A 53,870-nucleotide genomic window follows, 5' to 3' on the forward strand; every position below is an offset into this window, starting at 1 on the left:
ACACTAGTCCCATATTTCAGAAATTGCTTAAAAAATATAATATAAAACAATCTATGTCTAGACGAGGTAACTGCTGGGATAATGCTCCACAGGAGTCATTCTTTGGACATCTTAAGGATGAAACAAATATTAAAAATTGTAATACATTTGCTGAACTCTTGGAAGAAATTGATGAATATATGGATTATTATAATAATTATAGAGGTCAATGGAATTTAAAAAAGATGACTCCTGTAAAATACAGAAATCATCTTCTTAGTACCGCCTAGTCTTTTTTTAAACTGTCCTTGACAAAGGGTACATTTTATTATAATAAAAAAGATAGACTTTTTATTTTATGCATCTTTATATGAAAAATTATTTTTTCTTCTATAATCTAGTATTGTTCCACAAATACCTCCCAATAAAGATGGAACTATCCAGAAGAACCCTTCTTTAGCTAAAGGAAATTGATATATTACATCTACTATAAAAGGTATTTTTACCCCGACAGATTCTAGTGACATGAATACACTTACAATTAACGCCCCATATACTGATCCTATATAAGTTCCTCTATTAGGTATAATCTTGTTGAATAAGTTTAATAAGATTAATATAATAACCACAGGATAAAGTGTAACTAATACTGGTACTGCTAAATTAATTATAGTTTCAACTCCATAATTAGATATTACACAACTGAATATACTTATAATTAAAACAACAGTTTTATAGCTTATTTTATTATTTGATAGTTTATTAAAATAGTTTCCACATGTAGCTGTTAAACCCACTGAGGTTGTAAGACAAGCAATTGATATAGCTCCTCCAAATATATACTTACTATAAGGACCTAATATACTTTGGGTTATTTCTATAAGTAAAGTTGTTCTTGACATATTAGTTGGAAAAACTGACTTTGCAGTGGATCCTATATATGAAAGTCCTCCATAAACTAATACTAAACATATTGCTGCTACTATTCCTGATTTAGATGTTATATTCACCTGTTCTTCCTTACTTTTATAACCTTTAACTATTAAATTTACTATAACCATTTGAGCCACAATCATAGACCCAATTGCATCCATAGTCTGATATCCTTCTGTAAATCCTGTTGAAAAAGGATTTTGTAAATCTGATACTGTAGGTACTCCTATAGGATTAATAATTCCTTTTAATATTATTAGTCCTAAACTTCCTAATAAAATAGGTGTAAGTATAATACCTATTTTATCTACTACTTTTGATTCATTTGATGAAAATATATAACTTATACCAAAAAATATTATAGAAAAAAGTATTGGATTTGAATTAGGAAACATAGGTAAAACACCTAATTCAAAAGTTGTTGCTCCAGTTCTGGGTATACAAAATAATGGACCTATTGCTAACATTATTACTGTAAAAAGTATCTTCCCAAAATTTTTTCCAACTTTATTTGTAAACTTCTCAATAGTTCCACCTACCATGGCTATGGATATAATACCTAAAATAGGAAGACCTATACAAGTTATTAAAAATCCAATTGTTGCGATGCCCCAGTTCTTCCCCGCCATATATCCAAGTGTTGGTGGAAATATTAAATTTCCTGCTCCAAAAAACATAGAGAATAAAGCAAATCCTGTTATTAATACTTCTTTTAAATTCTTCTTCAAAATAAATCCCCCTTTTTTATTTTTATATTTGAATTAAAAAAGAGCATCATCCCTAAAGGGACGATGCTCCGTGTTACCACCCTAGTTGATTTGCATAACCCAATTGAATAAAAAATACCTAATAAAAAAACGCCCCCTACAAGGGACGATTATTATTCGCGGTACCACCCAATTTGATTGACACAAATCCTCTTTATACCCTTATTAACGTTAGGTATCCGGCTCAGCCTACTAAAAATTTAAATTTTTTTCAGCCTGCAATTCAGGAATGAATGTTTCATTGTACTCTTTAAGCAATTTCCACCAACCATTGCCTCTCTTTATAAATCATACAATTACTGCTTTCCATCATAATTTTTATCATATTATTAAAGTATTTTATTATATTTATAACTATATTTCAAATTGATACTTTATCATTATAATAATTTATCTTATGTATACTTAATTTTTCACTTGTTATATCCACTTATCTAAAGATTTTACTTTATATGTTTTAATTCCTTTTAGTATATTAAAATACTTGTTAAATATATCATCCTTTATATCCCCTTCATATATTATCCCTAAAGCATCTCCACTATGCGCTCCTATTATTCCGTAAGCTCCTATTTCTTTTTGAATTTTAAGTACAATAGATAATATTGAGTATCCTAATCTATTAGTATTTCTTACTATACTTTCTGTAGAACAGTAAGCTATTTTATTTATGTCTTTATTTTTTATGCCTTCTTTTAAAGTAGGCACTAAATCTTCTATATTACTTAAAGGTGGTAGGGGTTTATTATTGAATTCTACAGTATTTACCACCTTATTCCCTTCAAAAACTAATATATTAAATTGTGGACATTTTCCTATACTTTCTCTATAATTACCTTTTCTATAATCGAATAGAGTTAATTCATCAAAAATAATACTATCTGTTGGTTCTATTTTTATACAATTATCTATTAGCTCTTTTTGATTATATTGCTTTTGAAATATATTTATAAGACAATTATATACTGCTGCTAAATCAGCAGTACTACTTGCAAATCCCTTACCCCTTGGAACTTGGGATTTTATATCTATAGATAAATTATGAAAATATTTATCATAACCCCATTCTTTTAATATATTTAACATAAATTTATAAGATTTATAATGCATATTTATATTCTTTTCTTCTAAAGTTTCATAAACCCTAACTTTTGTATATAAGTTTATAGGACATGAACATAATATATCTTTTTCTCGAAATTTTCCTTGAATTATTTCTCCAAAACTTCCCGGATAAACTGTAATTTTTTCCATCTTCATTTCCCCTTATTTTTCATGCTATAATTTTATGCTATATTTTATTTTATCAAATTTTAGGGGATATTGACATAGGTATTTTTAGGTGTTACACTCAACAGAAGGTGTGTTTAAAAGTGTATACTTGTCCATTATATTACAGTTAAATTTTAATAATGGATTTCTACACTTTAAATTTAATTTTAGGAGGAATTTTAGTGAAAAATATTAAAAAGCTTTTATTATTATTACTTTCAATATTTTTAACTTTTTCCATAGCTGCCTGTTCTAGTAGTGATAATAAAGATGAAAACAAAAATGCTTCAAATACTTTAAAAAATACTACATATCCTTTAAAAATAAAAGATTCCTTTGATAGAGAAGTAACCATAGAAAAGGAGCCCTCAAAGGTAATATCCTTAGGACCAAATGTTACAGAAACTATATTTTCCTTAAATAAAGGTGATAAACTTATAGGTAGAACTGAATATTGTGACTTCCCAAAAGAAGTAGAAAAGATAAATACAATTGGAACCCTACAAAATCCAAACATAGAAAAAATAGTAGAATTAAAACCTGATATAGTAATTGCATCTACCCATGCTAAGAAGGAAAATTTGGATAAATTGAACCAATTAGGTATTAAAACAATAGCACTTTATGGTGAGGAAGATTTTGAAGGTGCTTATGATGTGATTTCAAGTATAGGTAAAGTTTTAAATGCCAATAATGAATCAAATACTATAGTAAATAATATGAAGAAAAAAGTTAATTTTGTAAAGGAAAAAGTTAAAGGGAAAGATACTCCTTCTGTGTATTATGTAATAGGTTTTGGTAAAGGAGGAGATTTCACTCCTGGTAAAGATACATTTTTACATAAATTAATAACTTTAGCTGGTGCTAAAAATGCAGGTGAAGACGCTGTTAATTGGAAATATAGTTTAGAAAAACTTATTGAAAAAAATCCTGATATAATTATTTGTTCAAAATATTTTGATGCAAAAAAAGGATTACAAGGGACAACAGGCTATACAGATTTAAAAGCTGTAAAAAATAATAAATTATTTGAAATAGACAATAATATGTTAGATAGACAAGGTCCACGACTTGCAGATGGATTAGAAGAACTTGCTAAATTAATTCATCCAGATGCCTTTAAATAAAATTTTAGAAAGGAATTTGTAAATGAGTTCTGTTAAGAAAAATAGTTATTATTCCATTATTTTTGTATTTATGATATGTGCTCTTTTTATTTCCATAATTATATCTAGCACTTTAGGAGTAGCAAATATAAATTTTAGTCAAAGTATACAAATTCTTATATCTAAAATTCCATTTATAAAGGATTTAATAGCCACATATAATATATCTGAAACCCATAAACTTATAGTTTTTAATATAAGACTTCCTAGGATAATCTTATCAGCTCTAATAGGCGCAGGATTGTCTGTAGTTGGATGTGTATTTCAGGCAATATTTAAAAATCCTATGGCAGATCCTTATATTCTTGGAATATCTTCTGGATCTGCTCTGGGAGCATCTATAGCGATAGTTATAGGAATTAGTAGTATGCAGCTTAGTATAGCTGGCACTACACTTTTTGCCTTTATAGGCGCAATTTCCACAACAATTTTAGTATATTTTATAGCTAAAACTGGAACAAAATTACCTACTAATACATTACTACTTGCAGGAGTATCTGTTAGTTTCCTATTTTCTTCTATTAATTCTTTAATTATGATATTTAATAGGGATAGAGTTGAACAAATAGTATTTTGGACCATGGGAGGTCTATCTTCTGCTACTTGGGAACAAGTAAATTCTTTATTTTTATTTGTAACAATAGGACTTATACTAATTATGATATATTCTAGAGATTTAAATCTAATGCTTATGGGTGATGAAACTGCTTCTAGTTTAGGAACTGAAGTTGATTTTGTTAAAAAGTTTTTATTAATTGTGTCTTCAATTATTATAGCAGCTTGTGTATCTGTAAGCGGTGTTATAGGATTTATAGGTCTTATTATACCTCATATAACTAGAATAATTGTAGGTCCTAATCATAAACTTTTACTTCCTTTTTCAACTTTAGGCGGTGCAATTTTTATGATAATATGTGATACCTTATCCAGAATTTTAGCACCTCCTGCTGAAATACCAGTAGGCGCTATTACGGCACTTTTTGGTGCTCCTTATTTTATATACTTATTGATTAAAAATAAAAAGAAGGTGATTTAAGATGCCTTATAAAAATCATGATCCTATTATTTTAAATAATGTAAGTTTTAGATATAATGAAAAACATATACTAGACGATATAAATATATCTTTTGAAAGAAATAAATTTCATAGTATTTTAGGACCAAATGGTTCTGGAAAAACAACACTTTTAAAAAATATATTAAAGACATTGCCTGCAAAGGATAAAACTATTTATATAGATAATTTTGATATAAATACCTATAAAAATAAAGACTTAGCTAAAAAAATGTCCTCTGTTCCTCAAAACACTAATTTAGAATTTGATTTTACTTCATTCGATGTGGTTTTAATGGGCCGTTCACCTCATTTGAAAAGATTTGAAAGGGAAAGTAAAAAAGATTATGAAATAGTGAAAGAGGCTATGAATATTACAAATACGTGGTATCTAAAGGATAAATACATAAATCAGTTAAGTGGTGGAGAGCGTCAAAAGGTAATTGTAGCTAGAGCATTAGCTCAAAAAAGTGCAATTATATTATTGGATGAACCAATTTCAAATTTAGATATACAAAATCAGATAGATATAATGGATACTTTAAAATTTCTAAATAGAGAAGTAACTATAATTTCTGTATTACATGATTTAAATTTAGCTTCTCAATATAGCGATTCTATACTTTTATTAAAAAATGGGAAAATTTATTCTAAAGGAAGTCCAGAAAATGTTTTAACAAAAGATAATTTAAAATATGTATACGATATTAATACTTATATAATAAAAAATCCTATTACAGGAAAACCTCATATAATTCCTATAAGTAAAAGTTTTCTTGATAATAATGGTTTGAATACTGACAATTTTAATGATGATAATTTTTTTTATAAAAAACCTTAATTTAAAAAGGTTTTTTCTTGTTTTTTGTAAATAGAATTTAATATATTTAATCTAGCTTTATCATATTCTTCAAAGGTCTTTTTAGCTTCTTCCACATTGTTATAAACCTTCCAATATCCAGTTAATAAATAATCCTCTGTAGAATTATCTATAAATCCCTCTATATCCTCTAGTGGAATTCCTAAAAATACCCCAAGCTCGTGTGGACACTCACTTTCATATCTAATTTTTAGCATATCTAAATATCCTTCTATATCTTTACTTTCATTATATCCAATCTTTTGTAGAAAATTGATATTTTCTTTTTTATGTAAATGATTTTCTAAAGATTCTTTCCTATAAAATAATTTTAATTTAAAATCATTTGTATCTTTAAGTGAGTAAGTTTCCACTGAGAAATATCTTTGAAATTCTTCTCCATACTTATCCCATAATGCATATAGATTTCTATTATTTTTAGATAAATTTACAATAGTGGAGGGTTTATTTTTTAAAATGCTAGGTGCAATATTATAAGCTAATATAGAAAACATATATTCTTTATCCTCTAAGTTCTTTATGATATTAAATATTTTTAGTATTTCTTTTCCTTTCATAATACTCACCTTTTAAAATAATATTTTACTAAATCCACAATATATTTATAGTATGTATATTAAAAAACCTTTCTATACGATAAAAAGTCCCTCTTTTATTAAAGAGAGACTTTCATATTATAATATTGTCATTCCTTTTTCTTCACAAAACTTTATCATTTCTTCTGGCCATATTGAGGATTGAACCTCTCCTATATGAGCTTTTTTTAGGAAAAGCATACACATTCTAGATTGACCTATTCCACCACCTATTGTATATGGTAGTTTTTTCTCTAAAAGCATTTTATGAAATTGTAATTCCTTTCTTTCTTCGCAATTAGCTAATTTTAATTGTTTTAAAAGGGATTCTTCATCTACCCTTATTCCCATAGAAGATAATTCAAAAGCTTTATTTAGAACTGGATTCCAAAAAAGTATATCTCCATTTAATTCCCAGTCATCATAGTCTGGAGCTCTTCCATCATGTTTTTCTCCTGATTCTAATGTTTTTCCTATTTTCATTAAAAATACTGCTTTCTTTTCTTTAGTTATAGCATCTTCTCTTTCTTTAGCTGTAAGATCTGGAAACATATCCTCAAGTTCTTGAGTAGTCATAAAAAATACTTCTTCTGGTAAAACTTCTCCTAAAAATGGATACAATTTGTTTATATGCTCCTCTGTTTCTTTAAAAGCTTTAAATATTTTTCTAACTATATCTTTTAAATATTCCTCATTTCTATCTTCTTTTTTTATTATTCTCTCCCAATCCCATTGGTCAACATATATGGAATGTGTATTATCTAATTCCTCATCCCTTCTTATAGCATTCATATCTGTATATAGACCTTCGTCAGCATTAAAATTATATCTGTAAAGAGCCATTCTCTTCCACTTTGCTAGAGAATGAACAATTTCTACTGCTGCTTCATTATCATCCTTCACAGTGAACTTTACTGGTCTCTCTACTCCATTTAAGTTATCATTTAATCCCTTGTCACATCTTACAAAAAGAGGTGCTGATACTCTTATAAGATTTAGCTGTTTTGCTAAAGCTCTTTCAAAACAATCCTTCACTTCCTTAATTGCAATAGCAGTTTCTTTTAAATCTAATTCAGTTTTATACTCTTTTGGTATTATAAGTCTTTCGCTACATTTGATTTCCATAAAATTACCTCCTAAATTATTTCCTATAATAAACTACTTACCCTCATGGATTTTAGTAAATAAATTTTTTTAATCAAAAAAGCCTTTCATCCCAACTAAGGGACGAAAAGCTTAAACTCTCGCGGTACCACCCTGGTTAGCCTATAAAAGGCTCTCCTCTTTAAAAGTATCTAACAATACTCCCAGCTTTAACGATCTGGTTTCGTCTAAGCCTACTCTCAATATATTGATTTCGGTTAGAGACTCAGGGATGTTCTTCAGTATAAAATTCATATCAATCTTTCACCATCATCGACTCGCTATAATTACCTTTTACACTTACTCTTCCCATCACTGTCTTTTTTAAAATTTCCATTTAAAACTATTGATTAATATTATATATTTTATATTTCCCAATGTCAATAGATTTATGCATTATTAACCCAGTCTATCATTTTGTCATACTGTTTTTCTGCATCTTCAAATCCCATTTTATAAAGACCTTCTAACTTTTCTGTGTTTTTTTCTATTCTTCTTACCTTTATTTTATTTGTAGGTCTTAAAATAAACACCTTATTTTCTTCTTCCAATTTTTCTATATAATCTAAAGTTCTATTATATATCCTATATCTATCTTCAATTGCCTTTATTAAATTATCATAGCTTGAATAAAATCTTTTTAACAATCTTTTTCTCCTAAAAGGATCTTTTCTATAACCTTTAGGTCTAGTTAATATAATAATATTTTTAATATTACCATCCTTTATAGATTTTCCTATGGGAATGGAGTCTGATATTCCCCCATCTAAAAGTTCCATCCCATTATATCTAACTATAGGACTAATGAAGGGTAAACTACTGGAAGCTCTTACAGTAGTTAATATATCTTCATCTTTATCCTTATCAAAATATACAGGCTTACCGGTTTTGCAATCTGTAGCTACTATAATAAATTTTTGTTTAGATGCATAAAAAGCTTTGTAATCAAAAGGCTCTAATTTATTAGGAATTTCATCATAAATTAAATCAATTCCTAATAAACTCTTACATCTAAATATATTTTTAATTCCTATATATCTAGGATCATTTACATGATTTATAACTACTGCCTTATTTCTTTTATTTTGTTTTGATATATATGATGTAGCATTACATGCCCCCATTGATACCCCTATAACATAAGGAGCATAAAATTCCTTTTTCATAAAGTAATCCAATATACCTGCGGTGTAAAGTCCTCTCATACCTCCACCTTCTAGTATTAATCCCACCTTATCCATATAGTACCTCCAATGATTACACTTTTCTCTTATTCTACGGAATTAAGTTTTTCCATAATAGTCTTTTCCATGATTTTCAACTTATCTTCTGAATCTTTTAAAGTATGCCCTTTAGAATATAAGTATATTTTTATTTTGGGTTCTGTACCCGATGGTCTAATAGCATACCATGATCCATCTTCTAATATAAATTTAAGTACATTTGATTTAGGAAATTCTACTGATTTTTCTTCCCTAGTTATAAAATCAATTTCTTTTCCTTTATCTATGTCTATATACTTTATAAGTTTATTATCTCCTATAATTTTAGGAAATTCATTCCTATATGCTTCCATCATTCTTCCTATTCTTCTTTGTCCTTCAACACCTTCTAATATAAGTGAAATTAAATTTTCCCTATAATATCCAAATTCATTATACATGTCATTTAACACATCTATTAAAGTTTTACCTTGTGTTTTATAATAAGCCGCTGCCTCACATAAAAACATTGCTGAAATAACTCCATCTTTATCTTTAACAAAGTCCCCAGCTGTATAGCCTATGCTTTCTTCATATCCAAAAATAAAATTATATCCTTTTTTATTCATTTCCATTTCTTTACCACAAATATTTTTAAATCCTGTAAGAGATTCAAAGGTAGTAACACCATATTTTTCTCCTACAACTTTACCCATGTCACCAGTAACTACTGATTTTACTATCATTGGTTTCTCAGGTAAAGTTCCCTTTTCTACTTTACTTTCCACAAGATATTTTATTAAAACAGCTCCTGTTTGATTACCATTTAACGCCACAAATTCTCCACGATTATTTCTAGCCATTACTGCTAGTCTGTCACAATCAGGATCTGTTGCTAATAATAAATCTGCTCTTTCTTTCTCTCCTAATCTTTTAGCATATTCAAAGGCTTTTATATCCTCTGGATTTGGATAACCTACTGTGGTAAAATCTGGATCTGGATTTTCCTGTTCTGGCACAACTATTACATTGGTAAATCTTCTTTCCCTTAGAACTCTTCTTACTGGAATATTTCCCGTTCCATTTAATGGTGTGTAAACTATTTTTATGTCCTTATCTATATCATTTCTTATAGATAAAGCCTTAACTTTTTCTATATATTCATCATCTATTTCTTTTCCTAATATCTCTAAAAGACCTTTTTCTAAAGCTTCTTCTTCAGATATGGACTTTATTTCTTTAAAATTTTTAATGTTATTTATCTCTTCTGTAACAGGTTTGGCTATCTTATCTAATATTTGTGCTCCATCTTCCCAGTACACTTTATATCCATTATAATCTTTAGGGTTATGACTAGCTGTTACTACTATTCCAGATATTGTATTTAATCTCCTTACTGTATAGGATAACTCTGGTGTTGGTCTTAAATCTTCAAATAAATATGCTTTAATTCCATTTGCAGCCAAAACTAATGCTGCAGTTTTTGCAAACACATCTGAATAATGCCTACAATCATAGGCTATAGCTACCCCCCTATTCATTACCTCTTTACCTTGTTTTGCTATAAAATTTGCAAGTCCTTGAGTTACTTTAGCTATTATATATTTATTCATTCTATTTGTACCAGCTGCAATTTTACCTCTAAGTCCTGCTGTTCCAAACTCTAAATTTTTATAAAATCTATCTTCTATTTCCTTAGGATTATCTTTTATACTTTTTAATTCTTCTTTTGTAACATCATCAAAGTAATCGTTATTTAACCACTCATTATAAATTCTCATATAATTCATAAATATATCCCCTTTCCTTTGTTATATACTATTATTTTATCAGATTATTGTATAGTTTATTAGCATATATTATAATTATTTCCTAAAATATATTATAAAAACCCTGAATTTACATAAAATATGAAAATTCAGAGTTTTTATAATGCATTTGCTTATTCTCAACAATAATTTGTTAAATTTATATATGGTTAAAATCTAACTTCATCTTTTATATTAGGTCTATCCTTTAGTGTTACTTTTACAGTAACAGTGTCTGATCCTAATTTAATAAATTTATTAGTAATATTTTCATCCATTTTCCCCAATTCTTCATTATTTATTGTAAATACTAAATTATCTTTAGGTATTTCCCCCCCTAGTTCATCCTGTACTTCAAATTCTATTTCATCTCCTGCTTTAATTCCTTTTAAGTCATTAACTACCCTTATGGAACTTATTCCAATGTTTTCAATTTGTATTTTATTTACTATACTTCTAATATCCATGCTTTGAATTTCATCTAAGGTAATTATATTATCTTCTAAATCCCCTTCTACTTTTATTACATTACTGTCTTTATTGGTTTTTGCAAATACTTTTCTCATTCCTAATACTCCAGTATCCCCAATAGCTAAAACCATTAATAATACAATAATTATACAGATAAAGTTTTTGTATTGTCTTTTCTTATACATATTCTACCCCTTCTTTAATTAAAAATAATTTATCTTGCCTTACATATACATATACATACTCAACATCCGCTCTTATATAACCCCTCCTTATATAATTTATATAATAGTTTTTATATAAATAAAAAAACCTTATATTCCATGCCACTCCATAAGAATATAAGGTATTATAACAACAGTTAAAAAACTTAATATAACCTTTAATACCCAACTTTCTCCGGAAGCTGTATATTTATTCTTATAAAGCAGGTCTCCTGACTTATGGTTCATCATTTATTTCCGCCTTCTCAAGAATATCTCAATGGCTTATGGAATAAACTCACCAATTACAGTGGCCGGACCGTGGAGGATTTTCGCCTCCTTCCCTTTTAATTCTCTTTTACAAGAAACTTTATAAATAAATATTTAATTTTTATAGTAAATATTTATTTTCAAATATATTGTTAATATTTATTAATTTGATAATATTCATTACTTATTTTAATATCTTATCAACTTTTATATTCATTATAACACATTTTAATAAAAAATAAAGTTAAAGTTATAAATAATTTGTGAATAAAAGGATGATATCTCTATTATGAAATATCATCCTTCTTAATCTGTTATATAAGTTACTCTACTGCTATTTCCACTGGCTCTGTTAAAACATTCATTTTATCCGTATTTAAACTATCACAGATTATAGCTTTAACCACGTAATCTCCTTTTTGAGGTATTGTAAATCCACCTGCAAACTTTTCTTTTTCTCCTGCTTTTAATGTCTTTCTTACATAACTGTAATTTACCATTTCATTTGTATTCTTATCATATAAAACTACAGCTAGTGTAACTTCTTCATTTTCTTTTGATATATTTTCTATATGAAATTTTACTTCTGCGTTGGAATTTTTCTTTAGTTTTTCTTTTCCAATTCTTTTAGCAATGAATTTTTCTGATTTTTGTGGTTGATTAGGTTCTTCTATTTTATCATCTTCCCATTTAAATATACTTCCTTTATTTCCGTCCAACCAGTACATTAACTGTGCTAAACCATATAGAGCTTGTTCATTCGCCATACCATTAGGCTTTAATTTATTATCATCTTGTGGATCTTCAGCATGTGCAAATCCAGTGCTCTCTAATTTAAATCTCAATAATGCATCTACTACACTTCCATCTTTTTTAGTGAACTTCCCTCCCATTGGATCAAAATTATTTGCACATAATCCCATTATAACTTGCACACAAGACTCTGAATTAACTGTTCCCCAAGATGCATATCCTCCATCTTGTCTTTGGATTAATGATAGATTTTCTACTGCTCTATCTACTGCTAATTTTACATCTTTTCTAGTTTCATAATATGGTGCCAATGCTATCATAGCCATTCCAGTCATATCTGGATCTATAGTTTTATTTCCACCATATTGCCATCCACCTCTTTTACCCTTTAAAATTGGATGTTCATTATTGTGACATTCATTATCTAGTATTTCTTTAATAAATTTATCTCTATTCCATTTAGAACCTTTTGGTATTTTATAATTCTTTGAATCTACTGCAATAAGCCCCCATATAACTGCATTGAGACCTTGTCTATCAATATAATCTTGCCCTTTATCAGTTTTTCTAGGATTATATATCCTCTCTATTATGTTTATACCATCAATATTAGTAGGATTTCCTCCTGCTCCTAAAATTCCCATAGTGATTCTTTGAAAATCTGTTACTTTAAATGTTCTACTACCCTTATCTTGTTCAGCTACTAATTCCTTAACTACCTTTTTAGTATCTTCTAGATAATTAGGTGAAATTCTATTTTTATAATCTTTTAATCTTCCTAATCCAGCTGTTACCCAATCATTACTATAGCTTTCCTTTGTTGAATATTCTACTGTTTCAGGTAATATTTCTAATATCTTCTTACGTAATTCATCTTTATTCTTTGGTAGTTCTGTGTCTTTCTTATAGGTTATTTTAAATATTTCTGTAGCTTTATTTCCAACTTTATTTACAGCTTCTATGGTAATTGTATTTAATCCTTCTTGCAGTAAAACTTTATATTTCCCATTTTCATCTTGGATTTCTTTTTCATTTAGTTTTACAACAGGATTTAATCTTCCATCTTTTTCATCACTTGCTTTTACTGTAAATATAGTTTCTTGTGCATTAGCAATACCACTTTCTATACCTTCTACTTTTATTTCTGGTAAAGTTCTATCCTTTGTGTCACAAATAACCTCAATAGTTTTTTCCACAATATTATTGCCTTTATCTTTTGCTTGAATGAATATAATATTTTTTCCCTCTTTTAGTGATACCTTATAATTATCATTTTTACCATTTATCACTTTGTCATTACACTTTATAATAGGAGTTAATTTACCATCTTGAGGATCTTCTGCTGTTACAGTAAATGTAATTTCTGATTTATTAATTGTTTCTCCATTCATAATCCCTTTTAAGGATATTTTAGGTTTTTGTGTATCTTTTTTATCTGATACATTAATTATAATAGGATTTGGTCTTATAATATCAATAAGCCCTTTGCTATCTAAACGATTAGCAGAAATAGTGTATCTACCAGGTTCTTTAAAGGAAATAACTGCATTACCCTTTAAATCTGTAATCACATCTTTTCTATCTTTAATATATGATTTTCCATTTACAAGAATTGTAGCTCCATCTACTTTCTCTTCTACTTTTTCATATCCACCTGTATATCCAATTAAATTTATCTGCACTTCATCATTTACTGAAACATTTGTTTCATCTGCAAAAATTTTAGTATAGATATTGTCAAATCCATAAGGTGAATACATCCAAACGATTTCATCTCCATCATTTAATGGTGCATCATTACATCCTATTGGTAGAAGATCATCATTTACTCTATATAGCCATCCAGACATACCATCATGATCAAACTCTCTGTCTCCATCAATCATGGCAATATATAAACTCCATCCATAATCCTGGAAGTCAAATAATTTAGATTCATCTGTATCTCCAAGCTTTTTTTGTCTGAAGCCAGCATCAACTAAAGCTTTTACAATAGCATGAGCATTAGTTGGTTTCTCAAATTTACTTACATCCCAGCCATTAGATTGTGTTGCACTACTTCCTGATGCCTTTCCTAAGTGCTCACTTAAATCAAACAATCCTACCTCTAATTTTGTTCTTGGTAAAATTGTGTGATCATATCCTTCTATACGCATATATACTTCATACTTGTCTGTAATTGTAATTTTCACATTTTCTTTTATGCTATTATCATCTTTTAATGCAACAGTTAAAATAACTGTTCCATTTCCTATAGCTGTTACTTCTCCTGTTTTTGAATCTACTGTTGCTATCTTTTCATCACTACTACTAAATACAAATTCTTTTCCTGGTATTACATTATTTTGTTCATCCACTGCTTTAGTTTTTAAAGTAATTTTATCTTTTGGATGTAACCTTTCTTTGCTTCTCTCAATAACTATTTTATTTACGATTACATCATATTTGTAAATTAATGTATACTTTTCCTTTTCTATGTTTCCAGCTTTATCCCTTGCTATAATTTCAATGTTATTGTTTCCATCCTCTAAAATTACATTGTATTTTCCATCCTTTTCGCTTATTACATTATCATTGAATTTTACTTCTGGAATAATATTTTCATCTACATTATCTGTTACATTTACAGTAAATTCTACTTCCTTTGTAGATAATACTGTATTGTCTTTTATTCCTTCTACTATGATTTCAGGCTTTTGTGTGTCATTTATTGAAAATCCTAAAACTTTAAGAATATCGCTTTGCACCTTATTATCTCTATTTCCACCAAAAACATATACTTCATTGTCAACTAAAACCGCACAACTAGATTCTATAGGTTTCGGCAAATACCCCACAGGTTGAAGTGTTTTATTCTTAATATCTAATTCTAAAATGCGATAGTTTAATTCACCATTCTTACTTACCTCTGGTGCTGTATATCCTCCAAAGATATATACTTTATTATTAATAGTTGTTGTTGATCCATTTTCTATTACATATTCTAATTCTGTACTTTTAATGTGTTTACTTGCTGGGTCAAACTCATATATTTTTTTACTACTTCCCCCTATGATATACATTTTTTTATTTTCCTGTACAATCATAGAGCCATCTGTAGGTCCAGAATAGCTATTCCCATATGGTAATTTAATACTGCTCACTATTTGAACTTTTTCTGTAATTGGATCAAATTCAACAATAGCACCTGTAGTATCCATTCTTTCATAGATGTATACTTTTTTATTAATTACAGCAGTTCCTATTGACTTTAATTGGTACCCTTGCGGAAGATCTGCTATTTCAGTAATTTTACTGTCATCTATATTGTATTTATAAACTTTCCCATTTCCAAATAAATAAATATTATCATCTATAACTGCATTATTGCCAACAAATGCATCTGGAAGGTTTCCCCCACTTTTTATTCCATTAGTTTCTGGATCAAAACATAGAATAGTATTTACTGGGCTCCATTCACTACCTTCTCCACCAAATAAATATACTTTACCATTCTTGTAAATTCCCGTGGTCTTTCTAAGTGCAGTGTTCATATCTCCTATTTTTGAAGATTTGTATTCACTTGCATCTAAGATATTTATATCTCCTAACTCTACTATATTCCCATGAAAATCTACAATTAAAGTGTATTGTCCTGCGGGTGCATCTATTTTACCTATTATTTTACCCTTTTCATCTGTTTTACCAATCTCAACTTTATTTCTCTTCCTTGAATCTTCTTTAAATACCCAATATACTTTTACACCTGATTGAGGCTTTCCTGTGGCAGTTATAGTGGTTTCAAAATCTTCATTACTCTTTACTTCCTTTGGAAAACCTCCTTCAATTTTAGGTAATATTACTTCAGTAAACTTAGCTATTGATCTAATGTATCCATCTTTTTCGGCAAAAATACGATACTTCCCTTCAATATCTGGAGCAAAATTCACCTTACCATTTTCATCTACAGTACTATTCTCCTTTTTAGCCCATGCTCCATTCCAGGGTTTAAAATACTCCAAAAACACCTTGGAATCCTTGATCCTTTTACCATATTCATCTTTTACAACAACTTCAAAGGTTTTCCCAGATTCACATTCTTTAGGTACTTCAACTTGCAATTGATTTATAGCCCCATTATAAGATAATATAATACTATCTCCTGGCTTAATTACTATATCTCTCGGTTTTTCCACAATTTTTCCGTTTATGATTACTGAAAAGTATGGTTTTCCTTTTAAATATTTATTTTCATGAAGTTGAAGTAACCTTCCTTCTTTATCAAATTTAGGTTTATATATTTTTCCCTTTTTATTTTTTAATATGTCTCCTAAATGTTGTCCTTCTTCTGATATTTCTAACTCATCTAAAAAGTCCGTTCCTTTTTCTGTTTCTATCCTTAAAGTTGATTTAATTTCAATGCTTGCTTTTCCTTTAACTTCTATTTCTAATGCCTTTGCTCTAGCCTTATTTTTAGCTTCTGCTGTTATGAAATACTTTCCTGATTCTAATTTTATTTTTGCTTTTCCTTGCTCATCTGTTTTTATACTTGTTCCTATTGGTTTTACTTTTCCTTTATTTATTCCTTTATAATTGTATTCATTGGCTCTATAGTATTTTATTTCTCCATTTTTTATTCCTTTTCCATCTTTCTCTTTATATACTACTTCAAAGTCTTCTCCTGCATTTACTGTAGATGCTCCTTCTAAAATACTATTACTTCCCATTGCTCCATTTCCATTGAATAGTATATTATCTCCATTAGATACATTAGGTAAGTATGGCTCTACAGACCACCATCCATTTGCTTTTATATCTTCTATACTTTCAATCATTCCTGCCATTTCTTCTACTTTTAATCCTGCTGCTTCTAAAACTTCCTTATTTCCTGCTCCCTTTTCTACTTCCACTTCTGTTTCTGGCAGTATTGTGTATTCTGGTCCTTCTACTCTTACTCTTACTTTGATTTTAGACTTTGATGTATCTTTTGCATCTATTTTATCAGTAGTCTTTTCATCTTTATTAATGTTTTTTTCATCTTTATTTGTAACTATTTCATCTTTTTCAAGACTTTTATTTGTTATATTTTCATTTGTATCTAGTTGAGTTTCTTCTGTGGAGGCTGATGCTAATACATGTTTCATACCTAATATTCCCGCATCAACAGTAGTAAATATCATAAAGAGTGCCATGAACATACAGAATAAACTCTTAAACTGCTTATTCTTAAACATATTTTGTCCTCCTGTTATATTTAAAATGGGAAAACTCTTTTTTTAGTTTCCCCATTTGTCTTATACATCTAAATTTCAAATATCTATTATTTTATTACTGATGATGGATATGTACTCCAATCATAGATTGAACCTTGTCCCTTTGTATCTAAATAAAGTTTATATTGATCTAGTGCATATAATGCTTGTTCTGTTGCCATTCCATTAACTCCACCAAATCGTTCATCATTTATGTGAGCAAATCCCCCACCTTCAACTTCAAAGCTTAAAAGTGCATCTACAACACTTCTACCATTTTTCACAAATTTCTTATCTTTTCCTGCATCTATTCCATTTGTGCAAAGCCCCATTATAACTTGAGCACAACTTTCTGAATTTACTGTTCCCCAAGATTCAAATCCACCTGTAGCATTTTGTATATCAGATAAAAATTCTACAGCTTCATTTACAGCACTATTCACTTTAGCATTATCTAATTCAAGCACTTTTTTCCCTTTTTTATAAGGAGCTAATGATGTCATTGCCATTCCTGTCATATCTGGATCACCATTAGAACCAAAGAATGCCCATCCTCCATCATCACATTGCTTATCTAATATTGCATTTACTAATTTTTCTCTATTCCATGTTGCATCTTCAGGAATTTCATATCCTTTTGCATCTAATGCAATAAGACCAAATACTAATGCATTAATTCCTTGTGATTCAAGATCTGCATTGTATATCTTTTCTATAAGATTTATTCCTGATCCATTAACATTTGTAGGATCTCCACCTGCTGCTAATACTCCAAGTGTTATTCTTTCATATTCTGTAGGTCTACTTTCAAATAGACTTTGATTTTTTGGATCTTTTAAATATTCTTCAACTTTTTGTAGATAATCTGCAGGAATCATGTGCCTATTTCCTGCTCTGTCAAGACCTATGGCAGCCCAATCCATGGAATAATGATTTTCCAAAACTGCCTTGCAAGTTCTTTGTATTACATCCTCTAATGATACAGATTTCTTTAATACTGTTTGTACTTGTGTACTTTCAGCAGCATGTACATATACTTGTCTCATTCCAAGTATTCCACTGTCTATAGTACCTGCTAGCATTAATGTCATAATTGAAGTAGAAATTATCTTTTTAAATTTAGACTTTTTTAACATATTAATTCTCCCCCTTAAAATATAGAATGTTTAATAACATAGTATACTGATCTCACCCTCCTTTTTTGAAATTTTAATATGGATATCATTAACCATTACATGGATTTATTAATAACATGTCCATATTCTTGATAAATTGTTATTATATATGCTATTATATCACAAAATATTAAAAATTGTTTAAAAAAACAAATATTTTTTGAAGTTTTTCCCTATGCATTAGATATTAATATGCTTAAAAAATGATACTCTACGTTATAGAATATCATCTTTTTAAGTGCATTATTTAAATATATTTTCTATTGCATTTTGCACCTTTTTACTTAATACACCTTCTCCCCCAAGAAGTATTACTCCATCTGTTTTTTCTTTATCTATAAATTTAATTTGCTTATTTAAGCTTCCATCGTTTACAAGAAGAAGAGAAGCATTTAATTTTCCTGCTAATGCACTTCCAGATAGAGCATCTGGGTAATTTGTTCCTGATGCCATTATAACTGTTTCTCTATTGGCAAAATGTTCATTTACCTTTAATGAAGTTTCGTATCTATCTTTTCCATTTAATCTAGTTATTTTAGTAGATGATTGAATTTTTTTAATTTCATTTTCTACATTTTTATTTAGTACTCCTTCTCCTCCAATTATATATACCTCTGAAGGTTTTGAAGTTTTTATAACATTCTTTGCATATTCAGGTAATGCTTTATTTGCGCTTAATAATACTGGGTATCCTTTAATACTTGCTGGTGCACTTACACTTAATGCATCTGCAAAGTTTAGTCCATTTACTATAACTACTGGAGTATTTTCCTTTACTCCAAATTCATTTACAATGGCATTGCAAGTTCCATACCTATCTTTTCCACTTAATCTTTTTGTGCTATATCCACTATTTTTTATAGTGTTTTCTAAAGTGCTATTTATAACTGCTGTTCCACCTAATATATAAACATTTCCGCCTTTATCTACATTATCTTTTATATATTCAATAGCTTGTTTACTATTATTTGCATTATTTCCTATTAGTATTATAGGTGCATCTAATTTTTTAGATAAAATACTTCCACTTAATGAATCTGCAAAGCCAAAAGCTGAAGATACTATTACATTCTTTAATTTTTCTTCTCCATTTTCTTCTCTGTATTTTTTCCCTACATTTACTGATGTATCAAATCTATCTTTTCCTTTAATTCTTTGTATCTTATCTTCTCTAATGACTACCAAGTAGTCACTTTTTAATTTTTCTTCTGTACCAATTTTATTAGCTTTTACTAAACTAACATTTGTATAGCTTAGCATAACTGTCATAGCTAAAACTATAATTGATTTAATCCTTTTTCTCACAAGATCACCCTTCTTCTGTAATTTAACTTTATTTTAAACTGTTCATATATTAGAAAGATTTTTTTATAGAATTTTCTACTTTTTTACTTAATACACCTTCTCCTCCTAATAGAATTACCTCTTTTGTTTTTTCCTTATTAATAAATTTAATTTGATTATTTAAACTTCCAGCATTTATTAAAAGTAAAGAGGCGTTTAACTTTCCTGCTAGTGCACTTCCTGATAGGGCATCTGGATAATTTATTCCTGAAGCCATTATTACTGTTTCATTGTTATCAAAATATTTATTTACCTTTAATGAAGTTTCATATCTATCTTTTCCACTTAATCTAGTTATTTTCGATGATGAATGTATTTTTTTAACTTCATCTTCTATGTTCTTACTTAATGCACCTTCTCCTCCAATTATAAAAACTTCTGAAGGTTTTGCAGTTTTTATAATACTTTTAGCATATTCAGGTAATGCTCCATTTCCACTTAGTAATACAGGATATCCTTTTATACTTGCCGGTGCACTTACACTTAATGCATCTGCAAAATTTAATCCATTTACTATTACTACTGGGGTACCTTCTTTTACTCCAAATTCTTTTACAATTGAGTTACATGTTCCATATCTATCTTCTCCACTCAATCTTTTTATATTATATCCATTGTTTTTTATGGTGTTTTCTATAGTGCTATTTACAGAAGCTATTCCACCTAATATATAGACATTTCCCTTTTTATCAACATTATTTTTTATATATTCAATAGCTTCTTTACTACTACTTTCATTATTTCCTGTTAACATTATTGGAGCATCTAATTTTTTAGATAAGATACTTCCACTTAATGAATCTGCAAATCCAAAAGCTGAAGATACTATTACATTTTTTAATTTTTCTTCTCCATTTTCTAATCTAAATTTGTTACCAATTTTTACTGAAGTTTCAAACCTATCTTTTCCTTTAATTCTTTGTACTTTATTATTTTCTACATCCTTTAAATCTTCTGATTTATTATTTGATTCTCCATTTAAATCTTTAAATGTAGTTGGAACCTTCTTATTATCAAACCAATATATTGAACCTTTTTCTTTTGCAAAATCTCTATATGCAAGTATAGCTTGGTATGCTTGCTCCGTTGACATTCCATTTACACCTTCACTACCATCCATCAAATGATAAAATTCACCATTTGATTGTTGAAATCTTAATAGATTTTCCACCAAATTTCTGTTTTTAGTAAATTTAGCACTTGTAGGATCTATTCCATTGGCACAAAGTCCTATTATAGTTTGAGCACAACTTTCACTATTATTTTCCGTAAACCAAGAATTAAATCCTCCATCTTGTCTTTGAACCTTTGATAACCAATCTATAGCACCTTTAATAGCATCTGTAACTTTTTTACCATTTTTACTTACATAATCATGATGTGGTGCTAAAGCTATAAGTGTCATAGAAGTTATATCTACATCACTTTTATTTCCACTCATATTTAGGTCCCATCCACCATCAGTATTTCTGTTTTCTAAAACATAATCTAACATATATTCTCTTGTAAACTTAGCTCCAGCTGGTATTTCATAATTTTTGGTGTCTAAAGCTATGAGAGCATATATAACTCCATTTAATCCCTGAAAATCAATTTTTCTATTCGGATTTTTAGGATCATGGAAATTATATATTTTATCTAAAATATTGTATCCTCCTACATTTCTTGGATCTCCCCCTGCTGCCACAACCCCTAAAGTTATTCTTTCATAGTCAGTTACTTTATAAAAATATCCTTTAGAATCTTTTAATAATTTTTTAGTATCTTCTAAATACTTATAATTATAATTTTTAGGTAATTGAAGTCCTGATTTATTAAAGGCTACTGTCTTCCAATCACTACTCCATGTACCATTTTTAACTATAAATTTATGAACATTGTTTATAGACGTATTTACTTTTTTCAATAGTTCTTCATTATTACTACTTGCCTTTACTGGAATTATGCTTATATATGTGAACATAAACATAAATGTTATAATAAAAGACAAAATAGACTTAATTCTCTTTTTCACAATATCACCCTTCCTTTTTATTACTTAACAGTTATAGTAATTGGTTGTGGTCTTACTATGTCTCTTAAGTTTTTATTATTAATTCGTTCTGCTGATAATGTATAAGTACCTGATTTATCAAATTTTATAACAGCTTTTCCTTTATCATCTGTGAGAATATTGCTACCACCTATATTTAAAGGAGCTCCATTAGCATATATAGTTGCTCCCTTTACTGGTTCTCTAAATTCTTTCCAAGTATTTATATCATTTTTTATACCATTTAAAGTTACGGTTATAGATTGCCCTACACCTATACTGTCCACATTTACTTTTAATTCTGTAGCTAAAGTATCAAAGCCATAGGCTCCAAAATACCATAATATTTCATCTCCATTATTTATAGGTCTTCCTTGACAACCAACATTAGGAAGTACATTGTTTACCCTATACATCCATCCTGAGGTACTTCTATAATCAAATTCTCTATCTCCACCTACCATAGCTATGTATAAGCTCCAGCCATAGTCTTGAAGATCATAACCTGATCCTTTTTTGAATCCATTCTGTTCTAAAGCTTTCACCACCGCATGAGCATTTGTAGGTTCTTTAAATTTATCTATCCCCCATCCTTTAGAAGGGGTAGCTGAAGAACCTGTAGCTGGACCTGAATAAGGGTTTAAATCAAATATTCCTGTAGTTATCTTTGTTCTTGAAACTAAAGTCTTATCATAGCCTTCTATTCTTATATGAACTGTTCTTTTTTCTCCGATTTCCTCATTTTCACTTCTAGAAGGATTTGATGAAGGTTTCTTTTCTTCCTTTAATGTTTCTTTCTTTTCTTCTTCTTTCTTTTTAGCCTTTTCTTTTCCCTTGTCCTTTTTTTTCTTTTCTTCTTCTTTCTCTTTAGCTTCTTCCGTTTTCTCTTTACCTTCATCTTTGTTACTATTTTCTTCCTTCTTTTTTTCTTGTTGTTCTTTATCCTGTTTTTTCTTTTCCTCTTGTACTACCCTTGTAGAAGATGTTGTTTCACTATTTGTCTTATAACTTTTTATAAATATCCCACAAAGAAACATAGATAATATAGTTATACAAGCTATTATTATCTTTTTTTTATTATTCATTTCATAAAAACCCCTTTACTATAGTAAGTATCTTATTATTTAACAGTTATAGTAAATGGTCGTGGTCTTACTATATCTCTTAAGTTCTTATTGTTAATTCTTTCTGCTGATAATGTATAAGTACCTGGTTTATCAAATTTTATAGTTGCCTTTCCTTCACCATCTGTGAGAATATTGCTACCATCTATATTTAAAGGATTTCCATTAGCATATATAGTTGCTCCCTTTACTGGTTCTCTAAATTCTTTCCAAGTATTTATATCATTTTTTATACCATTTAAGGTTACTGTTACATCTTGCCCTGTACTTACATTGGTAGTATTCCCCTCTAATTCCGTAGCTAAAGTATCAAAACCATAGGCTCCAAAATACCATAGTATTTCATCTCCATTTTTAAGAGCTGTTCCTTGACATCCTACATTCGGAAGTACATTGTTTACTCTGTACATCCATCCTGAAGTACTTCTATAATCAAACTCTCTATTTCCACCTATCATAGCTATATAAAGACCCCAGCCATAATCTTGAAAGTCGTAACCTACTTCTTTCTTATATCCGTTACTTTCTAAAGCTTTAACTATAGCATGGGCATTGGTTGGTTCTTTAAATTTATCCATTCCCCAGCCTTTAGAAGCTGTTGCTGAAGAACCTGTTGCTGGACCTAAATAAGGGTTTAAATCAAAAGCTCCTGTAGTTATCTTTGTTCGCGGTACAAAAGTTCTATCATAGCCTTCCACCCTTATATAAACTGTCTTTTTACTTCCATCAATGGAAGAATTTGATGAAGGCTTCTTTGCTTCAACTAAAGGGTTTTGTTTTATCTCTTTTTTTTCTTCTTTTTTATTATCTTCCTTTTTCTTTTCTTCTTCTTCCTTCTTTTTCTCCTGGTCTTTCTTTTTGACTTCTTCTTTCTTAGGCTCTTCCTTTTTATTCTCTTTTTTATTATTCTTTTTATTTTCATCTTGAACTACCCTTGTGAAAGTTGTGGATTGATCCTTCATGTTATAATTCTTAATAAATAATCCTCCCACAGCTATAGTTAACATAGCTATACAAGCTATTATTATCTTCTTTTTTTTGTTCATTTTATATAGATTCCTCCATGAACCTTTAAAATTTTTCTTTGATATATAAGGTAAATAAATTACCTTATATATCAAATTAATTAAGTTATTTTACTTGTCCAATAACTCTATTAGTCTTTGCATCAAATTTTGATTTTAACAATATCCATTTGCCATTTTCACTATCATATAATTTTATTTTTGTTCCATTTTTCCTTATGTCTTTAAAGTATTTGCCATCAACCTTAACTAAAATTTCTGTTCCCTTCATACTAATTTTCTTTTCACTACTTCCTACTTCATATAAAGACACACTATATGAAGGTAATAGTACTTTATCATTTAAACTATTTACTATTTTATTCTCTACATCTTTAGATACATTGCTTTTTCTTATTTCTAGCTCTTTTCCACTTCTTTCTTGAGATATTATCTTGTTTGGAACTTTAACTTCTATATTATCAAATACAATTTTCACTCCAAATCCTTTATCATTTAAAGCTTTAATTGAATTATCTTCTAATCTAAATGCAATATTTTCACCTGTTATTTTGCTTGTATCTATAGGAATTATATTTACATCTTCTCCTAACTCTATATCTTTATATCTTTCATTTATTTCTCTAATTATTCCTTCTGCTTCTTTTATAGCTGAATAAAGTACATATTCTCCCGCAGATACTATAGTTTTTTCTTCTTCTTTTTTTACATTAAGCTCATTATCTTTTATTGAAACTTTTTTAAGTCTTTCCTCTAATTCCTTTAAAGCTTCTTGTTTTTGTTCTTCCTTTACAGCAGCACTACTACCGCCACCGCCTGAAGATTTTCCTTCTCCTACCTTTATTTCTAATGGTTGAGGTCTTACTATATCTATTTTCTTACCTTGATCTTTTTTATATCTAATTGCTGAAATTTTATAAATTCCATCCTTATCAAATTTTAATTTAGCTTTACCATTACTATCCGTTTTTACAACTTTTCCATCTAATTTATATTCTTGTCCATTTACCAATATAGTAGCTTCATTTACTGGTTCTTTTATCTGTCCATAATCATCAACTTGACCTTCTCCATTAGCACCTACTGTGCTGAAACCATCTAACTGTACTTCTATTTCTTCTCCCGCTTTTACTTTAGTTTTATTTGATTCTAAAGTAGTAACTATAGTGTCAAATCCATATGCTCCAAAGAACCATACTACTTCGTCTCCATCTCTTACTGGTAGTCCATTACTTCCAACAGCAGGAAGTTTACCATTTACACTGTACATCCAACCTGAGGTAGGTCTATGATCAAATTCCCTGTCCCCGGCTATTTCTGCCATATATATGCTCCATCCATAATCTTGAAAATCATATTTTATGTGTTTATCATTTAATAGTTTTACTATGGCATGAGCATGAGTTGGTCTATCAAATTTATCTACATTCCATCCTTTTGAAGGTTCAGCTGAAGAACCTGTAGCTTTACCTAAATAGGAATTTAAATTAAATAATTTTACTTTTACTTCTGTTCTAGGAACTACAGTTCTGTCATATCCTTCTACTCTAATAAATACTTTAACTTCATTACCATCTGGTTTTGACGGTGTACCACCACCGCCACCGCTACTACCACCAGAACTCTTTACTACATTTACAATACATGTATCTTTTTTAGCACCATCCTCTGTTGTTACTTCTATTGTAGTTTTTCCTTCTTTTATGGCTTTAACTTCACCTTCTGTATCTACTGTAGCAATATTTTTATCAGAGGACTTCCATATTAATTTTTTATTTGTATTACTTTCTGACGTTATAGTAGCTATTAATTTTTCACTTTCTCCTACTTTTAACTCTATATTATTTTTGTTTAATTTTATATGTTTGGTAGAAAATTTAATATCTTGTAATTCTCCTCCTACATTTATCTTGCCATCATAGTCCATATTATCAGCTGTTTTAAACTTAAATTGGAAACTACCTTCTTTATCTGTTTTATCTGCATCTATATAATATTTTTTATCTCCACTCCATGTTTGTATCATAACATTTTGACCTGTATGATTAGATCTACCATTTATTATTACATCATTTCCACTTACATTAACTTTTACATCCACTTTTGCAAAAACTGTACAAGTCATGCTTATCACTATAAGTAATGTAGCCATAAAACTTTTCCAAAACTTTTTCATATCTTTCTCTCCTTATTTTAAGATATATTGTAGTATTAAATCCCCTTAATACTACAATATTTTTTATTGAGTTTTAACTACTCTACTTCTATTTTAATTGGATCTGCTAACACATTCATCTTTTTTGGATTTAAATCATCGCAAATTATAGCCTTAACTAAATAGTCTCCTTTTTCTGGTATTATAAAACCAGCTGCAAATACTTCCTTTTTTCCTGATTTTAATATCTTTTTAACATAACTGTAATTTATCATTTCATTAGTATTTTTATCATATAAAACTATTGCTAATGCAACCTCTTCGTCTTCTTTTGATATATTTTCTACGTCAAATTTAACTTGAGCACTTGAATTTTTCTTTAAATTTTCTTCTCCTATTCTTTCAGCTTTAAAATTCTCTGGTTTATGTGATTCTTCTGCTTTAACAATTACATCGGTCATATCATAAAGTCTATTTTTACTGTTTACAAATCTATCATATGCAATTAAAGCATATGTACCTTGATCAGTTGCCATTCCGTCTATTACTCCTGCTGCTGCACCACCGTTAGTATTACCTCCCGGTTTAACATGCATAAATCCACCTTTTGGATCTGCGAAAGTTAATAGCGCATCTATAGCTGAATTTCCTTTTTTTATAAATCTTGAATCTTTATGAGGATTTATTCCTAGTCCTGTTAAAGCTACTACAACCTGTGCAATACTTTCACTATTTATTGATCCCCAGCTTGAATATCCGCCATCATCTTTTTGTGCACTTGATAACCAAGAAATAGCTCTATCTACAGCTGCTTTCACTTCAGGATTTCCTTTATAATATGGAGTAAGTCCTTGTATAGCCATTGCAGTAATATCAGGATCTGGAGTTTCACCATATAATGCCCATCCACCAGCATTTTCTTTTCCTTTTTTAATTTCTTTATCTAGAATATACTGAACAAGCATATCCCTTGTAGTTTGTACTTTTACATTATTTACTATAGGTATTTCATAATTGTGTGTATCAAGAGCTATAAGTGCAAATATTGGACCATTAATACCTTGCCTAATAACTGTCTTAAAATCTGCAAGTTTTTCTAATTGATTATATCCACCTACATTTTTAATATCTCTTCCTATAGAAGCTAGTCCTAAAATTAACCTTGAATGCTCTGTATACTTTACTTTATGCAAATTTCCTTTTGCATTTTGTACTTCTTTTACTACATTTTTGTAATATTTATCATAGTAACCTTTAGGTACAGGATAGTTCCCTCTTGCTAAACAAAGAATAGACCATTCCCCTTTACCTGTTCCAAGTGAAGGATTCTCTACATTTTTAAGAATATATGCGAGATTTTTATCTATCTGTTCTTTTACTAATTTCTCATTACTTACTGTAAATAACAAACTTTCCGTAGGAATTACTACATTACTGTCGTTCTTTACCTCCAGTTCTACTTTATTTCCAACTTTAACTTTACTAAGATCATTGACTATTTTTATAGAGGTTGTTCCAATACTCTCACTTTGTGCTTTATGTACTATTTTATCATTGTAAATTTTTTCATTTCTTGATTTATCATCAGTTAATTCCTGCTTTTTATCAGTATCTACAGATTTATTTTTTTCTACATCTTTTTTCTCTTCTGAATCCTCTTTCACTTCTGTAGGTATACTTTCTTTTTTAATAGTTTCTGCGAATACTTGTTTCATACCTAATATTCCAGTATCTACAGTAGTAAAAACCATTAAAAAAGTCATAAGCATGCAGAGTAAACCCTTAACCTGCTTCTTTTTAAACATTTTCTAACCTCCTATTTAAATTTTATATAATTATATAAATTGTTTTTATGTATCTCTAAATATACCTACCTCCTCTTTTTCAAAACTTATAAATTTGATATAATTAAAAACGTATATATTTATATAAACAACATGGATATGGAGCAGACTTATTTCATCAATTGTCTAAATCTTGAAAAACTTATCGCACATTGTGCTCTATTGACAGTTTCACTGGTACTGAAATTGTTAAATACAAGTTTATCTTTATTTACATTTTTAAGTTTTGCTCCATTTTCCAATGCTGTTATAAGCTCACTTCCTATAATTTTTTTATCTTTATCTCCTTTTTTATTTAAAGATGATATCCCCTTAAATAATTCTTTTTCTATGCAAAGTTCTATATAATTTTCATCTTTATCTATTGCTAATACATCAGATTTCCTATTTTCTCTAACAAATCTTAATTCATCACCACTATATTTGTTATAAAATTCTCCTTGAAGATTTAATGCATTTACTAAGTATCTAGCTAATTCACCTTTTGTTATATTTTTATTTGGCTTAAATGTCCCATCACTATAAATATCCATTATATAATCATATGCCATTTGTACTGCCTCAACATAGCCATAGTCTTTTTCTTTAAAATCATTAAATAATACTTTTTCTGCCTTTGGTTTATTGGCTTTAAATAGTTTACTATAAGTTGTTTCCTCATTATAAGCATCTGCCATACCATATAGACATTCATAAGTAGTCATGCTATTGTCATATACTGGCAACATGTCTTTTTCATCTAATACATGAGTAAAGGCTCCATTTTCTAATTGGTGTTTTAAAATAAAGTCTATAGGACTACTCTTCTCCTTACCTTTTGCCCATTTATTAGTTAATGGATTTTCTCCATACATTAAAAGTGCCTGCATAGCCCATACTGTACTTTCAGGGTTTTCTACTCCCCAAGATTTAAAACCACCATTCTCAAGCTGCTGTTTTTCTATAAATTCTAATGCTCTTCTTACTGCTGGATATTCTTTATCAACTCCCAATATACTAAAAGCCATAAGTACGGCTGCTGTCATATCTACATCGGATACAACTTTTTGATAATCTTCCTTATTGTCATAATCCTTTACATCCCAAGTAAATCCCCCATCTATATGTTGATTTTTCTCTAACCATCTTATTGCCTTATCTCTATTTGGTATGGGTTCACCAGCACAATGAAGGGCTATAATCCCAAAACATTGAGCATTTATAAGGTCATCTCCTATTGGTTTTTTGGTTCTTCTATCTTCTACAGAATCTGCAAAATGCCCATTATTTAACATAGTTTTCTTAACATCTTTTACTAAGTTAACTCCTCCAAAATTCCTAGGATCTTTATTAGCGGAAGTTATTCCTATTATCGTTCTTTGATAGTCTGTGTTCTTTGTCTTGGAAAGACCATCTCCTGATTTTACTTGCTGTTCTCTCCAATAGGCTCCATTTTTACCATTCACAGTCCAAACTTCTCCACTTACGTCTTCTCCTAAGCCATATAGCCCCAATGCCGGCCAATCTAATATACCTGCAAATTGCTGTGGTTTATATTCATCATAGTAATACTGTATAGTTTTTTGAGATGCAGCATGAATTTTTTTCTTAAGTGATTTTCTTCTATAGATATCACTATTTCTATAGCCAAATCCTCCAAGAGTAATAGCCAATATAAGAAAGACTATGATACCCTTAAAACTTTTTTTCTTTTCCAATGCCTTGTTGCCTCCTTTAATAGTTAAATCTTAAAAATATATCAATTAAAAATATTAAAAATGCTAATGGTAATAATATAAAATCTAAATTAATATAGGATATATTTCTATTAACTATATTTTCGTTAAAAACATTTTCATTTCCAGATAAATACTTGCCATTATACTCTAATAAAATTTCATCTAAATTATAATTATTATTTTCTATAGCATGTTCAGGTGAGTAATCAAGGTAAACGCCTTCCTCTACTCTATTTAAAATCTGCTCTTCTTCTTTTAAATTTATAAAAAACTTGTACTTTCCTACATTGTTTAAAGAAAAATTACCTTTAAACTTATTTTTTTCTTCTATAAACATGGTTATTTTTTCTTCTTTATTATCAGGTCCTATAGCAATACATTCTAAATCTCCATTCTTAATATGTTTTTTTATATTACCAAGTATTTCAACATTGCCTCCAGTTCTATTAATCTCTACATCCATTAGTTCTCCTTTATTATTTTTTAGTAAATTATTAATTATGGATGACCAATATTTTTCAAAGCCTTGCCAAGATATCCAATCTGCTGACCACTTACCATTTAAGTCTGAAGTCCAGACCCCTACTTTTCCAATGCCACAGTTCCAAGTTGCAAGTATTGGATCTTCCTTAGGGCTTTCTAATATGAGATTGGCACCTTGTTTTATTCCTGTTCCCATATATCCTCTTAACTGTGGTAGTATATTACCTTCCTTGTTAAAATCATTTTGTATTTCTTTTGGAGTAAATACTTCATTATTTATATATTTTTTTTGAGATATACGGGTTTCTTTTGCAAATATAATAGGTACACTTTTAAAATCATTAGAAAAATATTTTCTTCCACCTGTGAAATCTGATAAATGAGTTAAAACTTCTCTATCACTATCTTCTCCTAGACCTACCGTGGATAAAGTCATATTATTTTTTTTCATATTTTCTAGATATTTATCAAATCCATTTTTTTCTGCTTGTCCATCCGTTAAAAGTATCATATGTTTTACCTTTGTTTTTGCACTTGATAAAGTTTTTACTCCTTCAATTAATCCAGGAATAATTAAAGTTCCTCCTTTAGGCTTTAGTTTTCCAACTTCTTTGATTAACTTTTCCTTATTTTCTGCTTTTTGAAAAGGAACTACCCAATCTATAGTATCTGAAAATCCTAATATTCCTATATAATCTTCTGACTCTAAGGCTTTTATTGTCTCTATTGCACCTTGTTTTGCAAGTTCTATTTTCTTTACTCCTCCACTTTCATCATCCATACTTCCTGAACAATCTATGAGTAAGACTATTCCTGCATCACCTTGTTTTCTTTTATTTTTCACATTACAAGAAACTGGTAGTAACTCTTCGAATTTAGTGTTTTCATATGATCCTAATGCAAATGAGTTTTCTCCACCTATAACCATTAATCCGCTACCAAATTCCTTAACTACCTTTTCTAAATTAGTGTCAAAATCTTTAGGGAGATTTTTATAATCTGTATTAACCAATATAATTTCATTAAAATCAGATAAAAAATTTACATCTCCAGATACTTCATTTGAAAAATATTTTTGGCTATCTATATTCACATTTTTTAAAAGCCTATATATATTTTCTAACTCTTCATTTTTATCACCTATTAAAAGTATCTTAGGATCTTTTGATAGATTTTTTTCTAAAGTATATACATTATTTAAAGTATTTTTATCTTTTGGAAAGTCAATTTCTGCTTTTAAAAGTATTTTATTTTCATCTTTTATAGGTAAGTTGAACTCAAACTCATTTTCTCCTTTTTTAATTGATACATTTTTTTGCAGTATTTTTTTATTATTTAAATGTATATATAAATTCCCAATATCCTTATAATTACTATATACCTTGACTTTTACAGCTATATTTCCACTTTTATATATATTTTTAGGAATTATAACTTTTTCAAGCTGTGCATCTTGTTCTAAATTATTTTTTACTTCTTTTATTATTAAGTTTATATTTTCTTTTTTTATTTTATTTTTGATTTTTTTTATATTCCCACTGTTTTCTTTTTTATCTGTTATAATTACCAATCTTCTATTATTATTTTTAGGAAAATAGTTTATTGAAAAATCCACTGCCTTTTCTATATCTGTAAAATTCTTATTTATATTAGCAGAAAACTTCACCTTTTCTTTTTCATTTGTAAGTGGTAATTCTATAGCTATATCTCCCCCAAAAGTCATAACTGCTACCTTATCTTTTTTACTCTTATTATCTATTTGATAATTTACATATTCCTCAATTTTTTTTTCATATTTATTTGCACTTAAAGATTTATCCACTAAAAATATAGTAGTTATATCCCTGTTCTTTAAATTAAATTCAAAGTTTATCGCACTTAGAAATAGCAGTAATATTATTAAAATCCTTGTAATTCCCCAGTATATAGTTTTTTTCTTACTCCACAGTTTTCTATTTTTAAAAGCTTCATATATAAAATAAAGAATTACAAAAATAAATATAATTAATATTTGTGTATTAAAATTCATGTTAATACCCAAGCTTAAACACCTGCCATTCTACTATTAACAATATTAGAACTATTATTATTGCTATATTCTTTAAACTTGTATTTATATAAGATATAAAACTTTCCTTATTATTATTTAATTGTTCATTTTCGTTTATTACATAGTCATAATATTGAAAATCCTCTTTATTATCCCTAAGATTTATTTTTAGAATGTTATCCACAAGTACAGGGAAAGCAGGGGTTACAACCATATCAGTGTTAGTCCAATCTAAAGATGAGTATATATTTCCTTTATTATCTGCCGCCATAATAGCTTTATCATCTATACACATTAAAGATTTTACATTTTTATTCACTATTTCAATTCCTTCTCCATAAACTTTTAAGTTTTCCATTCCTTGTGTAATTTTATTTTTACATATACTTACATATCCTTTAATTTTATTATTTGAGATCATATCCTTTGGAGTATTAACCCACCAAATTTTTGCATCTTTTGGTGCATCCTTTACTTCTTTGCACATAATATAAAAGTCAAACTTTTCTTTATTAAAATCAACCTGTTCTTTTTTTACAACCTCTATATTAGGCATAATTTTCAAAGCCTTTTCTATAAAATAATTTTCTCCTAATAGAAGTATCTTTTTATTATTATTTTTAGATAAATCTAGTGAGTAATTATTATTTTCATAAATCATATCTTTATTTATAATTTGAAAGTTTAACTTTTCTAAATTCCTTGGTGTATTATGGAAAAATACTTTTTTCTCTTCTTTTGGTTTTAAAGTACATTCATTTAGTATAACGTCATTTCCTCTATTATCTTTTAAGGCTATATCAACTTTCTTTTTTAAATCTCCATAATTTTTTACTATACAAAAACTTTTATTTAAACTTTTATCAACTCCGCCATGGATTATACCTATGTCTTCTAGTTTTTCACCTATTTTTATTACCTTATTGTTTTTAAATACATCCTTATCTGTAAATATAATTGTATTTTTACCAAAGCTATTTAAAAAATTATTGCTCTTTTCTAAATCTAAAGGTTTTTTTACAGCTTTTAATTTTTTTATTTCTTTTTCTCCATATGATTTACTTATATTCTCTTTTATTATTTCTGTATTTTCTGTCATATGTACTAAGTTAATTCTTGAATTTTTAGGTAGACTTTTGATATACTCTAAAGCTTTTTCCTTTGCTATTTCCATGCGACTTTTATTTTTTTCTATAGCATTCATGGACATAGAACAATCAAAAGCTAGAATGTATAGATTATCCTTATTCTTTCCTAGAAATATGGGTTCACTAAATGCACAAATTATAAATATACCTATTAAAAGATGTAAAACTAATAAAATATACTTATTAATTTTTCTTTTCTTCACCTTACTTATATCTTCAAAAACTTTTTCCCAAAGTTTTGTACTAGAAACTTTTAGTTCCTTTAATTTTTTATTTTTTAAGTGAATTATAACTATGAGTGATAATGCCAATAATCCAATTAATCTAAGTGGTTTTAAAAACATCATAATTATTCCACCTCAATCGCCTTCATTATAATTTGTACTGGAGAATGAAACTCCTTAGCAAATATATATTTTATACCTCTTTTTTCACATTCATATTTACACTCATTTATAAATTCTCTAGCTTTCTCTTTATATAGTTTTATTTCTTTTTCTCCTATATCTCCTATTTTTTCTTCTCCTGTTTCGCTATCAATAAATTTAATCTTACCTTTTATACTAGGATTTAACTCTTCTTCTGACATCATATGTATAAGAACTACTTTTTCATATTTTCCTTTACTACTTTGTAAAAACTCTTTTATATTTTCACTTAGTAAATCTGTAATTATAAATAATACTCCATTCCTACTATTAGTTGTTCTAATTATATCTTTTAAATTAGTTTCATCTTTAGGTTCAATACTTTCTATATTTTTAACAACTTCATAAAATAATTTTTTACTATTTAAGTTATTTAAATTAAGCTGAATATTCTTATTAAATGAATATAGATTTAGTTTATTTAACTCTTTTAAAGTTATATAGCTTAATCCAATAGCACACATTTTTCCAATATGCCATTTAGTAGGTTTTCCAAAATCCATGGATTTACTACTATCTAAAAGTATTGAAACATTTATTTGCTTCTGTTCTGTAAAAAGTTTAGTATATATTTTTTCAATTCTTCCAAAGGCTTTCCAATCTACATTTCTAATGTTATCTCCCTCATAATAAGGTCTTATACCATAGAAATCGTATGAATTACCAAGAGCTGAGCTTTTATAATTACCAGTTAAACTCCCTGAAATCCTACTTCTTATTAAAATAGATGCTTGTTCAAGTTCACTTAAAAATTTCTCCATTTAATTCACCTTATTTAAAATCTCTGAAATTACATTATCTTCCACAATTTTATCTGACATAGCATTAAAATTTAAAAATAATCTATGCCTTAATGCAGGATATGCCATTTCCTTAATGTCTTCAAAGGATACATTGTATCTTCCATCTATTAATGCTCTTACTTTAGCAGAGAGGATTATAGATTGAATAGCTCTTAGACTTGCCCCACATTTTACATATTTTTTTACAGTTTGAATATCAGTTTTTTCACTATACGTATTCGCAACTATATCTATAGCCATTTTTTTTATAGGTTCTGCTATTAACACTGTTCTGGAAATCTCCCTCATCTTTAATACCTTTTCTCTATCTAATACTTTATTAATTTTTTCATCTATAGAATAATTACTGGTAGTTAAATCCACTATAGTTGATATGGCTTCTATATCAGGAAAATCTATATTTACCTTAAACATAAATCTATCTAATTGAGCTTCTGGTAGGGGATATGTACCTTCTGTTTCCAAAGGATTTTGTGTTGCCAATACAAAAAATGGATTTGGTAATTCATATGTTTTATTTCCCACTGTCACTCTTTTTTCTTCCATTGCTTCTAGTAAAGCACTTTGAGTTTTAGGTGTTGCTCTATTTATCTCATCTGCTAAAATTATAGAACTAAATATAGGTCCTTTTTTAAAAGTAAATTCTATATTTTCATTCTTTTTTCTTATTATTTCTGATCCTACAATATCTGAAGGCATAAGGTCTGGAGTAAATTGTATTCTTGAAAATTCTAAATCTAAAACTTTTCCTATAGTCTTTACTAGTTGAGTCTTCCCAAGACCTGGCATTCCTTCTAATAGAACATTTCCTCCCGCAATTACTCCTATAAGAAGATTTTTTATAACTTCATCCTGCCCTATTATTCCTTTTTTTATTTCTTCTTCTACAGCTATGTAACTATCACAAAAATTTTTTATGCCAATTTGATCCAATTCTAATTCCTCCTATTATTTAATTCTTTAAAATATTCTATTACAATATCTTCTTTATCTATTGGAATTTCATATTTTAGTATATAATCCATGCCTTGTTTTTTATATTCAAGCCATTTATTTTTCATATACTGCCTTTCACCTATTTCTCCAGTTACTTCTTCAATACTTTTATTGGTTAGCTTTCCTTCTTTGTTTACCTTAGATTTTAAATTTGATATATTGCCTTTTGCTCCTTGTTTTGTTTCTTTATCATATCTTCCTATAGTGCCATTATTAGCACTTTCTTTTACTTCCTTATTATTTCCTGTCTTACTTCCGCCAACTGCATTATTATCTTCACTTTTACTGTTTCCTTCACCTTTTATTTTTTCTTGAATTCCACCATTTTTTGAACTTTCTCCATATTTATGTGAACTTTCTTTTTCTCCCATAGAAAAATCCTTTGATTTTTTATCTCCTTGTCCATTTTCAAAATTCTTTTCATCTTTTTTTGCAGTAAGTTTTTCTTTTGAATTTCTAAATTCTGATGCAAATTTAATTTCATCCTTTTGATTTTTTATAGACTTTATTAAATCTTTTGTAGTTAAATCTTCTTTACTAAGTTCTTTTTGAATTTTATCTTTAAATTCTTTGCTACTTGAAAATTCTTTATTGCTTTTTAGATTATCTAAAATTTTCTTTTTATCCTCTTTTGATATGCTAAAATTATTTTCTTTTAATATGCTATCATCTATTATTCCATCTTTTAATTTATTGTTTAAATCCGTATTCTCTATATCTGTACCTTTAAATAATGAAGAAACTCGTTGTAAATTTTTATTGTATTTTTTTTCTTTTATATAATTTAATTTTTCTTCAGCTTTTGCTATTTGTTTTAATGCTTTATCGTATTCATAGGTTTTATTTAATTCTTTATTTAGCTTTTTTATAACCTTTGAAACTTCTTCTTTTGTCTCCTTATCTTTAATATTTTCAACAATATCTTTCTTTTCTTCTTTTATTTTAGATACTTCTTTTTTTATATTTTTATTTATAGATTCTTTTTCTAAAGCCATTTCTCTTGAAAATGATGGAATGAAGTAAGTTCCTATAGCTAAAACTACAATTATGAAAGCTACCAATATTTTTTTAGGTCTTATATCCATCCTATATTTCTTTATTAAATCAAATTCTTGTAGTTTGTCCTCTAAATCATTCCTAAAAATCTGAAAAACTTCACTTTTATCGTTTCTACTATTAAATTCAATATAAGTTAATAATTTTTCTTTTAATCCTAATTTATCTCCTAATCTAGCCGCTTCATCTAGGGATGGCTTTTTTATTATAGTTTTTAAAAGTGTTGCTATAAATAAAATAAAACTTATATAAAATAGCTTTTCTTTTAAGTAGAATATTAGTGTAAAATGGCTATACAATACTAATACAAAAATACCTATAGAAGACATTAATAATACATTAATTAAATTTTTTAGTAATCGTTCAAGCCATAGCTTTCTTAATATTTTTTTTAAAATCTGTTCAATTGTTTTCCATTCCAATACTATGGCCTCCTATTTTTTTTATAACTACTAAATTTATAAGTGCACATATTGTCCAAAAACAAATTCCCCATATTATAGGGGTTATACCCATTTGAGTATACTCTGTTATCTCCATATTTATAAACCCTGATATACTCATTAAAGGGTTTATAAAAAATATCTTAGGTATATCTTTATCATATATGGTAGTTATAACTATTTGAGCATACTTATAGTAAATATATAAAAAAGCAAAGCTGAATATATTTATAAAAGTTACGCTAAAGTTAACTATAAAGCTTGAATACTTTTCTGTTATATCAATAATATTTAATAAATGTTTAAAACTAATTATGGCAAGTCCATAAATAGTTTGTAAAATTAAAGGATAAGTAAAATTTAAACTTTCTACATTACCAGATATAAATATAATTAATATTAAGGGTATGTTAGAAATAACAAGTATTATTGTTTTAATAATATTTCCCAATAAATTTTCGAAACTTATATTTTTTTCTACTTTAAAATGGACTATAGAAAAAGAAAATACAATTAACTGAAATATATAAAAATACATATACGTATTTTTATATATTTCAAAATTAATTCCCTCTACTCTAAAAGGCACCATAAACAAATAAGCTAATAAAGCTAATATATTCATAAAAATATAAGTTAACATTATAAATCCATCATCTATGTATATATTTTTTAAATTTTTTTTCATAAATATCCCACCTTAGTTTAAAGCTCCTTTTACATATATACTAGGAATTATTAATCTTCCTTTTCCTTTTACTCTTAAATTTAAAACCTTTCCATGTAAGTCTTTTATATTATTTAAAAGTAATTTATCTAACTTCTCATATTTATTAGTTTCATAGTTAAACCTCTCCACATAAAAATTTCCATCTTTAAAAGAATCACTTAATTGGATTTCATTTAATTTCACATTTTTAGGAAGTACATAGTATAAATTTATACTTTCCTTCTGCTTAAAAGTGTATTCTCTTATATCATTCTCACTATCCTTTATTTCTTTTTTTATTATAGGTTTTATAAATCCATAAGGTATATTAATTTCTTTTGATAATAATTCAATCTCTATTGGTGCTATCTCCATATTTATAGAGTTTATTTTTCTTTCTTTGTTATTAATTTTCTCATATACCTTTCTATTACTAAAGCCTATTAATCTACAATTAAACTTTTCTGTATTAGGTAAATTAAAATAGTATTTTAGAAATTCTTGTTTATCTTTATCTGATATTTCTTTTTCTATTGAACTTAAGTATTCGTAATCACCTCTTCCTTTTAAATTATTATCTAATTCATAATTTAACTCTAAAGCTTCTCCAGACTTCATATTGCCTATTTTCACTAAATTATCACCAGCTATTAAAATACAATCTTTTAATTCATAAGGAAACGGATTTTTTATTTCTCCTTTTAAATGATTATTTTCTAATTTTAATTTATTATTTATAGGTTTTTCTAAATTATGTAACGATACATTGTATAAATAATTGGTTTCCTTAGGATTTTTATATATAATTTTTTTATCTATTGGATCCAAGGTATATTTTCCTGTTCCTTGTTGTGACATAAATTGCCAACTATCTGATGATAATGACACATCTTTTTTACTTGGATATACATTAGTTAATGATTTACTAATACAATTTTTATTAAAATATTCATTCAGCGAAGCCATTGTTATTTTTTGATTTCCAGCTCCTTCAATGAAATATACTACAGAACTTACTATTGAAAAAATTATAATTATTCCTATCCATATGTACATGCTACTCTTTTTTAATAAAACTATAGTTGTCAAACATACTAAATAAACAATTAAAACAGCCATTAGAAAATAAATTATATTCTTATTTACTTTAAGCATATTATTGGCAGAACCTTTAAGTTGTTCGGCTTTAGTAGCCTCTTTTTTTAAATCTATATTGGCTGTTAAAGAGTATAAATTTTCATTATTAATGTTTTGTGTAATAATCTCATCAATTTTAGACATATTGTTTTTATCACTTAACTCAAAATTTATAGGAATAATTGACCCTTTATCTACATATGTTATTTTTTTTATATTTTCAAATGGTCCTTTCAAATTCTTGTAAGCATTTTTTCCTTTTCCTATAAATATAATTCCACCATGCTTTAGCCATTTATCCAAGGCATCTTTACTATCATTTGATAAACTTTCAAAATTAAAATCGTCTAAAATTATAAAATTCAAATTTTTTAAAAGTTCAAAACTTAATTCTTTATCTTTTAAACTAATAGTTTCACTACTATTTATATCTAATGAATTTACCTTCAAATTTTTCATATAGTTATAGTTATTTTCACTATCACTAAAAATTCCTATAAATAATGAATTGGATTCATGTACTGTCAGTGGAATTTTTTTTTCTTTAACTACCTTATTATTTTCTTCTACTGATATCTTCATTTCTTTTACTCCATTTTTTACTGGTACTAAAAAGGTATATTTATTTGATACTCCTGAAGAAATTTTTATATGGTGTTCATACTTCTCTTTTGAAATATACAAACATAACTTTCCTTCTATATTTTCTTTTGATTCAATATTTATATCTATAGGTACTACGTTACCTAGCTTAGCTTTACTATCTAAGTTGCTATTTGCATTAATAATTAAATCTTTAGCATAAACATTATTGAAATTTGCTAAAACACTTACTATACATGACAATACAAAAATACATATTTTTTTATATTTTAGTTTCATATTTTCACATCCTAAATAACTATTGAATAAATGGCACTGATATAATATTTTCCTCTGCTACTACTGCTCCAAAATAACTTTTTATACTCTCTGATTTTTTTACTAAAATATTTAAAGCATCTCTTACACTTGATTCATTATTACCTGTTATAAGCCATACTGGAACTATGCTTCCCATACCTGCTGAAGTTGCGTAGATAGCTCCTCCTTTATCAAAGCTTTTTATAGTTTTACCAGTATTATCTAATGCATTTAATTTTCCATCCTTAAATTCTACATAAACACCTTCAAGTTTATTTTTCCAATTCATATCTTTAAGTCTTTTACTATCTTTAGCTAATTCATTCCAAGTTCCAAGTAATATATGATACTTGTCTGGTTTTTCTATATTGCTTGCATTGTATGGTACTACATCTATAGATTTGACACCCTTGTCCATTAAAGATTTTTTCAATGCTTCAGCATCCTTTTTAAACTTTTCTGTATACATCACTACAGTTCCTGGATTTTTCCCCCCAAATCCATTTCTAAAAGGTTCTGGATAAGATCCTATAACCGCTGGTATAAACATTGTTGTAGCCCATTCATGATAATCCCACCAAATAGTATCTCCATCTACAGGTCTGTATTCTGCCACTCCTATTGGTGCAAGTATCCCATTTACCCAATAAAACCAGTCTTCTTTTTTTCTATCTGCCCCACTAAAGAAAGTATATTTAGATTCTAACCCATTTATAGCATTTACAAAGCCTCCCCCATACGCAGTTTGTATATCTAGATTTCTAAAGAGCACCTCCATACCAACTTCATCTTTTACTAATCCCACATTATTAGAGAACATTTTACTATGTCCAAAATCTTTTGTTACAACTAAATCTATGTTATATGGACTTTTTATGTCTCCACTTGCTTTTAAGTCTTGAGAATTTTGTGTAGCTGGTCTTCCTTCTTGATATTTTATTTCACCCTGAACTGGTCCTTTATACCCTTCATATATATTAGTATCATCTCTTTTTTCATTTTTATCTTTTGTTACATTGTCCACTACATCTGTTTTAGTATTTTTGTTTGTTATAACTCTAGTTTTTTGTTCATTCTTTCCACATCCTAAAGAAAAAAGAATTAATACAATACATATAAGTCCTAATATCCTTTTTTTAAACATATAGTACACCTCATTTTTATATATTAAAAAACTCTTAACTTCCATGGAAGTTAAGAGTTTTTATTTATCACCAATATAGCAAAATATGCTTTGTTTTAAAATGATACTTAACTTTCCCTGGAAGCTGCATCTTAAATATAAAGCAGGTCTCCTGACTTATGGTTCATCATTTATTTCCACCTTCTCGAGAATATCTCAATGGCTTATGGAATAAACTTACCAATTACAGTGGCCGGACCGTGGAGGATTCTAACCCCCTTCCCTTTTAACCCCAAAAATGGGTAACTCTATAAATTTTAATATTCTATTATTATTTAATTAACATTATATATCTATATTATCATATTTTCAATACATGAGGTATGTTTTTATTATTTTGTTATTTTTATATTGACTTATGTATTTTAAAATGATATACTTTATTCATAAGTTAATAGTAAATGAAATTTAGGTGTCCACTTTGTAAAAATGATGGATGAAAAGGGAATGTGGTTCAATTCCACAGCAGCCCCCGCTACTGTAATAGATGACAAGCCTTTAGTAACCACTCTTTAAAAGGAGGAAGGTAAAGGTTAGAATGATTCTTAAGCCAGGAGACCTGCCTAGATTGTTAAAATCCTCTTTCGGTGGGAAAGTTGTGGTAGTTTTGTGTGCTATAAGATTATTAATTTCAAAATAATTATCTTATTATACTAAAAAGCAACCCTTTCCATAGGGTTGCTTTTTTAATAAATTAATATTGCCAAACCACAAACTCTTCTCTTACTGTTAAATGATCGGACCTTCCAAGCACTGTAGTCTTTTAATATCGTAAGAGTAAGAGTTGTTTTTTTGATAATAAGCTGTATTTAATAAAAATAGACTTAAACCGAAACCGCCTTTCTATTATTTATTACTCTACAGCTTATTTTTTATTGAATTTTTAAAACATAAGTATAATATATTATATTTATTATTTGATAAAATACCAATATGGCTGCAAATAAATTTAATAAATTATTTTTATACATTTTGTTTTTCACTAATATATAAAAATATGGTATAGCCATTATAATACTAATAGCTAATAATATTATTCTAAAAATAGATCCTACATCAAAACTTCTACTTACAATTGTTATTAGAGTAACTAATACAAACAATATATTTAAATTTGATTGATTATTCTTCATAATGAACTCCTCTTATAACTATTTTAAAAATCCTTTTAGTATAGTATCCTCAGCTTCTTTTTCATTAAGTCCTAAAGACATTAACTTTATAAGTTGATCATTTGCTATTTTACCAATAGCCGCTTCATGTATGAGCTCTGCCTCATTATGTTTTGCTAATATAGCAGGAATTGATTCAACCTTAGAATTTCCCATTATAATTGAGTCACATTGTACATGAGCTCTACATTTGTTTTCTCCTACAACATTAAATTTAAATTTTTGCTTTGAATCGTCTTTTGCAACAGAACGTGAAATTACTTGTGCTGTTGAATCTTCCTCTTTTAGTTCTATTTGAATGTCAGATTCTGCATTTTGTTTTCCCTCTGTCATCATTCTTTCTGTAATAACTAAATTAGCTTCTTTTTGTAAATATATTTCTGTTTCTCTTTTTGTATCATCTACACCTTTAATTTGTATTATTTCCATTTCAACTTTTCCACCTTCTTCTACATGAAGAATGGTTTTTGAATTGAAAACTTTTTTTCCTTTTCCTTCTCCTTCAGCATAATGTTTTTCACTATACTTCAATTTTGCACCTTTTCTTACAAAAAACTCATGTACTCCATCATGTTGAGTTTTTGAATGTCCTGGATTATGTATTCCACATCCTGCCACTACCTCAACCTCTGATCCTTCTCCTATTTCAAAGGTATTATATACCTCATCATTAAGACCTTCTTGAGTTAAAATAACCGGTATATGTACACTTTCTCCTTTAGTGCCAGGACTTACAATAATATCTATTCCATTTTTATCTTCTTTATTTTTTATATGTATATTTTTAGAAGTACTTCTTTCTAATTTTTCTCCATCTTTTCTTATATTATGGGCCCCAGAAAATATTTCTTTTACATTATCTATAACATTTAATATTTTCTCTTCTACTGATCCTAACATATTAATTTCTCCTTTCACAGACAGCATTACAACCACATTCCGAACCAAAAGTTACTTTAGATAGTATTTCATCTTGTGAAGTTTTATTTTCTATTTTACCATCTGATATTATAATTACTTCATCCGCTAATTGAATTATTCTTTCTTGGTGAGAAATTATAACTAGGGTTAATCTTTTTTCTTCATTAAGATTTTTAAAAGTTTCTACTAGCTTCTGAAAACTCCATAGGTCAATTCCTGCCTCTGGTTCATCAAAAACTGCTAATTTTAAATCCCTAACTAAAATCGTAGCTATTTCTATTCTTTTTAATTCTCCTCCAGAAAGGCTATTGTTTATTTCCCTGTTTAGATAATCCTGTGGACAAAGTCCAACATCTAAAAGCACTTTACAAAGATCTAAATCTTTCTCTCCATCTACCTTTGTAGCTATCTCTAATAATTCCTTTACCTTTATACCTTTAAATCTAGCTGGTTGTTGAAAAGCATAGCCCATTCCTAGTTTTGCTCTTTCATTTATATCTAAATTTGTTATATCTTCTTCATAAAAAATTATTTTTCCAGATGTTGGCTTCCTTATGCCCATAAGTAATTTTGAAAGAGTAGTTTTTCCCCCTCCATTAGGACCTGTTATTACATAAATTTTACCCTCTTCAAGTTTTAGGTTTATATCATCTAATATTGTAATTTTTTCTCCATTTTCTTCTACCTTTAAACCTACATTTTGAATTTCTAACATAGTCTCTATCCCTTCTTATTAAAATTATTGCAGTCAATTAAGATTTTACCATATTTATATTATTAAAAAAAGATTAAAAGCATATATTAGATAAAAACCTTCTAAAGTCTTTATCTTTATATATGCTCTTTATATTAGTTGTTTTGACTTATTATTCCAAATTCAAACCCCTGACTTTTTAGATGCTCTATTAATTCTGGTAAGGATTCAACTGTAGTTTTTTTAGTAGCTGAATCATGCATTAATATAACTAAATGATTGTGATTTGCCATATCCCTTTTTACATTATTTAATAATTCTTCTTTAGGTACATTTAATCTTCTTGCATCACCATTTTCTATATTCCAATCTATATGTTTAAAGCCAGCCTTCAAAAGTTCATTTTCATAACTTTTATGGTTAAAAGATCCACCTGGGAATCTTACTAAATTAGTTTTGAAGTCTTGTCCTAAAACTCTTCTTATTGAATCATCGCATTTTTTAACATCTTGTACAAAGCTTTGTGGTGTATAGTTACCAAAATATTTTATATTATGATTATAGGTATGATTACCTATAGCATGTCCCTCTTCTACTTCTCTTTTTAAATACTGAGAATATGAATCTACAGAAGTTCCTAATACAAAGAAGGTGGATTTTATATTATATTTTTTAAGTATATCTAATATTTGTGGAGTATACTCACTTGGACCATCATCAAAGGTTAAAAATGCAATTTTCTTTTTATCTTCATTCTTCCATATTTCATCAACAGTCATAACTATAGTGTTGTTTTCATTTCTCTTAAGACCATCTTGTCCAACAATTATACCCTTGTCCACTTTTTTATCATTCTTAGATATATTCTCTTTTTTCTCCACTTTAATTTCTTCTTTTTTCTCTTCTTTTTCAAGTTTTTCATCATTATTTTTCTTTTTATCTGCTATAGTTTCTTCTTGAGGTTTTTCATTGTGGGATAAAATCTTTTTCTTATCAATAGAATTTTTAATCCACATACCACTTGCAAATATAAGTAAAATAGCAAGTAAAAATGCAGTTCTTTTTCTTCTTTTTATTCTACTTTTTCTCCTGTTATCTGAGTATAAATTTCTACCATAATCTTTATCTTGCTTCATATTACATCACCCTTGCCTTTAATACTTTTTAATATCTTACTATTATTCTACTACATTTTATCCTAAAAGTATTTACAAATCTATAACAAAAGTGTTACATATCTATTTTCTTATCCTTATTACTGTATTTCTCTTATTATATCTTTCCAATACTTCTATAAAATTTTCACCAAAAAACTTTGCAAAAATGATATTACCTAAAGCATGAAGAGTATCATGAGAAAAACTTAAAATACTTCCCATTAATATAGTTTTAATGGTAACAGGAGTAATAAACTCCAGAATATACCACTGATTTAGTATAAATCCATATATATATCCCCAAATCCCACATAAAATTACAAAAGCTTTTATACCTTTTTTCTCTATTTTTCCTCTAAAAATTCCAAAAAATAATCCACATAATCCCCATCCAATCATTTGCCATGGTGTCCATGGACCGTGACCTATAAAAAAATTAGATATAAACGCACTCATAGCCCCTACTATAAATCCATTTATTCCTCCTAGTGTATAACCACTAACAGCACAGATAAATGTTACTGGTTGTACACCTGGAATAGCTGTAAATGGCACTCTTAATATTCCTGCTAAAGTAGACATAGTTGCAACTATAGCTAAAGTTTTAGAGTCAATTTCTTTACTTTCGAATAAAAAAACAACAAGAAAAATAAGGGCTATAGCTAATATTTGTATAACTCTTTCTATTCTTATATTAAAGTAAGTCATAACTATTACTGATACTAAATAGATAATTATTAATATATAAGACATTTTATTTTTTTTCATTTAAATCACCTTCAAAAGCTCTATAGCCCTTTTTGAGCTTATAATATTACATTTATTTTTAAATATTTTTGAGATTTGTGGTGAATAATACATGGAATTATATAGTATATCTCTTGCACAGCCCTTAGCTACTATTTCACCATTAAACATAAGCATTACAGAATGAGAATAGTCTCCGGCAAAGTCTGAATCGTGAGTAATAACAACTATACTTTTTCCAACTTCCGCTAAAGTCTTAATTATTTCTCCTAAGTTTTCTTTAGCTTCTGCATCCATTCCTCTCGTAGGCTCATCTAAAATTAATATTTCTGGATCTGTTATAATAGTACATGCAATAGCAACCCTTTGCTTTTCTCCTCCACTTAAGTCTCTTGGATTTTTATCTTCTAAATAACTAATATTTAAAAGTTTCATAACCTGTTCTACTTTTTCCTCTTTATACTCTCCTATATTTTTTAAAGTATATCCAACTTCTTCAAATACTGTTTTTCTACCAAAATAATCATTAGGATTTTGTGATAAATATCCTATTTTTTTTATTCTTTCTTTTAATTTTAAACTTTTAATATTCTTATTATCTATTAAAACTTTACCCTTATACTTATCTATCATTCCAGCTATTATTTTAAATAAAGTGCTTTTGCCTGCACCATTCTCCCCCATAACCGTCATAATCTCTCCTCTATGAAGTTTAAAACTTAAATCCTTTAATATTTTATATCCTCTTTCGTATTCAAAATTTAATTTTTCAATTTCCATAACCACTTCTTTAAATTTTAAATCATCTTCTTTTAAATCTTGGAATTTATTATTTCTTATAATATCTCGTCCTTCCTTTACAGTTATAGGTAAAGTTTGTAATCCGGCTTCTTTAAATATGTACGTTATAGTTGGTAGATGATATTTATTTACTATATTTTCAGGTATATTCTTAGGAGTTCCTTGTCCAATAATCTCTCCATTTTCCATAAAAATAATTCTATCTGCCATATGGAAACATTTATCTAGCCTTTGTTCTACAAGTATTATAGTTTTTCCTAAGTCTCTATTTAGTCTTTTTATAGAATTTAATACTTCTTCTGCACTTATGGGATCTAATTGAGATATAGGTTCATCAAATGCTATTATTTGTGGATCCATAGATACTACTGAGGCTATAGCTACTCTTTGTTTTTCTCCCCCAGATATTTCTGTTGTTTGCTTGTCTCTTATTTTATTTAAACCTAAAAGAGATATTACCTCAGAAACATTTCTTTTCATTGTATTTATATCTGTATTAAAATTTTCTAATCCAAAAGCTATTTCCCTTTCCACATCTTGAAGTACAATTTGTTTTTCTGGATGCTGATATACCATTCCTACATTTTCTATTACCTGTTTTTTGTCTAAAAATTCTATATTTCTACCATTTATGGAAACTTCACCTTCTATAGTCCCCCCATAATAATCTGGAACAACTCTATTTAAAAGTCTTATTAAAGTAGATTTACCACAACCTGAAGGTCCTACTATTAGTATAAATTCTCCTTCATTTACAGTTAAATTTATATTCTTTATAGCACTTTGTTTACTATCAGGATAATTAAATGTTAAATTATTTATATTTATTATTTCCAACTTTTCCACCACCAATTTATTATTGAAGGAATAAATAATAGAATACAAAATATTATTCCCTTAATAGATATTAGTTTAAAAGGATTGTCCACTCTTGGATAAAAATTCATATAAAATACTCCTTTATAAGCTAATACCATTATTCCTATGAATGATATTATTAAACTTATCATTAGAATTTTATCTTTTAATTCAAATCTTTCAACAAAATATGAGCTTCTTTTTTTTAAACTACCATATCCCCTTGAATACATAGATTCTGCAATATCTAAGGAATCTTCAAGGCTTGATAAAAATAAAATATTAATTATATTTCCACCATTTTGTATAGTATTTTTCATTTTCTTATCAATTAACATATTTCCCCTAAGCTTTTCTACATCCCTTATATTTTCATAAGATTTCATCATATTGGGAAACATTTTTATAACCATACTCATAAGTAAAGAAGATTTTTTTAAATATCTTGAAAAAAATCCAAAAGTTCTATCCGGATGTATAATTAAATTTCCAAAGCCAAAGGCTAAAGTAATACATATAATTCTTATTCCACTAAATATACCATATATAATAGCTTCTAATGTTATTACTATAGAGCCTAACACTGGAAATCTTATTCTTCCTACATATAGTATTGTACTTCCACTTCTTACTAATAACGGATTTAAAATCACTACAAGTACTGCAAAGGGTAACACTAATTTCCCATATTTAAATAAATCTTTTATAGATTCATCAATATACGATAAAAGTATTAAACTCAAAAGTATTATAAACAAATAAATTGGGTTGTTAACAACTATAAAAGAAATTATGTATGTAAAAATTATAAGTATACTTACTAATGGGTGAAGTTTTTGCAAAAAAGTATTTCTATTTTTGTACGTAAACATCTCTTAAAATCGCCTTTCTATTTTTATATAATCACATAATTCTCTACTTTAGATTATATTATAAATTTATTATCAAAACAACATACCTATTAACTAATAGTTAATAGGTATGCCTTTAATTTTAGAATTTATTATCTACAAGCTATTTTACAGGAATTTCTATAACCTTTGAAATAGAATTCATTTTATCTAAACTATCCCAAACAAAAGCTTTTACAGTATATTCTCCTTCTTTTTGAAGTGATAAATTTACTGTTAGTTTTACATCTTCATCTGCTTTTATATTTTGTTCAACTGCTCCGTAGTTAACAAGTTGTCCATCTTTATTAAATACCCCTACTATTAATGCTGCATCTTTATTTTCTTTGGTTTTATTTATAGCTTTTATTGTTACTTTTGCATCAGAACCTAATTTAAATTCTTTTTTTGTAGTTAAGTTTTCAATTTCAATTTTCTTTTCATCTGAGTTTGGATCAACCTCTTTTTCATCCTTTACTACAACTTTACATTCTGCAAATTTTTGCCCATCTTCCGTTACAACTTTTATAACTACTTCTCCTGATTTTAATCCTCTTACATTTCCTTTATTATCTACTGTTGCTATTTCGTAATTACTACTTGTCCATATTACATTCTTATTTGTTGCATTTTCTGGCGTGATTGTTACAATAAGTTTTATAATACCATTCTCTTCTAATTCTATTAAGCTTTTATCTAGGAATACTTTTTCTATTTTAATTTCCTTTGATTCTTCTGGTTTGTTTTCCGAATCTTTCTTACCTTCAAGATTTTTTATTGCCATTTCTACAACTTTAACTGCATTATCTACCTCTTTCTGAGTCAGTTCATGCTTACTAAGTATTTCCTTACTTTTTGATATAGATTCATTTAATGTCTTTATACTTTTTTCTGTTTTGCCTTCTAAATCTATTTTTTCTGCTTTATTTATTATTTCTTCTAATTTAGTTTTATCTACTCCTAATTTTTGCTTTTCTTTTACTTTTACCTTAATATTTACTTCTGGTTTCCACCTTGTTATTCCCTTTGGTAATTCATAACTTCCTGCAAATATATATTCTCCTGATTTATTTCCGTCATATTCTTTACTTGTCCATGTTACTTCTACATCTTCTTTATCATCATTACTTAGATCTAATGTAATTTCCTTTGGTAATTTTGCTACAACATCTTGTTTATTTGTATTAAAATCTACTTCCATGTCTTTAACTGGAGTAACTCCCCTAATTACTATAGCTTCTTTTTTATCTCCCATATCATAAAGCTTACTTTGTCTTTCTATAAACCTCAAGTATGAAACAAACGCATAGTAACATTGGGTTGTAGCCATCGGATTGCTACAATTATCTCGTTTCCAATGTTTAAATCCTCCATCCTTATTATTTCTATAACTTAGAATATTAGTTACTACATTATAGTTTTCATCTCCAAATTTATTTGATGGATCTAGTGGATCTATATCTAAACTTGTTAAAGCAACTAACACCTGAGCTGCTGATTCAGCATTTTCTTTTCCAGAATCTTTAAATCCGCCATATTCTGTTTGATTTTTTCTTAAATAATCTAAAGCCTTCTCTATAACAGGCTTTACATCATCTCTATTTTTATAAGTAGAAAGTGCCTGTAACGCCATAGCGGTCATATCTATACTAGTAGTTTTACTATCAAAAAGTCCAAATCCTCCATTAGAATTTTGATATCTTTTTACTTCTTCTATAAGTTTATTTCTTGTCCACATTGCATTATCCGGAATCTTATAACTTAAAGAATCTAATGCAATAAGTGCATATGCTGATTCATTTAAACCATTTGAAATATTAGAATTTTGATAAATATTTTTTAATAAATTTTCTCCATTTATATTTTCTACTGATTTTCCTATTGAAGTTAAAGCTATAACTACTTTTTCTATATTTGTTGGCTTTGCTTTAACTGATAAATCATTACCATTTTTCATAGATTGTATTATAGAATTTAAATAATCATCCTTTTGCTCTTCTGCAATAAGATTTTTATCATTTCTAACTAATCCAAGTATATTCCATTCGTCTCCAAAATTATACTCATCTTTTTGTATACTAGGTGTAACTTCTTTAATAGTATTTCTTACTTCTCCATTGACATCACGTGACTTACCTTTAGGTAAAATAGTGACAGTTACTTTTACTGTATTTTTACAATTTTTATCCTTAGATTTAGCTTCAATTTCAACTGTTCCTTCTTTTAAACCTTTTACTGAATTTCCTATTATATCAACTATGCCATCTTTAGATACCTTGTATTCAAATTCTTGATTTGATGCGTCTTTTGGTACAGTTTCTATACCTATTGGTAGTATTTCATCTACTTTAACTTGAATTTTCTCTTTAGTTAATTGTATTTTATCAACTGGTTTTTTCTTTCCATAGAACTTAATTGTCCTAGTAATTTTAAATTCTTTTCCATCTGTCTTTAAGTACGCAGTTACATCTACAGTTCCATCTTTTGTAGGTTTAATATAATCTCCATACCTTCTTTCACGGAATGCAATAGACTCATCATTAAATTTTAATTCTACTTCTCCTTTATAAGTAGCATTTTTAGGTTTTATTTCAAGAACATTTCTTAAATAAATTCCATTATAAGATCCTGGTGCAAAACCCAATTCTTCATATTCAAATTCTTTAGGTACATTAAAACACATTTCTTCAACAGGAACATGTTTAACCTCCACAGGAATTTGTTTTTTTATACCGTCTCTTGGAAAATCTATAACTATAGTTGTAGTTCCTACCATTTCACTAATTATTATACCTGTGACATCTTCATCATAATTATATAAATGGATAATAGAATTTTTATCTCCTCTATCGCCATGAGTATTATCATTTCTTTCATTTAAAGTATAATATTCAAATATGGAACGATCTACACCTACATAATCATTTTTACCTTCAAATTTAGCCTTTAGTCCTAATGTAAGGTTTTGCTTTCCTTTAATAGGAATTTTATCATTAACTTCCTTATCAGCAACATAAACCTTAATATCCTCCATCTTAGGAATATCTTTTACTTTAAGATTAATTGTTACTATAGCAGGATCACTATTATAATTAATATCGTTGGTAAATTTTAATTGAATAGTTGTGTATCCAATTCCTTTTAAATACAAATTACCATCTCTCATGATTGTAGAAGCTACAGTTTCTCTTTTGTTAGGATCAAAAACCCAATATGTTGCATTTCCATCTTTCAATTCTGGTTTTCCTTCTAAACAGAATCTTCCTCCACCTTGGGATAAATCTAATTCAATACTATTACTAGCATCCAAATTTATTCTTCGTTTATCTATTGTTTCATAATAAACCACATATTTTTTCTCTAATTTATCTAACCAGTTTTCTATGTTCTTTACTGCTTGATCAATTTGTTCTTGTGTAGCATTGGAATTGCTATACACTGATTTTGCATCACTTAAAATCTTTTGTTTTCCTGCTATACTTTTTGGTTTAAATTCATCTTCATGAATATTTTCCACTTTTTCAATAGCTATTTTTAAAGCACTTTTATCCATATTAGAAAGAAGGGACATTGTCGAATTTAAGTTTTTCAAAGCATCATCTACATCTTTTCTTGAAGATACTTTATTTTTATACACTTCCTTTGCTTTTTTTAGGGCATTTTGAAAATTAGTCCAACTATCATCAGATAAAGATCCCTTTTCTAGTTTCTCTGCTTTAACAATTACCTCTTTTAAGTTACCTATATCTACAAGTTCAGCAACAACCTTTTTCAATCCTTCTGCACATATATCAACTTCCAATTGATTCTGAAACTTATCATCTTCAGATTTTATATAATCTATATAAAATTCAACTTTTTCATAACTACCTTTTGTGTAATTTTCTTTATTAAGTGTTTGCGCTTTTTTTAATATTTTATCAAGCTCTGTTTTATTAAATTCTTTTTTTTCTGGATTTTCAACAATAGGTGTTAATATACCTATTTGCTTATTTATTTCTTCTTTTCCTATATTTTTATTTTCTTTTCCTAATAAACTTTCGGATTCTTTTATAGTATCTTGTAATTTTTTAATATATTCTTCTTTATAATATTGTCTTTCATTTAAGTATTTTTTTCCTTCTATTATTAGCTTCTCTAGTCCAGAAACATCCACATAGCTGGGATCATCTGTTACAATTTTTATTTTCACTTTTTTAATTACATTTTTAGGTTCAACATATTCTGCAAATTCATCATCTGAAATACCATATACTATTTCTGTATCCCAAACTTTTTTATGCAAAATAACTGATGTACATCTTGTATTTTTATCGGTATCTTCATCTTCATCATAATCTTCATATTCTTCTAATAAAATAGCTTCAAAATTAGATACTCCTGTTTCAGCCCATATCCCATACTTCCCTTTTGGAATGTTTTTATTGCCTATGTATTTTAATACTCCATTTCCATCTTTAATATCCTTGAAATTAACTATAATTTCTCCATTTTCATCTTCTTTTATTTCTTTTCCATCTAACTCCAGTAATATTTTTTCTTTTGATAAGTTTTTATCTACATTTACATTTGGATCTGTTTCAGCAAATACAACATTAAAAAAACATGAAATACTAATCAATATAACCAAAAAACTTGCTATAATTCTCTTATTATTCATATATAATCACATTCCCTTATTTTAAAATTTTATCCTTAGCTTATTAATAAGTTATTTTTATTTCACAGGAATTTCTATAACCTTTGAAATGGAATTCATTCCATTTAAACTATCCCAAACAAAAGCTTTTACAGTATATTCTCCTTTGTTAGGAAGTGGTAAATCTGCTGTTAGATTTACATTTTCATTAGCTTTTATATTTTGTTCAACTGCTCCATAGTTAACAAGTCGTCCATCTTTATTAAATACCCCTACTATTATTGCTACATCTTTATTCTCTTTGGTTTTATTTGTGGCTTTTATTGTTACTTCTGCATCAGATCCTAGTCTAAATTCTTTATATGTAGTTAAAGTTTCAATTTCAATTTCCTTTTTATCTGAGTTCATATCAACCTCTTTTTCAACCTTTACTACAACTTTACATTCTGCAAATTTTTGCCCATCTTCTGTCACAACTTTTATAACTGCTTCTCCTGATTTTAATGCTCTTACATTTCCTTTATTATC

37 protein-coding genes, 1 pseudogene, 3 riboswitches and 2 other annotated features are annotated in these 53,870 nt (G+C 27.8%); of the genes and pseudogenes, 4 read left to right on the forward strand and 34 right to left on the reverse strand.

The features are described 5' to 3' along the window. Positions 1–269, forward strand: a 269-nt coding sequence (locus tag B5D21_RS11610) for an IS3 family transposase (protein WP_143323994.1), incomplete at its 5' end; no start/stop codon positions are given. A gap of 66 nt (positions 270–335) precedes the next feature. Here the strand turns inward: B5D21_RS11610 and brnQ are convergent. Both brnQ and B5D21_RS11620 read right to left on the reverse strand, forming a co-directional pair. Next, positions 336–1,640, reverse strand: a complete 1,305-nt coding sequence (gene brnQ / locus B5D21_RS11615; protein WP_011099051.1) for a branched-chain amino acid transport system II carrier protein — start codon at positions 1,638–1,640, stop codon at positions 336–338. A gap of 138 nt (positions 1,641–1,778) precedes the next feature. Then, positions 1,779–2,001 (reverse strand) — a binding site (T-box leader). Positions 2,002–2,099: 98 nt separating this feature from the next. Then, a complete protein-coding gene (locus tag B5D21_RS11620; protein ID WP_035110258.1) occupies positions 2,100–2,933 on the reverse strand; it encodes a GHMP family kinase ATP-binding protein in 834 nt (277 codons plus the stop codon). A 200-nt stretch (positions 2,934–3,133) separates the two neighbouring features. On the opposite strand from B5D21_RS11620, the gene B5D21_RS11625 reads away from it, so the two are divergent. The 3 genes from B5D21_RS11625 to B5D21_RS11635 are packed head-to-tail and all read left to right on the forward strand — an operon-like array spanning position 3,134 to position 6,012. After that, positions 3,134–4,078 (forward strand): ABC transporter substrate-binding protein, encoded by a 945-nt coding sequence (locus B5D21_RS11625; RefSeq protein WP_035124310.1) that lies wholly within the window; start codon positions 3,134–3,136, stop codon positions 4,076–4,078. Positions 4,079–4,100: 22 nt separating this feature from the next. After that, a complete protein-coding gene (locus B5D21_RS11630) occupies positions 4,101–5,153 on the forward strand; it encodes a FecCD family ABC transporter permease (protein WP_011099048.1) in 1,053 nt (350 codons plus the stop codon). A gap of 1 nt (position 5,154) precedes the next feature. Then, positions 5,155–6,012 carry an ABC transporter ATP-binding protein gene (locus tag B5D21_RS11635; RefSeq protein WP_011099047.1) on the forward strand — a complete coding sequence of 286 codons (858 nt, stop codon included), beginning with the start codon at positions 5,155–5,157 and terminating at the stop codon, positions 6,010–6,012. On the opposite strand, the gene B5D21_RS11640 is transcribed toward B5D21_RS11635, so the two are convergent. The 32 genes and pseudogenes from B5D21_RS11640 to B5D21_RS14105 form a co-directional block, all read right to left on the reverse strand. Beyond that, entirely contained in the window at positions 6,009–6,608 is a 600-nt protein-coding gene (locus B5D21_RS11640) for a DUF3793 family protein (RefSeq protein WP_035110262.1), read from the reverse strand. The two genes, B5D21_RS11635 and B5D21_RS11640, sit on opposite strands and share 4 nt — an antisense overlap. Before the next feature lie 117 nt (positions 6,609–6,725). Then, the gene (asnA, locus tag B5D21_RS11645) at positions 6,726–7,751 is read right to left on the reverse strand and encodes an aspartate--ammonia ligase (RefSeq protein ID WP_011099045.1); all 1,026 of its coding nucleotides are present in this window, start codon (positions 7,749–7,751) and stop codon (positions 6,726–6,728) included. A gap of 95 nt (positions 7,752–7,846) precedes the next feature. Further along, positions 7,847–8,094: a binding site (T-box leader), on the reverse strand. A gap of 64 nt (positions 8,095–8,158) precedes the next feature. Continuing rightward, positions 8,159–9,010: a patatin-like phospholipase family protein gene (locus tag B5D21_RS11650; protein ID WP_011099044.1), complete on the reverse strand. Its 852-nt coding sequence runs from the start codon at positions 9,008–9,010 to the stop codon at positions 8,159–8,161. Positions 9,011–9,039: 29 nt separating this feature from the next. Next, complete coding sequence (locus B5D21_RS11655; protein ID WP_011099043.1) at positions 9,040–10,761, reverse strand: phospho-sugar mutase; 1,722 nt, start codon at positions 10,759–10,761, stop codon at positions 9,040–9,042. 188 nt (positions 10,762–10,949) lie between these two features. Next, positions 10,950–11,435: a hypothetical protein gene (locus tag B5D21_RS11660; RefSeq protein ID WP_011099042.1), complete on the reverse strand. Its 486-nt coding sequence runs from the start codon at positions 11,433–11,435 to the stop codon at positions 10,950–10,952. Between the two features lie 129 nt (positions 11,436–11,564). Continuing rightward, positions 11,565–11,702 (reverse strand): hypothetical protein, encoded by a 138-nt coding sequence (locus B5D21_RS14100; RefSeq protein WP_155274199.1) that lies wholly within the window; start codon positions 11,700–11,702, stop codon positions 11,565–11,567. After that, positions 11,660–11,841: riboswitch (cobalamin riboswitch) on the reverse strand. (Overlaps the previous gene by 43 nt.) A gap of 205 nt (positions 11,842–12,046) precedes the next feature. Continuing rightward, the gene (locus B5D21_RS11665) at positions 12,047–17,689 is read right to left on the reverse strand and encodes a DUF4430 domain-containing protein (protein ID WP_011099041.1); all 5,643 of its coding nucleotides are present in this window, start codon (positions 17,687–17,689) and stop codon (positions 12,047–12,049) included. Between the two features lie 86 nt (positions 17,690–17,775). Continuing rightward, positions 17,776–18,843 (reverse strand): prenyltransferase/squalene oxidase repeat-containing protein, encoded by a 1,068-nt coding sequence (locus tag B5D21_RS11670; protein ID WP_011099040.1) that lies wholly within the window; start codon positions 18,841–18,843, stop codon positions 17,776–17,778. A gap of 282 nt (positions 18,844–19,125) precedes the next feature. Further along, positions 19,126–20,187, reverse strand: coding sequence for a cell wall-binding repeat-containing protein (locus B5D21_RS11675; protein WP_011099039.1), 1,062 nt, complete (start codon positions 20,185–20,187; stop codon positions 19,126–19,128). 49 nt (positions 20,188–20,236) lie between these two features. After that, the gene (locus B5D21_RS11680; RefSeq protein ID WP_011099038.1) at positions 20,237–22,240 is read right to left on the reverse strand and encodes a cell wall-binding repeat-containing protein; all 2,004 of its coding nucleotides are present in this window, start codon (positions 22,238–22,240) and stop codon (positions 20,237–20,239) included. Between the two features lie 20 nt (positions 22,241–22,260). Beyond that, a complete protein-coding gene (locus B5D21_RS11685) occupies positions 22,261–23,343 on the reverse strand; it encodes a DUF4430 domain-containing protein (protein WP_011099037.1) in 1,083 nt (360 codons plus the stop codon). A 35-nt stretch (positions 23,344–23,378) separates the two neighbouring features. Beyond that, positions 23,379–24,428, reverse strand: coding sequence for a DUF4430 domain-containing protein (locus B5D21_RS11690; RefSeq protein WP_035124312.1), 1,050 nt, complete (start codon positions 24,426–24,428; stop codon positions 23,379–23,381). A gap of 85 nt (positions 24,429–24,513) precedes the next feature. Further along, positions 24,514–26,583, reverse strand: a complete 2,070-nt coding sequence (locus B5D21_RS11695) for an Ig-like domain-containing protein (RefSeq protein WP_035127494.1) — start codon at positions 26,581–26,583, stop codon at positions 24,514–24,516. A 77-nt stretch (positions 26,584–26,660) separates the two neighbouring features. Continuing rightward, a complete protein-coding gene (locus B5D21_RS11700; protein ID WP_011099034.1) occupies positions 26,661–28,367 on the reverse strand; it encodes a prenyltransferase/squalene oxidase repeat-containing protein in 1,707 nt (568 codons plus the stop codon). 149 nt (positions 28,368–28,516) lie between these two features. Beyond that, positions 28,517–30,103, reverse strand: a complete 1,587-nt coding sequence (locus tag B5D21_RS11705) for a prenyltransferase/squalene oxidase repeat-containing protein (protein WP_011099033.1) — start codon at positions 30,101–30,103, stop codon at positions 28,517–28,519. 16 nt (positions 30,104–30,119) lie between these two features. Then, positions 30,120–32,636 carry a VWA domain-containing protein gene (locus tag B5D21_RS11710; protein WP_128993743.1) on the reverse strand — a complete coding sequence of 839 codons (2,517 nt, stop codon included), beginning with the start codon at positions 32,634–32,636 and terminating at the stop codon, positions 30,120–30,122. A 1-nt stretch (position 32,637) separates the two neighbouring features. Then, positions 32,638–34,152 (reverse strand): vWA domain-containing protein, encoded by a 1,515-nt coding sequence (locus B5D21_RS11715; RefSeq protein WP_011099031.1) that lies wholly within the window; start codon positions 34,150–34,152, stop codon positions 32,638–32,640. Positions 34,153–34,154: 2 nt separating this feature from the next. Next, positions 34,155–34,994: a DUF58 domain-containing protein gene (locus B5D21_RS11720; protein WP_011099030.1), complete on the reverse strand. Its 840-nt coding sequence runs from the start codon at positions 34,992–34,994 to the stop codon at positions 34,155–34,157. Then, on the reverse strand, positions 34,995–35,969 hold the full coding sequence (locus B5D21_RS11725; protein ID WP_011099029.1) for an AAA family ATPase: 975 nt from the start codon (positions 35,967–35,969) through the stop codon (positions 34,995–34,997). 2 nt (positions 35,970–35,971) lie between these two features. Next, complete coding sequence (locus tag B5D21_RS11730) at positions 35,972–37,510, reverse strand: hypothetical protein (protein WP_011099028.1); 1,539 nt, start codon at positions 37,508–37,510, stop codon at positions 35,972–35,974. Beyond that, complete coding sequence (locus B5D21_RS11735) at positions 37,491–38,219, reverse strand: hypothetical protein (protein ID WP_011099027.1); 729 nt, start codon at positions 38,217–38,219, stop codon at positions 37,491–37,493. The genes B5D21_RS11730 and B5D21_RS11735 overlap by 20 nt, the downstream gene beginning before the upstream one ends. Before the next feature lie 12 nt (positions 38,220–38,231). Beyond that, positions 38,232–40,259 carry a hypothetical protein gene (locus B5D21_RS11740; protein WP_011099026.1) on the reverse strand — a complete coding sequence of 676 codons (2,028 nt, stop codon included), beginning with the start codon at positions 40,257–40,259 and terminating at the stop codon, positions 38,232–38,234. A gap of 19 nt (positions 40,260–40,278) precedes the next feature. Further along, positions 40,279–41,424, reverse strand: a complete 1,146-nt coding sequence (locus B5D21_RS11745) for a DUF4430 domain-containing protein (protein WP_035110281.1) — start codon at positions 41,422–41,424, stop codon at positions 40,279–40,281. Between the two features lie 124 nt (positions 41,425–41,548). Then, a riboswitch (cobalamin riboswitch) is annotated at positions 41,549–41,729 on the reverse strand. A gap of 127 nt (positions 41,730–41,856) precedes the next feature. Next, positions 41,857–42,044, forward strand: a riboswitch (cobalamin riboswitch). A 291-nt stretch (positions 42,045–42,335) separates the two neighbouring features. After that, a complete protein-coding gene (locus tag B5D21_RS11750) occupies positions 42,336–42,596 on the reverse strand; it encodes a hypothetical protein (protein ID WP_023437598.1) in 261 nt (86 codons plus the stop codon). A gap of 18 nt (positions 42,597–42,614) precedes the next feature. After that, the gene (locus tag B5D21_RS11755; protein WP_035110282.1) at positions 42,615–43,535 is read right to left on the reverse strand and encodes a SufB/SufD family protein; all 921 of its coding nucleotides are present in this window, start codon (positions 43,533–43,535) and stop codon (positions 42,615–42,617) included. A gap of 1 nt (position 43,536) precedes the next feature. Further along, positions 43,537–44,271, reverse strand: a complete 735-nt coding sequence (locus B5D21_RS11760; protein WP_011099023.1) for an ABC transporter ATP-binding protein — start codon at positions 44,269–44,271, stop codon at positions 43,537–43,539. A 134-nt stretch (positions 44,272–44,405) separates the two neighbouring features. After that, positions 44,406–45,386 (reverse strand): polysaccharide deacetylase family protein, encoded by a 981-nt coding sequence (locus tag B5D21_RS11765; RefSeq protein WP_011099022.1) that lies wholly within the window; start codon positions 45,384–45,386, stop codon positions 44,406–44,408. Between the two features lie 102 nt (positions 45,387–45,488). Further along, a complete protein-coding gene (locus tag B5D21_RS11770; protein WP_011099021.1) occupies positions 45,489–46,175 on the reverse strand; it encodes an ECF transporter S component in 687 nt (228 codons plus the stop codon). Next, positions 46,176–47,792, reverse strand: coding sequence for an ABC transporter ATP-binding protein (locus B5D21_RS11775; RefSeq protein ID WP_035124315.1), 1,617 nt, complete (start codon positions 47,790–47,792; stop codon positions 46,176–46,178). Next, positions 47,783–48,685 carry an energy-coupling factor transporter transmembrane component T family protein gene (locus B5D21_RS11780; RefSeq protein ID WP_011099018.1) on the reverse strand — a complete coding sequence of 301 codons (903 nt, stop codon included), beginning with the start codon at positions 48,683–48,685 and terminating at the stop codon, positions 47,783–47,785. Before B5D21_RS11780 ends, B5D21_RS11775 begins: the two co-directional genes overlap by 10 nt. A 142-nt stretch (positions 48,686–48,827) precedes the next feature. After that, complete coding sequence (locus B5D21_RS11785; RefSeq protein WP_011099017.1) at positions 48,828–53,363, reverse strand: Ig-like domain-containing protein; 4,536 nt, start codon at positions 53,361–53,363, stop codon at positions 48,828–48,830. A 57-nt stretch (positions 53,364–53,420) separates the two neighbouring features. Further along, positions 53,421–53,870 (reverse strand): annotated as a pseudogene (locus B5D21_RS14105) (Ig-like domain-containing protein); the annotation flags it as partial.

It is taken from the genome of Clostridium tetani, assembly GCF_900167265.1.
In the GTDB taxonomy this organism is placed as follows: Bacteria; Bacillota; Clostridia; order Clostridiales; family Clostridiaceae; genus Clostridium_G; species Clostridium_G tetani.

Bases quoted from the DNA above. Each gene is read 5' to 3' on its own strand.
- B5D21_RS11620 (WP_035110258.1), bottom strand. From the start codon at position 2,933: ATGGAAAAAATTACAGTTTATCCGGGAAGTTTTGGAGAAATAATTCAA.
- B5D21_RS11630 (WP_011099048.1), top strand. From the start codon at position 4,101: ATGAGTTCTGTTAAGAAAAATAGTTATTATTCCATTATTTTTGTATTT.
- B5D21_RS11635 (WP_011099047.1), top strand. From the start codon at position 5,155: ATGCCTTATAAAAATCATGATCCTATTATTTTAAATAATGTAAGTTTT.
- B5D21_RS11640 (WP_035110262.1), bottom strand. From the start codon at position 6,608: ATGAAAGGAAAAGAAATACTAAAAATATTTAATATCATAAAGAACTTA.
- asnA (WP_011099045.1), bottom strand. From the start codon at position 7,751: ATGGAAATCAAATGTAGCGAAAGACTTATAATACCAAAAGAGTATAAA.
- B5D21_RS11650 (WP_011099044.1), bottom strand. From the start codon at position 9,010: ATGGATAAGGTGGGATTAATACTAGAAGGTGGAGGTATGAGAGGACTT.
- B5D21_RS11655 (WP_011099043.1), bottom strand. From the start codon at position 10,761: ATGAATTATATGAGAATTTATAATGAGTGGTTAAATAACGATTACTTT.
- B5D21_RS11660 (WP_011099042.1), bottom strand. From the start codon at position 11,435: ATGTATAAGAAAAGACAATACAAAAACTTTATCTGTATAATTATTGTA.
- B5D21_RS14100 (WP_155274199.1), bottom strand. From the start codon at position 11,702: ATGAACCATAAGTCAGGAGACCTGCTTTATAAGAATAAATATACAGCT.
- B5D21_RS11665 (WP_011099041.1), bottom strand. From the start codon at position 17,689: ATGTTTAAGAATAAGCAGTTTAAGAGTTTATTCTGTATGTTCATGGCA.
- B5D21_RS11670 (WP_011099040.1), bottom strand. From the start codon at position 18,843: ATGTTAAAAAAGTCTAAATTTAAAAAGATAATTTCTACTTCAATTATG.
- B5D21_RS11685 (WP_011099037.1), bottom strand. From the start codon at position 23,343: ATGAATAATAAAAAAAAGATAATAATAGCTTGTATAACTATATTATCT.
- B5D21_RS11690 (WP_035124312.1), bottom strand. From the start codon at position 24,428: ATGAACAAAAAAAAGAAGATAATAATAGCTTGTATAGCTATGTTAACT.
- B5D21_RS11695 (WP_035127494.1), bottom strand. From the start codon at position 26,583: ATGAAAAAGTTTTGGAAAAGTTTTATGGCTACATTACTTATAGTGATA.
- B5D21_RS11700 (WP_011099034.1), bottom strand. From the start codon at position 28,367: ATGTTTAAAAAGAAGCAGGTTAAGGGTTTACTCTGCATGCTTATGACT.
- B5D21_RS11710 (WP_128993743.1), bottom strand. From the start codon at position 32,636: ATGAATTTTAATACACAAATATTAATTATATTTATTTTTGTAATTCTT.
- B5D21_RS11715 (WP_011099031.1), bottom strand. From the start codon at position 34,152: ATGATGTTTTTAAAACCACTTAGATTAATTGGATTATTGGCATTATCA.
- B5D21_RS11720 (WP_011099030.1), bottom strand. From the start codon at position 34,994: ATGGAGAAATTTTTAAGTGAACTTGAACAAGCATCTATTTTAATAAGA.
- B5D21_RS11735 (WP_011099027.1), bottom strand. From the start codon at position 38,219: ATGAAAAAAAATTTAAAAAATATATACATAGATGATGGATTTATAATG.
- B5D21_RS11740 (WP_011099026.1), bottom strand. From the start codon at position 40,259: ATGAAACTAAAATATAAAAAAATATGTATTTTTGTATTGTCATGTATA.
- B5D21_RS11745 (WP_035110281.1), bottom strand. From the start codon at position 41,424: ATGTTTAAAAAAAGGATATTAGGACTTATATGTATTGTATTAATTCTT.
- B5D21_RS11750 (WP_023437598.1), bottom strand. From the start codon at position 42,596: ATGAAGAATAATCAATCAAATTTAAATATATTGTTTGTATTAGTTACT.
- B5D21_RS11755 (WP_035110282.1), bottom strand. From the start codon at position 43,535: ATGTTAGGATCAGTAGAAGAGAAAATATTAAATGTTATAGATAATGTA.
- B5D21_RS11760 (WP_011099023.1), bottom strand. From the start codon at position 44,271: ATGTTAGAAATTCAAAATGTAGGTTTAAAGGTAGAAGAAAATGGAGAA.
- B5D21_RS11765 (WP_011099022.1), bottom strand. From the start codon at position 45,386: ATGAAGCAAGATAAAGATTATGGTAGAAATTTATACTCAGATAACAGG.
- B5D21_RS11770 (WP_011099021.1), bottom strand. From the start codon at position 46,175: ATGAAAAAAAATAAAATGTCTTATATATTAATAATTATCTATTTAGTA.
- B5D21_RS11780 (WP_011099018.1), bottom strand. From the start codon at position 48,685: ATGTTTACGTACAAAAATAGAAATACTTTTTTGCAAAAACTTCACCCA.
- B5D21_RS11785 (WP_011099017.1), bottom strand. From the start codon at position 53,363: ATGAATAATAAGAGAATTATAGCAAGTTTTTTGGTTATATTGATTAGT.